The sequence below is a fragment of the Kingella pumchi genome, assembly GCF_022288825.1.
In the GTDB taxonomy this organism is placed as follows: domain Bacteria; phylum Pseudomonadota; class Gammaproteobacteria; order Burkholderiales; family Neisseriaceae; genus Kingella_D; species Kingella_D pumchi.
Genome location: NZ_JAKOOW010000026.1, coordinates 376 through 56,422, shown reverse-complemented (window position 1 = coordinate 56,422; position 56,047 = coordinate 376). Strand labels below are relative to the sequence as shown.

The window sequence follows — 56,047 nt, the reverse complement described above, 5'->3', positions numbered from 1 at the left end:
GGCGACGACAAACCGGCAGCGGAAGGCGCACCAGCGCCTTTGGATGCCGGCGAACCGCCGCCCCCTCCCCCACCTCCGCCCGAAGAACCCAAGCCCGAGCCGCCCAAACCCAAGCCCGAGCCCAAGCCGGTCGAAAAGCCGAAAATCAAGGCCGTGGAAAAGGACAACGCCAAAGCGGACTTAAGGCAGCCTGAAAAACGGAAAGAGCCACCGAAAAAACCCGAGCCCAAGCCCGAGCCGAAGCCGGAACCCAAACCCGAGCCGAAACCCGAACCCAAGCCTGAGCCCAAACCGCAGCCCAAACCGGCCGAGCAGCCCAAGCCCAGCCAGAATACTGCGGCCAACTCTACCGGCAGCAACGCCAACAGCACTTCGCAAAGCGCTGGCGGCGCAGCCGGCCCCCACCGCTCGGCCAACGGCGTTCCCGGTGGCGGCGGCGGAACCGACCCGAACAGCAAAGTCCCGGGTAACGGCACCGGCGGCCAAGTCGGCGGCACCGGCAAAGGCGCCAAAGGCGACGGCGACAAACAAAGCGGCCGCTCCGGCGGCGGCAGCATTGTCGATGGCGGCTACATCGGCCTGCCCAACCCGCCTTATCCGTCGATGTCGCAAGACGAAGGCGAAGAAGGCACGGTCAAGCTGGAAGTGATCGTTGAAGCCAACGGCAGCGTTTCTTCAGCCAGAGTAACCAAAAGCAGCGGTCACAAACGCTTGGACAATGCCGCCCTGAACGCAGCGAAAAAAGCCCGCTACGCCCCCAAACAGGTGGACGGCTCTCCGGTACGCACCAAGTTCAAAACCTCCTTCGACTTCAGAATCAGCTGAAGCCGCGTTTTACGAACCCTTTTCAACTCTACCAATAGAAGGCAAACATTATGAATTTAGCACTCGTTTTCCAAAGCGGCGATCCGGTACTGATCGGCGTATTCGTGATTATGATCGCGATGAGCATCATCTCCTGGGTGGTCATCCTGATGCAGGTCATCAAACGCATCAGCACCAAAAGCGCCAACCGTACCGCTTCCGAAGCCATTTGGTCGTCCGACAGCATTGCCAGCGCCGAATCCCAGGCCAAGAAAAACGATGCGCCGGTCAGCGAGCTGACCCTGGCCGCCATTGATGCCAACCGCAGCTTCAATGCCGCGCAAAACACCATGCTCTCGGCCAGCCTGCCGAAAAACGAGTTTCTCGAGCGTGAAATCCGCCACAGCATCACCCAGATTATGGGTCGCTACGACAACGGCATGACTGCACTGGCTTCCATCGGCGCCACCGCCCCCTTCGTCGGCCTGCTCGGTACCGTATGGGGCATCTACCACGCCCTGATCAACATCGGCGAGAGCGGCCAGATGAGCATCGCCGCCGTGGCCGGCCCCATCGGCGAAGCGCTGGTTTCCACCGCCATCGGCCTGTTTGCCGCGATTCCCGCCGTACTCGCTTTCAACGCCTTTACCCGCAGCAACAAAAAACTCTCCCGCGAACTGCACAACTTCGGCCACGATTTGCATGTGCAGCTGATCAACCAACCCGGCAAGGAGTAAGGCTATGGCTTTCAATATGAGCGACGGCGACGAAGGCGCGCCGATGGCGGAAATCAACGTTACGCCGCTGGTGGACGTAATGTTGGTGCTGCTGATTGTGTTTATGATCACCATGCCGGTGCTGACGCACTCCATCCCGCTCGAGCTGCCCACCACCTCGCGCGCCAAGGAAGAGAAGCCCAAGCAAGACACCAAACCGGTGATCATCAGCGTCGATAAAGACGGCGGCTATTATGTCGGTGCCGATTCGGCCAACCGCGTTGATTTGGATACCGTCAAAACCAAGCTCGCCGAGCTGGCCAAGGCCGATCCCGATGTCGTCGTCGGCATCTCCGCCGATAAAAGCGTTGCTTACGACAACGTTCTGCAGGTGCTCGATGCCGCCCGCGAAGCCAAGCTGAGCAAAATCGGCTTTGTTACCCAAGACGAACAGGAAGAAAAGAAATAAACCTTCCGCCGTAAAAAGCAGCCTGAAAATGGTAAAACCGTTTTCAGGCTGCTTTTTTATTCCCCACCTGATCCGTAAAGCAAAACAAACGGCACCGCTGCCATTTGCCGCGGTGCCGCTTTGCTTTGCGTTTTTCAGGCTGCTTTTACGCGATGTGGGTTTGATGCTCGTCGCCTTGGCGCTCGCGGATTTCGCCCAAACGGTACACGGTTTCGCCCTGTTGGCGCAGGAAATCGGCCAGCACTTCGGCCTTATCGTGGGCGGCGACGACAATCATGCCGATGCCGCAGTTGAAGGTGCGGTACATTTCGGCGGCGGCGATATTGCCTTCTTTCTGCAGCCATTGGAAGAGCTTGGGCATTTCCCACGATTTGGCATCGACATGGGCGGTGCAGTTTTGCGGCAGCACGCGCGGCAGGTTTTCGCTGATGCCGCCGCCGGTAATGTGCGCCATTCCCTTGATTTCAAATTCCTTCATCGCCGCCAGCAGCGGTTTGGCATACAGGCGGGTGGGCGCGATAACGGTTTGGCGCAGGGTTTTGCCACCGTCAAACTCGGCGTCCAGGTCGGGCTGGGCGCGGTCGATGATTTTGCGGATCAGCGAGTAGCCGTTGGAATGGGCGCCGTTGGAAGCCAGCCCGAGCAGCACATCGCCCGCACGGATGTTTTGGCCGCTGATGATGCGCTCTTTTTCCACCACGCCGACGGCAAAACCCGCCAAATCATACTCACCCTCGGGATACATGCCCGGCATTTCCGCGGTTTCGCCGCCGATCAGGGCGCAGCCGGATTGTTCGCAGCCTTGCGCGATGCCTTTGATCACGGCGGTGGCGCGATCGACATCTAATTTGCCGCAGGCAAAATAATCCAGGAAAAACAGCGGCTCGGCGCCCTGCACCAGAATATCGTTCACGCTCATCGCCACCAGATCGATGCCGACGGTATCGTGCAGATCCCAGTCAAAAGCGAGTTTGAGCTTGGTGCCGACGCCGTCGGTGCCGGACACCAGCACCGGATTGCGGTAGTTTTTGCCGATTTCCACCAGCGCGCCGAAGCCGCCCAGGCCGCCGAGCACTTCGGGGCGCAGTGTGCGCTTGGCAAAGGGTTTGATGTTTTCGACCAGACGGTCGCCGGCGTCGATGTCCACACCGGCGTCGCGGTAGCTCAGGGAAGCGTTCATGGCTGTCTTTCAAAAAAGTGAAGGAAAAAAACGAGCGGCATTTTACCCGATTTCGCCGGCGCGCTGGAGTGCGGGCAGCCTGAAAAACACCAAAGCAGCCTGAAAAGCTTTGTTCCGTTTTCAGGCTGCCTGGGTCAGCGCGCAGGCCGGCGCAGCAAATCCGCCAAAGCAGCCTGAATATCGACAAAACGGAAAGCAAAGCCCAGCCGCCGCAGCGCCTGCGGTTCGGCAAACTGGCCGTCGAGCACCAAATCGGCCTGCTCGCCCAAAGCCAGCCGCATCAGGCCTTGCGGCACGGCAAACAGCAGCGGGCGGCGCAGGATTTTCGCTGCGGCGCGGGCAAAATCCAGCTGGGTGGTGGCCGCCGGCGCGGTCAGATTAAACGCCTGCCAGCCCGCCAAGTTCTGCGCCGCCAGAAAACGCAGTGCTAAAGAAAGGTCGTCCAAATGAATCCACGGCAGCGCTTGGCGGCCGCTGCCGATGCGGCCGATGCAGAAAGACACCGGTTTTAACAGCTGCGGCAAAATGCCGCCACCCTGCCCCAGCACCACGCCGAAACGGCAAACCGCCACCGGCACGCCGCTGGTTTCGTGCATCTGCTGCGACAGTGCTTCCCACTGCCGGCACAAATCGGAAACGAAAACATCCTGCGGCGGCGCGTTTTCATCGCACGGCGGCCAGCCTGCCGCCGAGCCGTTGCCGTAATAACCGACCGCCGAAGCCTGAATCACCAGCTTGGGCGGCTGCGGGCAGCGCTGCAGCCAGTCGGCCAGCGCCTGCGTCGGCTGCAGGCGGCTCTCAAGCAGCTCCCGCTTGCGCTCTGGCGTCCAGTGTCCTTCACCCACCGAAGCCCCGGCCAGATTGATCACCAGCTCGGGGCGGATGCTGTCGTACAGATGGCGGAGCGACGACACATATTCAAACTGCCCGCCCGCCGCCTGCCGCGCACGGTTCGGGCTGCGGCTGACGATAATCACGCGCCACTTTTCGGCCGCCAGATCGGCAGCCAGGCGGCGGCCGATAAAACCGCTGCCACCGATAATCAAAACGCAGGGACGGGACATAACTTTCCTTCAATCAAACAGACCGCCTGTTCAGGCAGCCTGAAAACTTTGGCAGCCTGAAAACTTGGCAGCCTGAAAACGGGCTGCACCGTTTTCAGGCTGCAATGGCGGCGCGCACTTCGGCATGGGTTTTCAGCGGGCGCACGATGGCAAACAGCGCTTCCGCTTCGGGATAGGCCTGGCGCATCATGCCCAGCCATTGTTTTAAGCGCGCCGAAGCGTAGCGGCCTTCGCCTTCTTTGGCTTCGCACAGGGCGAAAAACTGACGGATCCAGCCGCGGATTTCGCTGTCGAAACCGGCTTCACCGACAGGTTCGCCAGTTTCGTGGCGTTTTATTTGGCGCGCCAGATCGGGACGGATGACGGCACCGCGGCCGAGCATAACGATGTCGCAACCGCTTTGCTCGCGGATGGCCAGATAGTCGGCAAGGGTGAAAACGTCGCCGTTGGCGGCCACGGGGATGGCGATGTGCTCGCGGATGCGTTTGAGCCACGACCAGTCGGCGGGCGGGTTGTAACCCTGCGCTTTGGTGCGGGCGTGGACGGTCAGCAGCGCGGCGCCGCCTTCGGCTACGGCCTGGGCGTTTTCCAGCGCCAGCGCAGTGTCGTCGTAGCCCAGTCGCATTTTGGCGCTGAGCACGACGTGCGCCGGCAGCCGCTCACGCAGGGTGCGGACGATGCGGTGCACCTGCTGCGGCGTTTTCAGCAGCACGGCGCCGCCCTGGTGCTTATTGACGGTGGGGGCGGGGCAGCCGAAATTGACGTCGATGCGCTCGGCGCCGAAGCGCACGGCTTCCAGCGCGTTGGCGGCCATCATGTTTTCGTCGCTGCCCAGTATCTGCACGGTGCAGGGCGTGCCGGCGGCGGTGCGGTTGCCGCTGGCGATTTCGGGAACGTGCCTAAGCCAGGTGGGGCGGGAATGGACGGTGTGGGTGATGCGCACGAATTCGCTCACGCATTCGTCGTAGCCGCCGATGCGGGTCAGCAAATCGCGCATTACGGGGTCGCACAGCCCCTGCATCGGTGCCAGAATCAGTTTGCAGCTCATATCAGGAAAATAAAAAAGGCAAGGGCAAAGGCAGCCTGAAAACGGGAAAACCGCTTTCAGGCTGCCTTATTTAGGGGAAAACGGGCTTTATGCGCCCCATTTGGGCGTGAGATTGTGGGGAATCAGCAGTTGGTCGAGAATGCGGCCGACCACGAAATCCACCATGTCTTCCACGCTTTGCGGTTTGGTGTAGAAGCCGGGAGACGGCGGCAGCACGGTGCAGCCGTAATTGGCGAGTTTCAGCAGGTTTTCCAGATGCAGCGCGGAAAACGGCGCTTCGCGCGGCACCAACACCAGCGGGCGTTTTTCTTTGATGCAGACATCGGCGGCACGCTCGAGCAGGGTGTCGGCGGTGCCGCAGGCGATGGCGGCAACGGTACCCATGCTGGCGGGGCAGACCACCATCGCATCGGCCACGCTGTTGCCCGAAGCAATCGGGGCGAACCACTCGTATTTGCCGAATACCTGCAGCTGCTCCGGCGCAACGTTAAAGTGCTTGCACAGCAGTTTTTGCGCTTCCGCCGGCGATGAAGGCAGATCAAAGTCCATTTCCTGCTGCGCCACCATCTGCGCAGCCTGCGAATACACCAGATACACGGTTTTGCCGGCCTGCAGCAGGCATTCGAGCAGGCGGATGCCGTAGGGCATGCCCGAAGCGCCGGTAAAGGCCAGGGTAACGGTTTCCACGCCCAGCGAAGCGGCGGCACCGGCTTCTACTGCAACGGCTGCCGGTTTGGCCGCGCGCGTTTTGCGGCGGCCGCCGGCAGCGGCGCTGTGGTCCTGATCCATCCAGCCGGCGGGTTTGCCCATGGCTTCTTCCAAGCGCTGCGCCACGCGTTTGCCGATCTGCATGGTGGTGCCGTTGGCCTTTTCGCGCTGGGCGTGAACCTGATAAAGATAGGCCGGTTTGTTGTAACCGGCGCGGCGCGACAGCTCGATAATGCTGCCGGCTTCTTTAATCAGCAGTTCGAAATTGGCCAGACGGTTTGCTTTAACATTTGCCATGGTTGGATACTCCTATATGGATAACAATCAGAACATACGAATTTGCTGTCCGGTATTATACATAAATCTGCTAATCCGTGCAGAAATGCCGTTTCAGGCTGCTTTTGCGGATAGAGTTTTACTGCCAAAGCGCGGCGCGGTACGGCCGCCGTTTGACATCCGACGCTTGCAAAAGCGCGCCGCCAGCCCCATTATCGCGGCCAAACGTTTGAAACACACGACACGATATGAATCTGAGCAACCATTTTCTGATCGCCATGCCCTCGCTCGACGACCCGATGTTCGAAGGCAGCCTGGTCTATCTTTGCGAGCACAACAGCGAAGGCGCCACCGGCGTGATTGTGAACAAGCCCTCGCCCATCAATATGGAAGTCGTGTTCGCCGCCACCGGCAAAGCCACGCCGCCGCGTTTTCGCAGCGAATACGTGATGGTCGGCGGGCCGGTGCAGACCGAGCGCGGTTTTGTGCTGCACACGCCGGCCGGTCATTGGCAAAGCAGCCTGAAAGTAAACGACCATCTGGCGCTGACCACCTCGCGCGACATCATCGAAAATATGGACGGCGACGCCGTCCAAGACGTGCTGCTGACCATCGGCTGCTCCTTGTGGACGGGCGGCCAGCTTGAGCGCGAGCTGGCAAAAAACTCCTGGCTCACCGTGGCTGCCGACGAAGACATCCTGTTCAAACTCCCCGCCCACAAACGCTACGACGCCGCGCTCTCCAAACTCGGCATCCGCAGCGAAATGCTCAGCGGAGCCGTCGGCCATGCATAAGGCGCCCGCGCAAGGCTGCTGCCTGGCCTTTGATTTCGGCGAAAGCCGCATCGGCGTGGCGCAGGGCGAGTGCGCTTTGGCCATCGCCCACCCGCTGGCCACTGTCAGCGGCCGCAGCAATGAAGAAAAATTCGCCGCCATCGCCAAACTGGTAGCCGAATGGCAGCCGGTCTGCCTTCTGGTCGGCCTGCCGGTTTACACCGACGGCGGCGAGCACCGCATGACCGAACTGGCACGCAAATTCGGCCGCCGCCTGCACCGCCGCTTCGCTCTGCCGGTGTATTGGGCGGACGAGCGGCTCTCGTCGCTGCATGCCGAAGCGTTGCTCTCCGAAGCTCAGGTATACGGCAAAAAGCGCAAAGCCGTGCTCGACCAAGTGGCCGCGCAGGCGATTTTGGAAAGTTTTTTCCACAGCGGCGCCGCCGAGTATTACCACGGCGACGCTGCCGACAGCCCGCAGGACGCGCCATGCCCCTAAACCCCGCCCCGCTTTGCAGGCAGCCTGAAAGCCGCCGGAGCCGCCGATGATTTTCGCCTATGTGATCGCCGCCGTTTGCGCGGCGCTTTTGTGGTGGTTTTGGCGGCGGCGCAAGCGCAATCCTTTCGAAGGCAATGGAAAACTGCCCTACAGCCGCCGGCCGCTGATGACCGACAGCGAGATGGACGCCTACGCCCTGCTGCTCGACGCCCTGCCCGACTATATGGTTTTTCCGCAGGTGCAGGTCTCGCGCGTGCTCGAAGTGCCGAAAAACAAAGAAACCTATTACTGGTTCAACTTCATCAGCCGCCTGAGCTACGATTTCGTCATCTGCCGCACCGACGGCACGCCGCTGGCCGCCATCGAAATCGACGACGCCAGCCACGAGCTGCCCGAGCGCCAGGAAGCCGACCACCGCAAAAACCGCGCCACCGCAGCCGCCGGCGTTGCCATTTTGCGCTGGCCGGTCGGCCGCCTGCCCGGCAGCGTGCACATCCGCCGCCAAATCCGTAAAATCGACCGTCAGGCAGCCTGAAAAGCGTTTTTCCGGCTTTCAGGCTGCCTTATTTTTGCCTTTTACTCAGAAAGACCCGTCATGATTTCCATCGACTCCATCACCGTTGCCAACGAGCGCCCCATCACCCTGTTTGGCGGCATCAACGTGCTCGAAGACCTTGATTCCACCCTGCGCGCCTGCGCCCATTATGTGCGCGTTACCGAAAAACTCGGCATTCCCTTCGTTTTCAAAGCCTCTTTTGACAAAGCCAACCGCTCGTCTGTGCATTCCTATCGCGGAGTGGGGCTGGACGAAGGCATGAAGATTTTTGCCGCCGTCAAACGCGAATTCGGCGTGCCGGTGCTGACCGACGTACACGAGCCCCACCAATGCGCTCCCGTGGCCGAAGTGTGCGACGTGCTGCAGCTGCCCGCCTTTCTCGCCCGCCAAACCGACCTGGTGCGGGCGATGGCCGCCACCGGCCGCGTGATCAACGTGAAAAAACCGCAGTTTCTCAGCCCGCAGCAGATGGGCAATATCGTTGAAAAATTCAAAGAAGCGGGCAACGGCCAAGTGATGCTGTGCGAGCGCGGCAGCCAGTTCGGCTACGACAATCTGGTGGTCGATATGCTCGGCTTCGGCGTGATGAAACGCAGCTGCCCCGGCACGCCGCTGATTTTCGACGTAACCCACGCCCTGCAGCAGCGCGATGCCGGCAGCGCCGCATCCGGCGGCCGCCGCGCCCAGGCGCTCGAACTCGCCCTTGCCGGCACAGCCACCGGCCTGGCCGGCCTGTTTCTCGAAAGCCACGAGAACCCCGACCAGGCCCGTTGCGACGGCCCCAGCGCCCTGCCGCTGTGCCTGTTGGAAGACTTTCTCGTGCGCGTTAAAGCGGTGGACGACACCGTCAAATCCTTCGCCCCGCTGGAGATTGCTTAAACGGCCAAAGGCAGCCTGAAAGCGAAAAAGCAGCCTGAAAAGTGTTTAAAACTTTTCAGGCTGCCTTGTATTTGGGGGTTTTAGCCGTTTTCAGGCTGCTTTTGCGCTGCGGCCGCTTCCTTAAACGCCTGCGCCTGGCGGTAAAAAGCATCGGCCGCTGCGACATCGGCAAAGCATTCGGCGGGAACGAAATAGGCGGTGTGGCGGCTGATATAAAACAGCAAGCATTCGCCATCGCGGATTATCCGCAGCACCGCCGGCCAGCGGTAAAACAGCCGCACATCGCTGCCGACGGTATGCAGCAGGCCGTCGGCGCCGATTTCCAGCGAAAACTGTTTGCCCTCAAGCGAATCAAACAGCGATGCGATATGCTTGCGCCAGCTCCAGTTCATATAGAAAGAGACAAACAGCACCAGCGCCGCCATCCAATACATCAGGCCGGCCACATGGCTGCGGGCAGCCGCGGCGCCGCTGATCAGGCCGTCCCAATCTTCTGCGGTCTGCCCGCTTTCGTCGCACAGCGCTTCGCAAACGTCTTCTCCAACGCTCCCCAGATAGTCCAAAGCCGCCTGCCAGTTGTGGAAAAAACCGTAATACAGCACCAGCAGCAGCGCTGTCACCAGCAGGGAAACGGCAAGCCGGCGGCGTTTGTCGCGCTTGGGTATATAGGCGCACATGCGCCGGGTCAGGCGCGCACGCTCGCGCTCGCTAACGCTGTAAACGATTTTCAGGCTGCCTGTTTCTTGCATATCCGTTTTCCCGATGGCTGAAAAACGGGCAATATACCCCAAGCAGCGGCAGCCTGAAACCGGTTTGAACGGCTGCAAACGGCCGCCGAATGCGTTTTCAGGCTGCCTTTGGGGTTTAAATTTTAGTTAAAAATCCGCGCTTTTTCAGCGGAAAAACAGCAAATTGCCGCAGCATCCGGCCTTTACACAGCGCGGCGGCGTGTTTCAGGCTGCCTGAAATGTTAAGATGCGCGCCGTTTGTGGCCGGCAGGCGCCGGCCGTTTGTTCCGCAACCGGAGAGACGCTATGAAACCCATCTGGAAAACCGTTCTGGCCGCCGCCGTGCTGGCCGCTTCTGCCGCCGCCCAGGCCGGTGCGGTGGACGCGCTGAAGAAATTCAATGCAGATACCGACGGCATCAGCGGCAGCTTCAGCCAAACCGTCAAATCGAAAAAGAAAACGCAAAGCAGCTCGGGCAGCTTCCAAATCCTGCGCCCCGGCCTGTTCAAATGGACCTACAACAAGCCTTACGAGCAGGTAATCGTGGGCGACGGCAAAACCATCTGGCTCTACGACACCGAATTGAAGCAGGTAACCAAGTCCGGCCAGGACCAGACCATTGGCGACAGCCCGGCGGCGATTTTGTCGAACAAAGACGCGCTCGAGAGCAGCTACACGCTCAAGGAAGACGGCAGCAGCAACGGCATCGACTATGTGCTGGCCACGCCCAAGCGCAACAACGCCGGCTACCAGTTTATCCGCATCGGCTTTAAGGGCGACGTTTTGAGCGCGATGGAGCTGAAAGACAGCTTCGGCAACCAAACCACCATCCGCTTTGGCGGCATCAACACCAAGCCCAGCCTCTCACGCGGCCATTTCAAATTCACCCCGCCCAAAGGCGTGGACGTGCTGAGCCAGTAAGCGCGCCCCGCCCCCAGGCAGCCTGAAAACGCCCGCCGGCTTTTCAGGCTGCTTTAACGTTTGCCGCGCGGGGTATTTTCGGGCGGCGCAAGGGCTGCCGTTTCGCTATAATCGCGGCCGCACAAACTTCAAGGAAACACACAGATGTCGCAACTGGAACAAATCCTCGCCCACAACGAAGAATTTGTGGAGTCCGGCGCCTACGCCGAATTTTTTACCGATAAATTTCCCGACCGCCGGCTGGCGATTCTTTCGTGCATGGACACCCGCATGATCAAGCTGCTGCCGGCCGCGCTCGGTCTGAAAAACGGCGATGCCAAGCTGATTAAAAACGCCGGCGCGGTGGTCAGCCACCCGTGGGGTTCGGTGATGCGCTCGCTGCTGGTGGCGGTGCTGGAATTGCACGTTGAAGAGATTATGGTCGTCGCCCATCACGACTGCGGCATGCGCGGCATGAACCCGCAGGACTTTCTCGAACAGGCGCGCGCCGCCGGCATTCCCGAAGACCGCATTACCACCCTGCGCCACGCCGGCATCCATCTGGATACCTGGCTGACCGGTTTTGACAACGTGGAAGACAGCGTGCGCCACACCGTCAAACAAATCCGCTGCCATCCGCTGATGCCCGCCTCGGTGCAGGTGCACGGCCTGGTCATCCACCCGACCACCGGCAAGCTGACGGTGGTGGACAGCGGCTCGTGCAGCTGCGGCCGCTGAATACGCAAATCCGGCGGCAACAAAAGGCAGCCTGAAAGGTTTTCAGGCTGCCTTTGCGTTGTAGCTTGGGTCGCGCCCCAACATATCTTTTGGCATCGGAGAAGTTGGGTTTAACCACCCAACTTACGCTTGCTTTCAGGCTGCTTGGAACAAAGCAGCCTGAAAAATACCCGATTGGATAGGATGGTTTGGGAGTAGGTCGAATGCTCGAATCCGATGTTTCCCCGAAGGGAAATCTGCGTTGTTTCAGCTTGCCTGCCTATTTGCAATCTTGTCGGATACAAGTATCTGACCTACGCGCCTGCTGTTCATTCAAAGCAGCCTGAAAGCCGATGCAAAAGGCTTTCAGGCTGCTTTGAATACGGAAAAGGCAGCCTGAAAGCAGACCTTGCCGTTATTTCCGCAAACAAAAAAGGCAGCCTGAAAACTTTTCAGGCTGCCTTTTGCCATAACGACAGCTGTTTTCTCTGGCTATCCTTTCAGGCTGCCTACATCAGCGCCAGCGCGCTTAAGGCTTTTTCGCGCTGGCCGTTTTGCGGCGGCAGGCTTTGCGCGGGCAATTCGAGCAGATAGGGGCTGCCGCTGCGTTCGGCTTCGAGCACGCGGTGGGCAAGCAGCGATGCCAGGCGGTCGCGCTGGGTGGCGGCGGGGTAGTCGCGGTAGGAAATGGTGCGGCTGACGGGCACCGGCGGCGCCTGGTCGAAAACTTTGTCGAGCATTTCGCCGCGCTTGGCGTATTGCTTCCAGGCAACGTGCTGCAGCGAAGCGCCGTTTTGATGGGGCTTGAGATAGGCCAAATCTTCACCGTTCAAACCGGCGCGATCGGGCGGTTGCTCGGGATCGCTGCCGCTGCCGGCATGGTCAAGGCTGTGCGCCAGCGGCGCGGGATAGACCAGCGCGTCGGTCTGCCATTCGAGCAGGCATTCGGCGTAAAACAAACCGAAAGGCGCGCTGGTGGCCAGGGTGAAACACAGCGGCTCGGGAAAGGGGCCGCGGCGCACCACTTTAATCGGCCAGGGCAGCCTGAAATCGGCATTATCAGCGGTTTCGCAGCGCTGCCACAGCTTATCGGCGGCGGTATCGTCTTCTTCTTCGTCCGGCCGTGTTTCGGCATGAAACCAAAACAGCCGCGGCCGTTTGCCGCCGCTGATGCTGAGACTGACTTCGGCGGTGTCGCCGGCAAACACTTCGCCGCGGTAAACGGCGCCGATGCGCAGGCCGAGCAGCTGGCGCAGGGTCATCAGCGCGGAAACGGCGGTAAAGCCGGCAATCCAAAAACACACGGCATAGGCGAGATTGACCTGGTAATTGACCGCCGCCACCCACACCGCAAAAGCCAAAACCGCCAGCGTCAGACACAAACGGGTCGGGCGCAGGCGGATGTGGCGGCGCGCCAGCAGCGCTTCGCTGTCAAAACGCAGGGACGCGGCCGGCTCAAACGGCGACATGGGCGACAATCTCGTTGAGAACGTCGGCGCTGTCGCGCTGGTTTAGGGTTTGCAGGCGGTGGTTGGCCACCGGCACCCACACCGCTTTAAGGTCTTCCGGCAGCACAAAGTCGCGCCCTTCGAGAAAGGCCCAGGCTTTGGCAGCCGCAAGCAGCGACAAGCCGGCACGGGGGCTGAGACCGGTTACGAACAGCCCCGGGCGGCGGGTGGCGGCCACCAGCCGGTAAACATAGGCGGCTACGGCATCGGAAACGGTCAAACCGCGCACCTGCTGCTGCCATTGCGCCAGCTGCTGCGGCGTGGCCACCGCCTGCAGCTGCGCGGCGGCATGGCGGCGCCCGCCCTGGCGGTAAAGCGCTTTTTCCGCTTCTTCGGCGGGATAACCCATGCTCAGACGCATCATAAAGCGGTCGAGCTGGCTTTCAGGCAGCGGGAAAGTGCCAAGCTGCTCGCTGGGGTTTTGGGTGGCGACGACCAGAAACGGCTGCGGCAGACGATAGGTTTTGCCGTCCACCGACACCTGCCGCTCTTCCATCGCTTCGAGCAGCGCCGACTGCACTTTGGGCGAAGCGCGGTTGATTTCGTCGGCCAGCACAAACTGGTTGAACACCGGCCCGGGATGGAATTTGAACGCGCCCTCGGCAGGCATAAACACGTTTACGCCGAGCAGATCGGCCGGCAGCATGTCGTTGGTGAACTGCACGCGCTGGTAGCGCAGGCCGAGTACCGCCGCCAAAGAGCCGGCCAGCGTGGTTTTTCCCACCCCGGGCACGTCTTCAAGCAAGACGTGGCCGTCGGCAAGAATGCTGGCGACGAGCTGTTTGAGTACCGGCGCTTTGCCGAGAATCACGCTGTTGAGCTGTTTGAAAACCGGCTCGAAAATCGGGTTCATCCAAAACTCCGTAACAAGGGAGAAAACAGTTTTCAGGCAGCCTGAAAAAGCGGTGGCGAAACCAAACGGCAGCGCCCTGCCCTTTTTTCAGGCTGCCTGAAGCGGGAAAATCAGCCGCGGCGGCGGCCGAGCCAGGATTTGATCGCGCCGCCGACGGCCACGGCGCCGATAATCAGGAATTTGCCGGCTTTGGCGAGAAAGGCGCCGATCACCGCCAGCAGACCGAGTTTTTTCGCCGCCACGCCGCCCACCAGCGCGGCCAGGCCGTATTCGGCGACCTTGTCGGTGGCGGCGTTGTAGTCGGCATAGCGCTCGCCCTGGTTGAATTCGATGTCGGCCAGAAGCTGCTGCGCCACCGGTTTGTATTTGGCGATGTCTTTGCTGTCGGTAACCAGGGTCAGATTGATGTAGCCTTTGCGGCCGAGCGCGTAGGTGTTGTAGTTTACCGCGGGGTTGTCATCAGCTTTGCCTTTTTCATGGACGTCGATCGACCAAATCAGGCGGTGTGTGGCGGCATCATAGTGCGGCTGCTCGATCCAGCCGTGGGTTTCGATTTCGGCAATGCCCTTGGCCTTGCGTACTTTGTTCTGCTCTTCGTTGCCTTCTTTGAGCGCTTCGAGCATATGGGCGGTATCCCAGTCTTTGGCATCGTCGTCCTTGATGTAGCCCGAATCGACGTAGTTCAGATCGACCAACCAATCCTCATCATCCTGCTCGGGTAACACCAAACCGTAGCGGTTGGGGTTTTCGCTGTTTCCCCCCATCTGCATCAGCAGGTTGGCATCGTCCCGGCCGATAAATACCATGCCTTTGGGCAGCTTCAGCTTGCCCTGCATGCCCAAATCAATCACTTTGGGCCCGGACTGCGCCCTCTGCTGGATGTCGTTTAATAATTGTTCTTTTGCGCTGTCGGCGCTGCTGTCAGACGCTGCAGTCGGAGTTTCAGCAGGGGCTTTTTTAGCGGCAAACGCCGGCGGCGCGGCTACGACGGCCAGCGCCAATGCGGTGCACAAAACGGATAATCGGAAGCGTAAGGACATTATTTTACCTATGTTAATTTTATTAAAGGCGGCATTGTAAAAAGGACGCTCCATGCTGTAAAGCATGGCGCTGCGGCCGCTTTGATAATGTTGCAAACACGCTTCAGGCAGCCTGAAAACTTTTCAGGCTGCCTGATGTTTTACCTAGAGCAGGAATTTAGTCGTTGACCAGCACCACTTTCATCGCCTGGTTTTCCGAAGCGTGTTTGAACACGTCGTAGGCTTTTTCCAATTCGGACAGTTTGAAATGGTGGGTCAGCATTTTGGTGTAGTCCACCGAGCTGGTGGCCACGGCTTTGAGCAGCATTTCGGTGGTGTTGCTGTTGACCAGGCCGGTGGTGATGGCCAGGTTTTTGATCCACAGTTTTTCCAGTTTGAAATCGACCGGCTTGCCGTGCACGCCGACCACGGCAATATGGCCGCCGGGTTTGACGATGTCTTGGCACATATCCCAAGTGGCGGGAATGCCGACCGCTTCAATCGCGCAATCGACGCCGTCTTCGCCGACGATGGCGAAAATCTGCCGGGAAATGTCGCCCGACGCGGGATTGATGGTGTGAGTGGCGCCCAGTTCTTTCGCCAGTTTCAGGCGGTTTTCGTCCATATCGCAGACGATAATCGTGGCGGGGCTGTAAAGCTGCGCGGTCAGCAGGGCGGACATGCCCACAGGGCCGGCGCCGGCGATAAATACGGTGTCACCCGGTTTGACGTCTCCGCTCTGCACGCCGATTTCGTGGGCGGTGGGCAAGATGTCGGACAGCAGCAGGGCGATTTCGTCGTCCACGGCGGCAGGCAGCGGGATCAGGCTGTTGTCGGCATAGGGCGTGCGCACATATTCGGCCTGCGTGCCGTCGATCATATAGCCGAGTATCCAGCCGCCGTTGCGGCAGTGGGAATAGAGCTGGGTTTTGCAGTAGTCGCAGGTGCAGCATTTGCTGACGCAGGAGATGATGACTTTATCGCCGACTTTGATGTTTTTCACCGCCGAGCCGACTTCTTCAACGATGCCGACGCCTTCATGCCCCAAAATGCGCCCGTCGGCCACTTCGGGGTTTTTGCCTTTCCAGATGCCTAAGTCGGTGCCGCAGATGGTGGTTTTGACGATTTTCACTACTGCGTCGGTGGGGTCAATGATTTGCGGTTTGGGTTTTTCTTCCAAACGGATGTCGTTGGCGCCGTGATAAACCATTGCTTTCATCGTATTCTCTCCTTCAAAAATGAAACAAGGCAGACAAACCGGCTTTACGCCCGCTTATCTGCCTTGTTTATAAAGCACAAAAACCGCAAAGTCAAACAAAAATTAACTAAATATTGTTATAGTATAACAATCATTAACATTTCCTATTTCAGGCTGCCTAAAAAGCCGTAGAAACGTTTAATATCAGCCCGTTTTCACTTCTTTCGTGCTGCTGGCCACCAAATCCTGCAGCGCCTGAGGCTGCAATAAACGGATGTGCTTGTGATCGACGGCAATCCAGCCGTTTTGGTTGAAGCGCGACAAAGTGCGGCTGACGGTTTCCAGCTTCAGCCCCAAATAACTGCCGATTTCGTCGCGCGACATACGCAGGATAAAATCGCTGGCGGAAAAGCCGCGGTGCTGCAAACGCTGCGAAAGGTTGAGCAGGAACGCGGCCAGGCGCTCTTCGGCGCGCATATTGCCCAGCAGCAGCATCACGCTTTGGTCGCGCACGATTTCGTTGCTGAACAGGCGGAAAAAATGGGTGTTGATTTTCGGCGCGCGGCGGCCGGCCTCTTCCAGACTTTCCAAGCGCACTTCGCACACTTCGCTGTCTTCCAGTGCGATGGCATCGCAGCTGTAGCGGTTCATACCGATGCCGTCCATGCCCATCATCTCGCCGGACATAAAAAAGCCGGTTACCTGGTCGCGCCCGTCCTGCAGGGTAACGGTGGTTTTGAAAAAACCGGTACGCACGGCGAACAGCGAAGAAAATTCTTCGCCGGCGTGAAACAGATATTCGCCCTTTTTAATCCGGCGGCTCTGGCGCTCAACCGCGTCCAGAAGTTCGAACTCACCGTTTTCCAGCGTAACCGGCGTGCACAATTCGTAGAACGAGCAGGTTGCGCATTGCGAAGTCAGGGGGATGGATTTTTTCGTCATTGAGTGTGGCATCGGTTATCTGCTTGACAAAAGTCAATGAATTTTTATAAAAACAGGCTTATTCTAACAAAATTTATACCAACAATAAATAATCCTTATGAACACCCACACCATCCAATTCGACCGGCGCCTGATCGCCTCCCTGCCCGCCAACGGCCCCCGCTATACATCCTACCCCACCGCCGACCGCTTCCACGACGCTTTCAGGCAGCCCGAATACCACAACACACTGCGCGACACCCTTGCCGGGCAGCCTGAAAAACCGCTGTCGCTCTATCTGCACATCCCCTTTTGCAACACCATCTGCTACTACTGCGGCTGCAACAAAATCATCACCAAAGACAAAACCCGCGCCGACGAATATCTCAACTATCTGGAAAAAGAAATGGCGCTGCTCGCCCCCCACCTGGGCGGACGGCACCCGCTGGCGCAGCTGCACTTCGGCGGCGGCACCCCCACCTTTCTTTCCGACGATCAGCTCGAGCGCGTGTTCGCCATGATCCGCGAACACTTCCAGCTCTTGGACGACGGCGAATACTCCATCGAAATCGACCCGCGCAAAGTCGGCGCCGCCACCATCGGGCATCTCGGCCGGCTCGGTTTCAACCGCATGAGCGTCGGCATCCAGGATTTCGACCCCAAAGTCCAAGCCGCCGTCAACCGCATCCAAACCGTTGAAGAAACGCGAGAAGTCATCGAAGCCGCCCGCAATTCCGGTTTCAAATCCGTCAGCGTCGATCTGATTTACGGCCTGCCGCATCAAACCCTCTCCAGCATCGAAACCACCTTCGATACCGTCCTCTCTCTCGCCCCCGACCGCCTCGCACTCTACCACTACGCCCACCTACCGCACATTTTCAAACCCCAGCGGCGCATCGACACCAATGCCGTCCCCAGCAGCGAAGAAAAACTCGACATCCTGCAATACGCCGTGCGCCGTCTCGATGCCGAAGGCTATGTGTTTATCGGCATGGACCACTTCGCCAAGCCCGACGACGAGCTGGCTATCGCACTTAAAGAAGGCCGGCTGCAGCGCAACTTCCAAGGCTATTCCACCTATGCCGACTGCGATTTGGTGGCCATCGGCGTTTCCGCCATCGGCAAAGTCGGCGATACCTACAGCCAAAACGAGCGCGACATCGAAAAATACTACGCCGCCCTCGATGCCGGACAACTGCCCGTTATGCGCGGCTACCATCTCGATCGCGACGACCTTCTGCGCCGCAACATCATCCAAGACCTGATGTGCCGCTTTGCGCTGGATTTTGCCGACTACGCCGCCGAAACCGAAGTCCCCTTTGCGCGCTATTTCGCCGCCGAACTGGCCGACCTGCAGCAGCTGGCACAACTCGGCCTACTCAAAATCAGCGACAACCGCATCGAAGTAAGCGCCAAAGGCCGCTTCCTGATCCGCAACATCGCCATGGTTTTCGACCGCTACCTACGCCACAGCGAAACCCGTACCAAATATTCGCAAACCGTATAGCGCCGCAAAACGCAGCAAAAAGGCAGCCTGAAACTTTTCAGGCTGCCTTTTTCACTATTGTTTCAAATATCTTCCGTTCGGCGGCTGCGCGCTTGCTGGATTTGCGCCGCGAAATACAGCGCCAGGCCGGCGCCGCACAAGTCTGCGGCGAAATCAAGCATATCGCCGCTGCGGGTACGGGTCAGATAATGTTGCGCCAACTCGCTGGCGGCGGCGTAAATCACGGCAAACGCCAGCAGTGCGCGCAGCGGCAGCGGGCGTTTTTCGGCCAGCCAGGCTTTGGCCAGCAGCCAGAGTTGGGCGAAAAACAGCGCGGCGTGGACGAATTTGTCGAAATGGGCAAACGGTGCTTTCAGGCTGCCGTTGTCGTTTTCGCGCAGCACCAGCGCGTAGATGCTGGCCAGCAGCCACAGCAGCGCCAGCAGCAGCCATTTATTGCGCGGCATCGCCGGCTTCCTCCACATAGCGCGCACAATTTTCGGCCAGCTTGGCAAAACGGCCGCCGCGCTCGGCAAACAGCTGCTGCCAACGGCGGGCTTCGGCGGCATCCGGCGCTTCGTCGCTGCCGGCTTCTTCCAAAAAGAAAGCCAGCGTTTCCGCCACTTCGGTATAGGCTTCTTCGCGGAAAAACCTCTCCAGTTCGTTATCGCTCATTTCAGGCTGCCTTTCTCGTTCTGCACCGCTTCTGCGGCAAAGCGGTCCATGCCGTTTTCGCAGCGGATCAGGCTGCCTTCCAGCGTCTGCGCCAAGAGCCGGTCGTTTTCCGGCAGCGACTGGCGCGACGCTTCGTGGTGCCACAAATGATAGGCGACGGCGGCGAATTTCAAATTGGCGCGTTTGCCGCCGGCATTGAAAAATCGTGCGGCAAATTCGCTGTCTTCGCGTCCCCAGCCGACAAAATCGCTGTTAAAGCCGTTGATGCGCTGCGCGTCTTCGCGGAAAAAACCCATATTGCAGCCGCGGATGCCGGTGAGGTTACGGTTTTCCCTGCGGATCAGCAGTTTGGCCAGCAGAGGAATGCGGCACAAGCGCAGCCGTTTGTGCCAGGCGTCTGTTAGGCCGCGCCGATACCACGCCGGCAAAGACAAGCTGCCGTTTGCCGCCTGCGCCAGCACGGCATCGGTGGCGGCCTGATCCAATTGCCCTGCTGCGCCCTGCACCAACACGCCTTTTTTTGCCGCCTGCTTGTGGTCGGCGACAAATCGGGGATGCAGCAGGGTTTCGCTATCGGCCAGCAGCACGTAGTCGCAACGGCTGTGCAGCAGCGCGCGGTTTAACCATTCTGCCCTGCTGCCGTCTTTTTCAGGCTGCCTCAGCAGCTTTAAAGACGGTATCAGCGGCCGGTATTGTTCGACTACGGCGTCGGTGCGGGCATCGCATTCCGCGCAGGCAAGCAGCACTTCGTCGGGCGCCGTCTGCTGCGCCAGCACCGACTGCAGCACGGCGGCCAGCGCATCGGCGCCGCTGCGGACGCTGATAATCAGCGAAACGCTGAGCCGGCGGTTGGCTTCGGCCAGCTTGACGTATTTGTAATAGGAACCCTGTGCCTGCGCGGCGGAAATCACCCAGCCGGTAGCGCCGTCGCGCCAGCCGCCGCGAAAAAGATAGCTTTTGACAAAGGCCGCGGCGCCGTGGCCGATGGCAGACAAGAGAGCAGTGCGCTGTTTGAACTGCTGCTGTTCGGCAAACAAATCGGTATAGCGCTGGACTTTTTTCTCCACCAATTCGGATACGCCGTCAAACGAATAATGCAGCAATTCCTGCCGCAGGCGCACGATAGCGGTGTTTTCCGGCAGCGCCAGCGATTCGTGGACGCGGCGGTCGTTGTAGCGCACGCGGCCGCGATGGTAGAGTCGCAGCACATAGTCGGGCGACCAGCCGCAGCTGCGGATCGGGCGGCCGCAGTAGTGGTTCAGCCGCGGCAGCGAGTAAACGGTATTTTCGTCCAGCGTCAGCGCGGCGATTTCGGCGGCCAGTTCGGGGAGGACGATTTCGTCGCTGTCGATATTCAGAATCCAGTCGTGCTCGGCCAGCGAAGCGGCTAGGTTTTTCAGCGGACCGAAGCCGATAAACGGGCTTTGGTGCAGGCGCACGTTGGCAAAACCGGCGGCGATTTCCATGGTGGCATCGCTCGAGCCGTTGTCCAGCACGATGACTTCGGCGAAACCGGATAATGCCGCGAGCGACTGCGCCAGATATTTTTCGGCGTTTTTCACCGGCATGGTTACGCTGATGGGAAGGGGAGCCTGCATCGCTTTATCCTTGGAAAAATCTGCCTTTCAGGCAGCCTGAAAGCCTTTTTGCGCCATCACCCGCGCCACGGTGTCCACCACCGCCTGGGTTTGGGCGTCGATTTCGAGATTGACCGCATCGCCGGCGCGGCGGCTGCCGAACAGGGTACGCTCCAGCGTTTCCGGTATCAGGTGCACGCAAAAGGCGTCGTCGCCAACGATGCCGACAGTCAGGCTGCAGCCGTCGAGCCCGACAAAGCCTTTGGCAAACAGATAGGGTTTGAGTTTTTCAGGCAGCCTGAACCACAGCGTGCGGTTTAAGCCGTTCTCGTCGATGCGGATGATTTCGACGGTGGCCATAATGTGACCGCTCATCACATGGCCGCCGATTTCGTCGCCGAAGCGGGCGGCGCGCTCGAGATTGACGCGATCCCCGGCTTTCAGGCTGCCCAAATTGGTTTTGGCCAGCGTTTCCGCCATCAGATCAAACTCGGCCAGGCAGCCTGAAACGCGGGTTACGGTCAGGCAGCAGCCGTTGTGGGCGACTGAAGCGCCGGTTTCCAACCCACCGGCCAGATGCTCGGGCAATTCGACGGTGAAGCGGCGGAAATCGGGCGCGGGGCTGTCGATGGCACGGATCAGGCCGGTGCCCTGCACGATGCCGGTAAACATGGCGGTATCCTTATTGAATCAGTTTGGAGATGGCTTTGAACTGGGGATGTTTGGCATCGGCCAAAAGCTGGAACAGCACGCTTTCGCTGTTGCTGACAATGGCGCCGGCCGCCTGCATCTGGCGCAGGCCGTTGGCTTTGTTGGCTTCGGTGCGCGAAGTAAGCGCGTCTTCCAGCGCGTAAACCCGCATGCCTTGCGCCAGCAGATCCAGAGCGGTCTGCAGCACGCAGATATGGGTTTCGCAGCCGAGCAGCACAACGTTTTCAGGCTGCTTTTGAGCGATGGCGGCAGCCACTTCGGGGGTGTAGGCGGAAAAACGGGTTTTCTCGAAGCGCGGCGCATCGGCGCAGGCGCGGGAAACCGGTTCGATGGTGGCGCCCAAGCCTTTGGGATATTGCTCGGTCAAGAGCAGCGGCACATCCAGCAGGCGGCAGCCTTCGATAAAGCGCACGGCGGCGGCGCTAAAGGCTTCGGCCTGCGACAGCGCGGGCAGCAGGCGCTCTTGGATGTCGATAACGAGAACGAGGGTATTGTCGGCAGTCGGCATAAGCATCTCCTGAAAACGCGGTTTCAGGTAGCCTGAAAACCGCGGGGGTAACAGCTAACGAAGCGTTTAACGGAAGCGTTTTTTGTTCTGGTTGGCAATGCCCATCAGCAGGGCGAGAATCGCCATAATCGACAGGGTGGCGGTGCCGCCGTAGCTAACCAGCGGCAGCGGCACGCCTACCACCGGCAAAATGCCGCTGACCATGCCCATATTGACGAAGGCGTAGCAGAAAAAGGTCATGGTCAGCGCGGCGGCCAGCGTGCGGTTGTAAAGCGTGGTGGCTTTGAACGAGATATACAGCCCGCGGCCGATGATGATGGTGTAAACCGACAGCAGCAGCAGATTGCCGATCAGGCCGAACTCTTCGCCGTACACGGCAAAGATAAAGTCGGTAGTCGATTCGGGGATGTAATCGAGACGGGTCTGGGTGCCGTTGAGCCAGCCCTTGCCCCACAGGCCGCCGGAGCCGATGGCGATCATCGACTGCAGAATGTGGTAGCCCGAACCGAGCGGGTCTTGGGTGGGATCGAGCAAGGTCAGCACGCGGCGTTTCTGATAATCGTGCAGGCCGTAGTTCCAAATCAGCGGCAGCGAAGCGGCAAAGCCGATCAGCGCGGCGGCAATCACTTTCCACGGCAGGCCGGCGAAAAACACCACCAAGAGCCCCGAGGCCATAATCAGGGTGGCGGTGCCCAAATCGGGCTGCTTGAGAATCAGCGCGCCGGGCACCAACACCACTACCAGCGCAATCAGATAGTGGTACCAGCGCAGATCGTTTTCATAACGCTGGAAAAACCACGCCACCACCATCGGCAGCGCGATTTTCATAATCTCCGAAGGCTGCAGCCTGAACAGGCCGAGATTGAGCCAGCGGGTCGAACCGTTGACGGTTACGCCGAAAAAATGCACGCCCAACAGCAGCAGCACGCCGAAAATATACATCGGCGGCGCGAAATTGCTCAAAGTCTGCGGCCGCACCCGTGCCACCACCAGCAGCACGCCGAAAGCGAGCACGGTGTGCAGGGTTTTGCTTTCCAGCCGCCCCCAGTCCTGGCCATCGGCGGAATACAAAAGAAACATGCTCATCAGATACACCGCCAGCATGCTGTAAAACAGCCAGGGGTCGAGCGGATCCCACAGCAGGTGCTTGAGCTTCAGCAGCAGGTTTTCGTCGCGTTGCTTGGTCATGGTTGGCCCTTTGCCGGTTGCGGGGTAAGGGGAGCGGAGGCCGGCGCCGATGCTTCGGAGGCGCTTTGCGCGCGCTCTTTGGCTACGGCTTCAAAAGCAGCCTGAACGTTTTGCTGCGGCCTGGCCGTTTTCAGGCTGCCTTCCAACAGCGGATTGGCGGTACGGCGGCCGCCGCCGGATGCGGGCTGCAGTTTGTCTTCCTTCCAGCGCAAAAGATAAAAGTCGCTCAGCTGGCGGGCAATCGGCGCGGCACTGGCGCCCCAGCCGCCGTTTTCCAGAATCACCGCAATCGCAATCTGCGGCTTTTCAACCGGCGCAAAGGAAATAAACCAGGCGTGGTCGCGGTGCTGCACGCGCAGCGCGGCAGCGTTGTAGCGCTTGCCTTGGGCAATCTGCACCACCTGCGCGGTGCCGGTTTTGCCGCCCATGCTGTATTTGAGGCCGCCGTTGATGCGCTTGGCGGTACCGCTTTGGATCACCCGCGCCATCGCCTGTTTGACATAGTTGAAATTGCTTGGTGAAAACGGCAGTTTGTGGTCGGGATTGGGTTCGAGCTGGGTTAAGCGCTGGTTTTCATGGTCGAGCAGCTCTTTGACCAGATGCGGGCGGAATACCACGCCGTTGTTGGCGAGTATCGAAGTGGCCTGCGCCATCTGCAGCGGGGTATAGGCGTTATAGCCCTGGCCGATGCTCACCGGCACCATTTCGGCGATATTCCAGCGGCGGCGGTTTTCAGGCAGCTTGGAGAAGCGCTTGGCCTTCCATTCGGGCGAAGGCAGCACGCCTTGGTATTCGCCGGGCAGGTCGATGCCGGTTTTCTGCCCCAGGCCGAACTGCGCCAGATACGGCCGCGTTTTCTCGATGCCCAATTCAAAACCCAGGCGGTAGAAGAAAGTATCCGACGACACCTGAATGGCTTTCATCAGATTGGCCGAGCCGTGGCCGCTGCGCACCGAATCGCGAAACTGGTGCTTGGTGCCGGGAATGCTCCACGCGCCGGGCGCGGGAATGACGGTGTGCTGGTTGATTTTGCCGCTTTCAAGCAGCGCCATGCCCATAAACGGCTTAAAGGTCGAACCCGGCGGATACAAACCCTGGGTTACGCGGTTGATCATCGGCCGCTGCCAGTCTTCGTTGAGCGCTTTCCATGTATCGCTGTCGATGCCGTCGATAAACAGATTGGGATCGAAGCCGGGCTTGGAAACAAAGGCGATGATGCCGCCGGTTTGCGGGTCGATGGCCACCAGCGCGCCGCGGCGGCCGGCCATTAGGCGGTCGGCTTCCTGCTGGACGCGGATGTCCATCGCCAAACGCAGGGTCTGGCCGGTTTGCGGCGGATCGGATTTGATTTCGCGGATGATGTTGCCGGCGGCGTCTTTCTCCACTTCGCGATAGCCGGGCACGCCGTGCAGCTGGGCTTCGTAAAAGGCTTCCAAACCGGATTTGCCGATGTGGGTGGTGCCGTGGTAGGCGGCGGAACGGCCGGACTCTTCAAGTTTTTTCTGGTCTTTGTCGCTGATGCGGCCGATATAGCCGAGAAAGTGCGCAGTCAGGCTGCCGTAGGGGTATTCGCGGAAGGTGCGGGCGTTGATTTCCACACCGGGGAAACGATACAGCTGCGCCGCCAGCCGCGAGGCTTCGTCGGGCGTGAGCTTCAGCTTCAGCGGCACTTTTTCATAGGCACGCATATCGGCGCGGAATTTTTTGAAGCGCTTGATATCGGTTTCGTCGATTTCGACATAAGCGCGCAGATCTTCGATCAGATCTTCAATTTTGCGGTGGGTTTCTTTGGGAATCACTTCCAGTGAATAGGCCGGATAGTTGCGCGCCAGCACCACGCCGTTGGCATCGATGATTTCGCCGCGCACCGGTGCGGTGGGAATCAGGCTGATGCGGTTGGTGGCGGCCTTAACGGTGTATTCGTCGTATTTGCTGATTTGCAGGTAGAAAAAGCGGGCGCCCAGCACGCCAAACATTACCAGCACCAACAGCAGCGCCGCCAGCAGGCGGATCAGAAAGTCTCGCTGCCGGTTGCGGGCTTCCCGCCCGGGGGCGGATAGGTAACGCGGGCTTTTCATCGTTTCAGACGGCGCAGATTGGTCAGGGAAACCATGACCTTATTCAGAATCGGCCACAGCAGTGCGCCGAGAAAGGGGGAAAGAAACACCAACCAGCCTGAAAAGCGGTGGTCGTAACGCAGGCGCACCAGCACCTGCACCACTTCGCTGCTCATCAGGGCGATGGCCACGACTACCGCTTGTTGGCCGTAGTCGTAAAGCACGATTTGGCGCAGGTTGCGGATCAGCAGATAGGCTGCCGCCATATACGCCAGCGAGTGCATGCCGGTGGGCGAGCCGGTGCCGATATCGACCAGTAGGCCGACGATAAACGCCGCGCCGATGCCGACGCGGTGCGGGGCGTTGATCACCCAATACAGCAGCAGCATCGCCGTCAGCTCGGGCAGCCAGTAAAACAGGCTGCCTGAAAACGGAATAAAATCGACCATCATCGCAAAGGCCAGACTCAATAGCAGCAGGCGTTTGGATGCGGTATCGGGATATTTTTCAAAATGGTTCATGGTTTGGCAGACGGAACGGAAGCGGCTGCGGCATCGGACGTGGTTTCGCCGGTTTGCGGCAGCGGCTGCTGCGGCAGCACCAGCACATATTTGCTGCTGCGCAGCGCCGCCACCGGTTTGAGCTGGGCGCTGTAATAAGGCATACCGGTGTTGCGGCCGGTCTGCACCACTTTGGCTACCGGAATGCCGGCGGGATAGACGCTGTCGAGACCGGAAGTAACCAGCATGTCTTCAGGCTGCAAATCGGCATCGCTGGGGAAATAGCGCAGGCTGAGCTGGTCGCTGCCGCCGTACACCAGCGTGCGCACGCCGGTGCGCGCCACCATTACCGGAATCACCGCCTTGGCATCGGTAAGCAGATGGACTTCGGCGCTGAAGGGATAACTTTGGCTGACCTGGCCGACCAAGCCGTTTTCATCCACCACCGCATCGCCGGCGCGGATGTTTTGGCGGCTGCCTTTATTGATGATGATGCGGTTGGCCAACGGCTCTTTGCCGTTGGACACCACTTCGGCGGTTTGCGCTTCGCCCAAGCCGTGGCTGCCGAGCGCCGCCAGCGATTTGAGCTGCTCGAGCTCGCGGGCGTTCATATCGGCGCGGTGCAGGTCGATTTTCAGCCGAGAGTTTTCCAAAGTCAGACGCTCGTTTTCGGTGAGCAGATAGTCTTGCGACTGAAACAGCGCGCTGCCGTACTCGTACCATTCCACCGGCTGCTGCGCCATCCACTGCAGCGGATACAGCGCGCCGGCGATATATTCCTTGGCACGCTGCATCGCCGTATAGCGCTCGTCGAGCACCATCAGCACCACCGACAGCAGCGACAGGCAGATCAGCTTATTGACCGGACTGATGCCGCGGCGGGCGAAGGGATAGGGTTGCGACATTTTTCAGGCTGCCTGAAAAATCAGATATTGGCAAAAACGGAATTGACCTTGCCGATCATGTCCAGCGCCTTGCCCGAACCGCGCGCTACGCAGGTGAGCGCATCTTCGGCAATCAACACCGGCAGGCCGGTTTCTTCGGCCAAAAGACGATCCAGCCCTTTGAGCAGTGCGCCACCGCCGGTCAGCACCAGGCCGCGGTCGGCGATGTCGGCGCCCAATTCGGGTGGAGTTTGCTCCAGCGCGTTGCGTACCGCCTGCACAATCTGGCTGAGCGGATCGGCCAGCGCTTCGAGCACTTCGTTGGATGAGATGGTGAAAGAGCGCGGAATGCCTTCGGCCAGATTGCGGCCTTTGACTTCGATTTCGGTAACTTCCAGGCCCGGGAAGGCCGAGCCGATGCGCTTTTTGATTTCTTCGGCGGTGGCTTCGCCGATCAGCATGCCATAGTTGCGGCGCACATAATTGATGATGGCTTCGTCGAAAGCGTCGCCGCCTACGCGCACCGAATGGGAATACACCACGCCGGAGAGCGAGATCACGCCCACTTCGGTGGTGCCGCCGCCGATGTCCACCACCATCGAGCCGGTCGGCTCTTCGATCGGCAGGCCGGCGCCGATGGCGGCGGCCATCGGCTCCTCAATCAGATTGACAATCGACGCGCCGGCATTAACCGCCGAGTCGCGGATGGCGTTACGCTCCACCTGGGTCGAGCCGCAGGGCACGCAGATAACGATGCGCGGCGCCGCCGCCCATTTGCTGCTGTTTACCTTGCGGATAAAGGCGCTGAGCATTTTTTGGGTAACGTCCAAATCGGCAATCACACCGTCTTTCATCGGGCGGATGGCCTGGATGCGGCCAGGGGTGCGGCCGAGCATTTTTTTCGCTTCCGCGCCCACCGCCAGCGTGACTTCCTTGCCGGTATCGATATCGGTCTGCACCGCCACCACCGAAGGTTCGTCCAACACAATGCCTTTGCCTTTGATGTAAATCAGGGTATTGGCGGTTCCCAAGTCGATGGCCAGGTCGTTGGAAAAGTAGCGGGTGAGAAAGCGGAACATAATCAATCCTAAAAATTGAGTTCAAACAATAAGTAAAGCATGACAACGCGGCAGCTTCGCCGGAAAATCGTCATGCCCGGGAAATTTTTTCAGTTATAATCGCGAGCTTTGCGGCTGCGACGGCGCGCAATCATACCCTACTTTCCCCGATTTGCTAAACGAAATTTAAAGGATTTAACCATGCCGCTGAGCATCGCCGATGTTGAAAAAATCGCCCGTCTTGCCCGTCTGACGCTGAGCGAAGAAGAAAAAATCCAATCGGTTAAGGAATTGGACAAACTGTTTGCCACCGTAGAAGCGATGCAGGCAGTAAATACCGACGGCATCGAGCCGATGACCCACCCGCACGAGCTGGCGCTGCGCCTGCGCTCGGACGAAGTGACCGAAAGCGACCACGCCGCCGAATACCAGGCCTGCGCGCCCGAAGTGCGCAACCGCCTGTACGTTGTGCCGCAAGTTATCGAAGAATAAAGCGGCAAAGGCAGCCTGAAAGCCGGCAACGGCGTTTTCAGGCTGCCTTTTCCCTATCCCCGCCTTTTTCAGGCTGCCTGCCGAAAGCCGTTTTGCCATGAACCCGATCCGCCGCGTCCTGCCCGAAACCGATTTTGCCGAACACTACCGGCGCCATATGCGGCGCGTCGGCTACCGCCCCAAGCCCAGCAGCGAGTGGGACGCCAAAGCTCCCGCGCTCAACCGCCGCGAAGGCGGCGAGAGCCGCTACATCCGCGCCCTGCTCGCTGCCATCGACTGGCCGCAAAACGGCACCCTGCTCGATGTCGGCTGCGGCACCGGCGCGCTTGCCCTTGCCGCCGCCGGCCGCTGCCGCCACGTTTATTGCCTGGACTACAGCCCGGTGATGCTGCAAACGCTGGAACAAAACGCCCGCGCCGCCGGCATCGCCAATTACAGCACTTTTCTGCTCGACAAAAACGCCGACTGGCCGCAGGTGCCGCACTGCGATACCGTTGTCTGCTCGCGCGCCGGTTTGGATCACGACTTGGCCGCGCTGTTTGCCAAGCTCTCGAAGCACGCCGCCAAGCAGGTTTATTTCAGCCAAATCGTCGGCGGCCGTTTCGATCTGCCGGAAATCTCCGCCCTGCTCGGCCGCGACCGCGAAGCCTTCCCCGACTACATACTCTCCGCCAATATACTGTACGAAATGGGCTACGACCCCGAAATCCGCTTTATCCGCAGTGAAGGCCGCTGGGCGCACTGCGAAAGCTGGCAGGATTTTCAGGCTGCCGCCACCGCCCAATACGGCAGCCTGAACGACGGCGAAACCGCCGCCCTGCACGACTGGTACCAAAACAACCATCACCGTCTCACCCCCGACTACTGCGGCATGAAATGGGCGCTGCTGTCGTGGCAGACCGCCTGAACCCGCCTTTTTTCAGGCTGCCCCAAGCAGCCTGAACAGCCAAACCGACCCACACGGAAACCCGAATAATGGACACCCTGCAAAACGACACCTATCTGCGCGCCCTGCTGCGCCAGCCCACCGACTACACGCCGGTTTGGATGATGCGCCAGGCCGGCCGCTATCTGCCCGAATACCGCGCCAGCCGCGCGCGCGCCGGCAGTTTTCTCGATTTGTGCAAAAACACCGAGCTGGCCACCGAAGTAACCCTGCAGCCCTTGGATCGCTTCGACTTGGACGCCGCCATCCTGTTTTCCGACATCCTGACCGTGCCCGACGCCATGGGCTTGGGGTTGTATTTTGCCGAAGGCGAAGGGCCTAAGTTTGAAAAACCGCTGCAGCACGAAACCGACATCGCCGCGCTGGCGGTGCCCGATATGGACAAGCTGCGCTATGTGTTTGACGCCGTCGCCTCCATCCGCCGTGCGCTCAACGGCCGCGTGCCGCTGATCGGCTTTTCCGGCAGCCCGTTTACCCTGGCCTGCTATATGGTCGAAGGCAGCGGCAGCAAAGAATGGCGCACCCTCAAAACCATGATGTACGCCCGTCCCGAGCTCTTGCACCGTATTCTCGACATCACCGCCCAAGCCGTTGCCGACTACCTCAACACCCAAATCGAACACGGCGCGCAGGCGGTACAGATTTTCGACACTTGGGGCGGCACCCTTAGCCCTGCCGCCTTTGAAGAATTCAGTCTCGCCTATATGCGCCGCATCGTCGGCAGCCTGAAACGCGAACACCAAGGCCGCCGCGTGCCGGTGGTGCTGTTTACCAAAGGTGGCGGCCTGTGGCTCGAACAGATGGCCGACGCCGGCGCCGACGCGCTGGGCTTGGACTGGACTTGCGACATCGGCAGCGCCCGAAGCCGCGTCGGCAGCCGCGTGGCGCTGCAGGGCAATCTCGACCCCGCCGCACTCTACGGCTCGCCCGAATCCATCCGCGCCGAAACCGCGCGCATTCTCGAATCCTACGGCAAAGGCAGCGGCCACGTTTTCAACCTCGGCCACGGCATCAGCCAGTTCGCCGACCCCGAACACGCCAAAGTGCTGGTCGATGCTGTGCACGAACTCTCCCGCCCCTACCATCAGGCCTAAACTGCGGATAAAGGTTCTCAGGCTGCTTTGCCGATAAGACCAGCAGCCTGAAAAGTTTTGGGCTCGGCAAAAAGCAGCCTGAAAATGCGAAAAAGCAGCCTGAAAGGTTTTCAGGCTGCTTTGCTTTCTGCAAAACAAACTACATCAGAACGAATAACGCATGCTCATATAGTAGCTGCGGCGGCGTTCGTTGTAGGTGCGGGCGGTGCCGGCGGTGCGCAGGACGGTTTTGTCGAACAGGTTGTTCACGCCTGCACGCAGGCTGATGGTATCTTTCCAGTTGTAGCCGATGTTGAACCCGAACACACCGTAGCTGCCTAATTCGTGCTCTTTCAGCTTGCTGCCGCCGTCTTCGTAGTACACGTCGATGAAGCGGATGGGCCGGGAGCCGGTTTTTTGACGGCCGTAGCGGGTGTACGTGGCGTTTAAGTCCCATTCGGGAGTGATTTGCCAGTTCAGTGTGCTGTTGATGGTGTATTTGGGCACAATCGATACGGGGTTGCCGTAGAACTTCTCTTCGTTACGCTGGAAATAAGTGAAGTTGGTGCTGAAGTTCAGTTTGTCGCGGATCAGCGGCAGGGTTAAGTTGCCTTCAAAGCCAGCGAGTACAGCCTTGCCACGGTTGCCCCATTGGTACACGTTGGTGGCGGTGTAGTTGCGCCAAATGTTGATGCCCGCGCGGTTGTTTGTGCGGCGTACATCGCGATCATAGCCGCCGGTGGGGGCGTCGATGGTGGTAATGAATTCACCGTTATCGATAATGCGGTTGCGGTAGTCGTTGTGAAAATAGGCCAGTGAGGCGATATAACCGTCTTTGTTGAACTCGAAACCGATTTCTTTGTTGATACTGGTTTCGGGTTTGATATTTTTATTGCCGACAAAGTAGCAGGCGCGGCCCCAGTCGAAGCCGCCAGGACGGTTGTTGAGATAGGGATCGGTCGGCCTCTGGTCGTTGCCCGCCCCGGTACCGCCGGTGGCGCTGTTATTTTGCGCATTTGGGTTGTCCCAGCGGTTGTGTTCGTCGATCGGACAGCCGTGGCTGGCATTGGTCAGCATGTAGTTGGGCTGGGTTTGGTATAAGTTGGGCGCTTTGAAGGCGCGGGCGATGCCGCCTTTGATCCGCCAGCTGTCGTTCAGGGCGTGGGAGAAGTTGAACGAGGGGGAGAAGGTGGAGCCGAAGGCGGTGTTGTAGTCCCAGCGCAGGCCAGGGATCAGGAAGGTGCGGCCTTGGTTGAGGGAAATATTGTCTTCCACATAGATGGCAAAATCATTCTGACTGCCTTTGCCGCTACGGCCGGTGCTGGCAAGCCACGGGATATTGCCGTAGGTTTGCATGGTTTGCTTCATGGAGGCGGAATCGTCGAGCACGGAGCGGCCGCCTTCCGCACCCACGGTGAGGGTGTGGCGACCCAAAGGCAAATCGGCACGGCTGCCGAAGCGGTAGTTTTTCAGGATACTGTCGGAAAAGCCGGTGGTGCTGTTGTAGGCACCCTCGGTGCTGCCAAGCAGGCCTTCTGGCAGGCGGCTGTTTACGGTTTTGTCGAAGCTGATGTAGCTTTCCAAATCACCCCATTCCCAGTTGCCGTTGTGAGTCAGGGTGTAGCTTTGGCGGTAGAGGCGGGCAGTTTCCGAGCCGATAAGCGGAAAGGCAACGTTGCGTACGGCAGGAACGAGTACGTTACTGCTTTGGGTGTCGCCGTTGTAGATATTGCCTTGGCGGCTGTAGGCGGCATCGAAAGTGAGGCGTTGGGTGGGGCTGATGTCCCATTGCAGGCGGCCGGCGATGTCGCGGTTGCGCACGCCTTCGCGGCCGGCGCTAAGGGCAGTGCCGGTGTTTACGCTGTTGTTGATGTCGAAATCATCGGGGCTGGTTTTGTTGAGGTTGCCGTAGAGGCGGAAGCCAAGTGTGTTTTTTACGACGGGGCCGGACACGATGAAGTTGGCACGGCGGGTGGCGCCTTGATCTGTGCCGCTCTGCGGTTGTTCGATATAAGTGCCCACGCTGCCGTGGAATTCGCGGGTGATGGGTTTGGTGCGGATGTTTACCACGCCACCCATCGCGCCGGAGCCGTAGCGGGCAGCGGCAGGGCCGCGCAACACTTCGATTTTTTCAATCATTTCGGGCGGTACCCAGTTGGAGTCACCGCGCGTGTTGCGCACGCCGCCGCGGCCGTAGCGTTCGGCATTGCGCGAGCGCACGGGTTTGCCGTCGATCAGAATCAGTGTGTTTTCCGGGCCCATGGCGCGGATGTCGATTTGGCGTTTGTTGCCGCGTGTGCCACCGGGCGAGTTGGTGCTGAGAGTAACGCCCGGCATTTTGCTGACGATTTCGGAGATGTCGTTGCTAACGGGCATCTTCTGCAAGTCCTGCGCGGTAATCACCGACGAGCCCAGCTGCTGCTTGGCCTGGCGTTCGGCGGTAACGTGGACGGTCTGCAATTCGCCGTTGTCGGCGGCTTCGGCATTATCATCGGTGTCGGCAGCGGCGCCGGTGGCAATCAGCAGCAGGGCGCTGAGCACATTGAGTTTGAACAAAGCGGGTTTCATGATTTGAGGCTTCCTGTGTAAGATTATGATTTGTCGCTTGAATTTTTGGTTTTCGGCTACGGCTGGAAAAAAGGTGCGAAATTGTAAGGTTTTGTTTGCGTATTGATATAGAACGTAAGGACTAATCCTTTCGACCAATCACAATCCGCCGCGCTTTATGGTCGAATCGCGCCCTTTTTGATTTTTCGTTTTCAGGCAGCCTGAAAAGGGAAAAACCGCCAGCCTTGCACCCAAAGCAGCCTGAAAGCGCAAATGCCGTCATTAGCTTCGCAAGTCCGCTACGCTACCCCCGCGCAGGCGGGAATCTTGTTTGAAGACAAACGACCGACGGTTTCCCAAACCATGCCCAAGCTCCGGCAAGATTCCCGCCTGCGCGGGAATGACGGAACAAATGGGGCAGCCTGAAAAGTCGGTTACGGGTATCCGACCTACGCAAACTGCCTTTTCAGACGGCATAAAAGGCTGTCTGAAACGGCTAATCCGACAGCAATCAAACTCCCTCCCCTGCGCCCGCGCGGGGGCGGGTTGGGGAGGGGGTGGCGGTTCGCAGAACCGCTTTGGCTGCGGAACCACAAACGTTTGTCCAGCCGCAAGCGCCCCCACCCTAGCCCTCCCCCGCAAGCGGGAGAGGGAACGCTGTTACCCGCCATGTTTCAGACGGCCTTTTCAGGCTGCCTGAAAGCACAAGGCAGCCTGAAACCCGCCAAACCCGCCCGCCATCCGAACCATAAAAAAGCAGCCTGAAACCCCGTTTAGGCTGCCTGTGCCACCGTTTCCTATGTCCCGCATTCCCTACCCCGTCCTGCTCGCCCTGACCGCCGCCGCGCTTGCTGCCGCCGCCGTGTTTTCCCTGTCGTGGGGGCGCTATCCCGTGCCGCTCGATGCCGTGTGGCAGACCCTGAGCGGCCACAACGCCGACGAAACCTACCAAAACATCATCTTCAACCTGCGCCTGCCGCGCATTGCCGCCGCGATGCTGGTGGGTATGGCGCTGTCGCTGGCGGGCGCGGTGTATCAGGGCATTTTCCGCAACCCGCTGGTGTCGCCCGATTTGCTCGGCGTATCCTCCGGCGCGTGCGTCGGCGCGGCGGCGGCGGTAATTGCCGGCGGCGGCATGCTTGCCATGCAGGGCGCGGCTTTCGGCGGCGGCCTGCTGGCGGTGGCCTTGACCCTGACCCTGCCGCGCCTGATCGGCCGCGACTCGGCGGTGGTGCTGGTGCTCGCGGGCATTGTCGTGTCCGGTTTTATGGGCGCAACGCTCGGCGTGGTCAAATATCTGGCCGACCCCGAAACCGAGCTGGCCGAAATCGTCTATTGGCAGATGGGCAGCCTGGCCAAGGCGCAAACCGAGCAACTGGTGTGGCTTGTGCCGGTGATGCTGCTGCCCGCGCTGCTGTTGCTGCTGATGCGCTGGCGGATTAACGTGCTGTCGCTGGGCGAGCGCGAAGCACGGCTGGTGGGCGCCGACACCCGCAAAGAGCGGCTGCTGATGATTGTCTGCGCCACGCTGCTCACCGCCTCGGCCGTGTGCATCAGCGGCACCATCGGCTGGCTTGGTCTGGTCGTACCGCATCTGGCGCGGATGCTCGTGGGCGACAACAACCTGCGCAGCCTGCCGCTGTCGCTGCTGGTCGGCGCGCTGTTTCTGCTGTTGGCCGACACGCTGGCGCGCAACCTTTATACGCAGGAAATCCCGCTGGGCATCCTTACCGGCTTTATCGGCGCCCCGTTTTTCGCCTGGGTGCTGGTGCGGCAGAAACCGGCGGATTAGGCCGTCTGAAACAGTTAATTCAGCAGCAATCAAGCTCCCTCTCCTGCGCCCGCGCGGGGGAGGGCTGGGGAGGGGGTGGCATTTCGCAGAAATGCTTTGGCTGTCGAACCGCAAACGTTTATCCAGCCGCAAACACCCCCACCCTAACCCTCCCCCGCAAGCGGGAGAGGGAAAAAGAAACCATCTGCCCCAAAGCAGCCTGAAAACCAACACCCGAAAAATGCTCCAAATCCAAAACCTTCACTACGCCTACCGCAGCCGCGCCGTACTCCAAGGCGTGAATCTCGAGCTGCCTGCCGGCACGCTGCTCTCGCTGCTCGGGCGCAACGGCGCGGGCAAATCCACCCTGCTCAACTGCATTAGCGGCCTCTTCAAACCGCAGCAGGGGCGCGCGCTGCTCGACGGGCGCGATACCGCCGATCTTAACCCGCGCGAAACCGCCCGCAGCATCGCCTACGTTTCGCAAAACGCCCCGCAAACCTACCGCTACACCGTACTCGATTACGTATTGCTCGGCCGTGCCGCCCGCCTGCCGCTGTATGCCAAGCCCGCCGCAGCCGATTACGCCGTGGCCGAAGCCGCGCTGGAGAAACTGGGCATCGCCCGTTTGGCGCAAAAAATCTACATGGAAACCAGCGGCGGCGAAAAACAGCTCGCCAACATCGCCCGCGCCCTGGCCCAAGAGCCGCGAGTGATTCTGTTTGACGAACCCACCTCCGCCCTTGACTACGGCAACGCCGCCGCCATCCTCAGCCTGATGGCCGATTTGGCCGAAGCGGGCTACACCGTTATCAATACCACCCACAACCCCGAACACCCGCTGCTGCTGCACGGCCGCCACCCGCAAAGCCAAACCGCGCTGCTGTTGGCCGACGGCACCGTGCAAAGCGGCAACACCGCCGACATCCTGACCCAAGACGCGCTGCAGTCGCTCTACCAAACCGACCTGCGCCTGCTCGGCATCCCCGGCTGGAGCCGCCGCGTCTGCGCCCTCGCGCCGCTGCCGCAACGGGCGCAGGCGTAAGGCAGCCTGAAAACCGCAAAGGCCGTCTGAAAAAACACAAACGCCGACTGCCCAACTCCCTCCCCCTGCGCCCTACGCGGGGGAGGGGCGGGGAGGGGGTGGCGGTTCGCCGAACCGCTTGGCTGCCGCGCCGCAAATATTGCCAAGCCGCAACCGCCCCAGCCCTCCCCAGCAAGTGGGAGAGGGAGCAAGGCAGCCGGAAACCTAACGTAGGGTGTGTGGCTCCGCCACGCACGCGGATACAATGTCCGAACCGCCGCCCGTGCCCGAACACCGGCAAACCGCGTGCGTGCCTTGCGGCACACACCCTACACAAACCCGAAAGGCCGTCTAAAAACCGAAAAAGCAGCCTGAAACGGTTTTCAGGCTGCCTTCGGAGGGCGCGGCGGCTATTCCAGCGTAATGCCGTCTTCCTGCATTTTCGCCAGCAGCGCGGCGAGTTTTTTCTGCGGGTCAAGCAGCGGGTCAAGGATATGCGCCGCCATATTGTCGGCAGACTGCCGGATTGCCGCTTCGTTTGCGCCGACTGCGCCGTGGAAAATAAACGGCGGCAGGAATTTGGTTTGGATGAGATTAGCGGTTTGTTGCAGCGGCTTCAAAAATTCGCTCATGGAATAGCTGTTGTAGCCGCCTGCCTGGTAAGAATCCGCCGGCCCGCCTGTTGAAATGGACGACACCCATTCTTTGCCCGCCAACGCTTTTCCTGTCGGGCCGTATGCCCAGTTGTAGGTGAGCACGTCGTCAAACCATTGTTTCATCAAGGGCGGCACGGAATACCAGAAAAACGGGTGCTGAAACACCAAGCGGTCGTGCGCCAACAGTGCGGTCTGTTCGGCGGCAACATCGATTTTGCCGTCCGGATACAGGCTGTACACGCGGCGCACGGTTACATCGGGCAGCCCTTCCAGCCGCTGCGCCCACAGGCGGTTTACGGTGGATTGTTCCAATTTGGGATGGAAAACATTGATCAGCGTTTTCATTGCAGAGTCCTTTCTTCTGCGTTGGAGAGGCTTTGCATTATAGTCCCAAACCTAAAGGCCGTCTGAAAGCACAGTTTCGGCGCAGCCAAAACCGAAAAAGCAGCCTGAAAACCCATCCACCAACCCAGCAAAGGAAACCCGAAATGTTCCGACAACCCGTCAAAACCCTCGCCGCAGCCCTGCTCGGCGCCGCCCTCGCCCTCGCACCCGTCCACGCCCGCAGCGTGCGCGACATCAACGGCAACGCCGTCGAAATTCCCGACCAAGTCAACCGCATCGCCGATTTATGGCCGGCCAATAACCAAGTCGTCCTCTTGTTGGGCGGCGCAGACAAACTCGTCGGCACGGTCGAAACCATCCAGCAACGCCCGTGGTTTGCCAAAGTCTATCCGCGCATCAAAAAAGTGCCCGCGCTCTCCAACGGCACCACCGTGCAAAGCGAAGCCCTGCTCGCCGCCCGCCCCGACGTGGTGCTGCTTTCCCAGCCGTCCATGCAGCAGCAGGTGAAACAGGCCGGGCTGAAAACCGTGCTGGTCAATTTCCAAACTTATGACGGCCTGAAAAAAACCGTCAGCATCACCGCCGACGTCATCGGCGGCAAAGCGCCGCAGATTGCCAAGCAGTACAACGCCGAGCTGGACGCCAATATCCGCCTGGTTTCCGAGCGCACCAAAGCCATCCCCGCCGCGCAAAAACCGCTGGTGCTGCACATTTCCGACGGCAGCAACCTGCGCAAAATCGACGGCGGCCGCTCCATCGTCGGCGACTGGATACGCATCGCCGGCGGCCGCACCGCCCTGCCGGACACCGCCAACCTGGCCGAAGTGCCGATGGAGGAAATCGTCAAAGCCAACCCCGACATCGTCATCATCGGCGGCCGCAATGCCGCGCAGGCCATCGCCAAAATCCGCAAAGACCCGTCCTGGCAGAGCATTAAGGCGGTGAAAAACAACCGTCTGCACGCCAACCCGGGCGGCACTTTCGGCTGGGACCGCTACAGCGCCGAAGGCGCGCTGCAAGTGTTGTGGGCGGGCAAACTGCTCCACCCCGAGCGCTTCCGCGACCTTGACCTGGCCGCCAAAACCCAGGCGTTTTACCAAAAATACTATCGCTACAATCTGAGCAAGGGCGACGCGCAAAGGATTGTGGACGGTTTGGATCCGCAGTAGTCCGTTCGGGCAAAAGGTTTTCAGGCTGCTTTTCCGTGCAGGAAGGCAGCCTGAAACTTTTGCCAAACCCGCAGACTGCTCCAAGCGGCACCATTCCCGCGCAGGCGGGAATGACGTTGCTTAGGGGGGCGCAATCAGCGTGTTGGCAAACTCAAAAATAAAAAAGGCCGTCTGAACCCGCAATCTGGTTCAGACGGCCTTTTCTTTTCAGATAAACCGCTTTACGCCGGTACGCCCAAAATCACGCTGCCGGCTTTAAACAGCGCGGTGGCGGTTTGGCCGACCTGCAGTTCGAGACCGTCGGAGCTTTCGATGGTGATGCCGGCGATGATGAAGACGCCGCTGCCGAGATCGATTTCCACCAAGGAATACACTGCGCCGCGGCTGATGTTGCTGATGGTGCCGGTCAGTCGGTTGCGGGCGGAGAGTTTGATGTGGGCGGCATCGGTGGCAATGATGACGCTGGTGGATTTAATCAGGGCGACGACGGGTTTGCCTTCTTTGAGTTCGAGATATTCGCGGCTGTCGCAGGTGATGGTTGCGGCCAGTTCCTGGCCGCCATTCAGGGCAACGATGACTTCGTCGTTGACCGCGCCGTGTTTGATGGCTTTGACAGTGCCGACCAATTGGTTGCGCGCGCTGGTTTTCATGTGGAGTCCTTTATCAGTATTTATATGAAATTATTGAAAAATATTTTACTTGAAACGGTCTTGGCGCCGCCTTGGCAAAAACGGGCACCATCTTAGCCGAAGTGTGATTTTTTGTAAATTTGACCGAAAGAATTAGGGTCTATTTCAGCCCAAACGGCGGCGGCGCTTTCAGGCTGCCTGTTGCGCCTGCCACGCAGCCAGCGCGGCGGCAAATTCGGCAGGGGTGTTGAAATTGGCGTAGGGCTGCCACGCCTCGGGCATGGCGGTATCACGGGCTTGGATTTGCGCCACCCAGCGCATCACGCGGCGGCTGCCGCTGTCGAGATAGGCGGCAAGGCCGTCTGAAAGGCACGACGGCCAGTAGGCCAAGAGCGGATAAGCGGTTTCGGGCGAGCGCAGCATCAATACGGTATCGCAATCGGGTGCGCCCGCAGCGTTCAGACGGCCTATCATGGCTTCGGGCTTAATCAAAGTATCGCAGGTCATCACAAAAATGCCCGCCAAACCCTGCCGCTGCGCTTGTTGCAGCGCCGACAACACGGCCGACAGCGGCCCTTGTTTGTCGGGCAAGGCATCGGGCAGGCGCACGGCGCGGGCAGGCGCGGGCAAACCGCTGCCGTCGTCGGCCAGCCACAGCGGGCGCTTGGGCGCGGTGTGCGCGGCAAGATAATCGAGCAGCGTGCCGCCTGCTACGGGCAACAGGGCTTTGGGGCTGCCCATGCGGCTGCTTTGGCCGCCGCAAAGGATAAGGAGCGGGAGTGGTTCGGTGTCGGGCATGGTGTGCGGGGCGGGATCAGACGGCCTTTAGCCATGCTGTTTCACCGTGTGCTGGGGTCGGAGAAGATTCCCGCCTGCGCGGGAATGACGGTGTTTAAGGTTTCAGGCTGCTTTGCGGCCGTCTGAAAAAGCAGCCTGAAAGCCGGTAGCTTGGGTCGGGATCCAACGGTTTTTGAAGCATACGGGATGTTGGGTTCGACAACCCAAGCTGCCTTACTGATTCAAAATATTCGCCAGCTGCGGCCAGCCGATTTCTTTGGCGTAATCGGCCGCGGTGTTGCCGCGCGCGTCGCGCAGCCGGGGATTGGCGCCCATCTCCAGCAGCACGCGCACGCTCTGTGCATTACCGGCGATGGCGGCGTGGTGCAGCATGGTTTGGCCGTTTTCATCGGCTTCATTGGCCGCTGCGGGATGTTTGTCCAAATAATCGCGCAGGCCGGGGGACATATTGATGTCGGCCGGATGCTGCTCAAGGTATTCGGGATGCTCTTCCTGACCGATGGCCAGCAGCACGTTTTGGCCGTCGCCGAAATCCAGCCCACAGGCTTCATCATGGGCACGGCGCTCTTGCTCGTCCATCTGCGCGCGCAGCGCCTGTATGCCGAAACCGCCGCAGGTTTTTTTACCGTAGGCCAGCAGCCAGTCGGTAATTTCGCGGTAGGGCAGATCGGTAATGCGCTCGCCTTTCCGAACGATGGTAAGAATATTCGGCTGGTTGATTAAGGTGCCGCTGATATTGACGCCGTCAAAGTAAATATCGTCCAGCCACATGTATTCGGTTTCGATAACTCCCTTGATTTCCTGAGAAAACGGAGCTTTTACTGCAGCATGGCTGAGCCCTTTGACGATACGGCGCTGTTCCCAGTAATACTCACGCCAGAAATATTTGAATGTCTCGCGTGCTTTTTCGGCTGCCTGCCGAATTTGCTCGTTGTCTTCCCGAACGAAAGATACCGGTTCGGCAGCACGTTTTTTGCCGAAAAGTTTGTCGAAAAATCCCAATTTTTCTCTCCTTTGGTGTAAACGGTTTTCAGGCTGCTTTGGCAACAGGCCGTCTGAAAATCTCAGGCTTTATCCCACGCATTAAACACGCGGGTGAAGCCGCAGCTGTTGATGCGGGGGTCGAGTTGGGGGGCGATGACTTGTTCCCAGGCGGTGCGGCAGGCACCGGGGGAGCCGGGCAGGCAGAAGATCAGGGTGCGGTTGGCGATGCCGGCGGTTGCGCGGGATTGGATGGTGGACAGGCCGATTTCCTGCATGGAAACGGCGCGGAACACTTCGCCGAAACCGGGAATGCTGCGGTCGAACAGGATTTCTACCGCGTCGGGGGTGATGTCGCGCTCAAACATGCCGGTGCCGCCGGTGATGAGCAATACTTCGACGGCGGGGTCGGCGATGGCGGCGGATGCGGCGGCGCGGATGTCGTATTTTTCGTCGCGGCAGATTTGGCGGCCTTGCAAAATGTGGCCTGCGCCTTGCAGGGCTTCGGCCAGATAGTCGCCGCTTTTGTCGTCGGCGGCTTTGCGGGTGTCGCTGGCGGTGAGGATGCGGATGTTTAAAGGGCGGAATTCGGGTGCGGCTTTGTGCATGGTTTAGCCTCCGGTCATGGACAGGTTGGTAATCAGGCCGACTTTTTTGTCGTGCAGGTAATGGTGTTCGGGTTTTTGGGCGACGGTTTCGTAAAGATAGCGTTGCAGGCCGTCTGAATCTTGGTTTTTCAGATAGTCGCGCAAATCGTAGGCGATGCCGCCGAACAGGCACAGGTGCATTTTGCCTTGGGCGGTCACGCGCAGGCGGTTGCAGCTTTTGCAAAAGTCTTCGCTGTAGGGGGCGATAAAGCCGATGCTGCCGGCAAAATCGCGGTGGAAGTATTCGCGCGCGGGGCCGGCATGCGGCAGGCGCGGCATAAGCTGCCAGCCCTGCTCTTGCAGGCCGCGTTCGATTTTGGCGGCGGAAAGGTGCTGGCTGTTGAAGAAACCGAGGTTGTCGCCGGTTTGCATCAGCTCGATAAAGCGCAGGGTTACGGGGCGGTGTTTAACAAAATCGAGCGCGTCGGCCAGGGTGCGTTCGGCGTAGCGGCGCAGCAGCAGAGTGTTGATTTTGATGCCGTAAAAACCGCTCTCGAGAATGGCGTCAAGGTCGCGCAGGATGTTGCTGCACTCGCGTTTGCCGGTAATTTCGTAAAACACTTCGGGGTCGAAGCTGTCGATGCTGATGTTGAGTTTGTCGAGGCCGGCCGCGCGGTAGGCGGGAAAGAGTTTGCCAAGTCTAAATGCATTGGTAGTCAGGGCGACGTTTTCGATTTCGGGCGCGGCTTTGCAGGCGGCGATGATGTCGGCCAAATCGCGGCGCAGGGTCGGCTCACCGCCGGTGATGCGGATTTTGCGCGTGCCGCAGCGGGCAAAGGTGTTGACCAGCGTTTCGATTTCGGCAAGCGACATTTCGTCGGGCTTGGCCTTGCCCTGGTAGCCGTCGGGCAGGCAGTAGGTGCAGCGGTAGTTGCACAGGTCGGTAACGGACAGGCGCAAATAGCTCAGACGACGGTTGAAGGGGTCGGTAAGCGGGGCGGTGTTGTTCATGGCGTGTCTCGGGGGTGTGCGGGTGGGGTGGTTTGGGGTTTTCAGGCTGCTTTTTTTGTTTTTCAGACGGCCTTTGGCGGCTTTCAGGCTGCCTTTATGTGTTTGGCAACTGTGTGCGTGGCAATGACGGCATTTAAGGTTTCAGGCTGCTTTTCAGACGGCCTTTTGCCGTTTTGCAAACGGCTGTCGGATACAGGTATCCGACCTACGGTTTCAGGCTGCCTGCGCCAAGGCCGAGTCCACGGCCGCGAGCGCGTGGATGGCGGTGCTGTCGAACACGGGCAGCGGGCTGCTTTCTTCGTTTGCGATCAGGCAGATTTCGGTGCAGCCGAGTATCACGCCTTGTGCGCCCGCGTCTTTCAGACGGCCTATCGCGTTGTGGAAATACGCCGCCGACTCGCTCTTGATTTGGTTCAGGCACAGTTCTTCAAAAATAATGCGGTGGATTTCGTCTTGTTCCGCGCCGCCCGGCACCAGGGTTTGCACGCCCTGCGCGGCCATGCGTTCGGTGTAGAAGCCGTCGCTCATGGTAAAGCGGGTGCCGAGCAGGCCGACGGTGTCCAAGCCTTGCCGTTTGACTGCGGCGGCGGTGGCATCGACGATGTGCAGCAGCGGAATCTTGACGGCGGCTTCGATGGCGGGGGCGACTTTGTGCATGGTGTTGGTGGCCAAGAGCAGCAGATCCGCGCCTGCGGTTTCGAGTTTGGCCGCGCTTGCCGCCAGCACGCGGCCTGCCGCTGCCCAGTCGCCGCTTTTTTGCAGCCGGACGATTTCTTCAAAATCGACGCTGTGCATCACGATGTCCGCGCTGCGGTTGCCGCCGAGCCTGCGATTGGTTTCGCGGTTGATGGCCTGATAGTACAGCACGGTGCTTTCGGGGCTCATGCCGCCGATGATGCCGATGGTTTTCATGGTTTTCCTTTGTCTTGCGTCGCCGTTGCGGGCAGCGGTTTCGGGGTTTCAGGCTGCCTTTTGCCGCCTTGCGGGCGGCTGTCGGATACGGGTATCCGGCCTACGGGTTTCAGACGGCCTTTCTGATTTTTCAGGCTGCCCTGCCCTGTTTGGCAAAGGCAGCCTGAAACTGCGGGGCGTATTGTACCCTGCCCTGCCCCCATGCTTATAAATTCCTTATAAAAACGCGTCGGCAAAGGGCTGCACGGTTACGCTTTCGCCTGCTTCAAGCGAGCCGCTTTCGGCGGGGATGACCAGATAGGCGTTGGCGCGGGAGACTTGCAGGATGCGGTGCGAATCCTGGCTGCCGCAGGGGCGGGCGTGCCATGTGCCGTCGGCTTGGCGCTCGATGATGCCGCGCTGGATGTCCATGCGGCTGTGGTTTTTGGTAACGGGTTCGCTCAATACGGCGTTAAAGCGCAGCGGTTGGGGAATATCGGCCGCGCCGCAAATCTGCCACAGCGCGGCTTTAAGGAAGATGTCGAAGCCGACAAAGCCGGAAACGGGGTTGCCCGGCATTCCGAAAAACCAGGTTTTCATCATGCGGCCGAAGACGAAGGGTTTGCCGGGTTTGAGGGCGACTTTGTAGTGGTGGACGCTACCGACGCGCTCGACGGCGGTACGCATGAAGTCGTAGTCGCCTACGGATACGCCGCCGGTGGTGATGAGTACGTCGGCGGTGCGGATGACTTCGTCGAAGACGTGCAGGATGTCTTCCAAATCGTCGCCGACTTGTTTGAAGTCGATGATTTCGACGGGCAGGCGGGCGAGGCGGGCGGCGAGCATGGCGCGGTTGCTGTCGTAGATTTGGTCGTCGCGGCCGGTATCGGGTTCGCCGGGTTCTAAAAGTTCGTTGCCGCTGGAGAGCAGGGCGACGCGGATTTTGCGGTGTACGGGCACTTCGCCGTAACCGAGCGCGGCCAGGAGCATGATGTCGGCTTCGCGCAGGATGCGTCCGGCGGTAAGCACGGTGTCGCCGGCGGCGATTTCTTCGCCTTTGCGGCGGATGTTTGCGCCTTCGGACACGTCTTTTGCCAATGTGATGCGGCCATCTGAAAGGCTGACGTTTTCTTGAATAATGACGGTGTTGCAGTCGTCGGGAACAACCGCGCCGGTCATAATCCGCACGCACGCGCCTTTTAGCAGGCAGCCTGAAAAGGCTTGTCCGGCCACGGATTCGCCCACCACTGCCCACTCGCTGCCTGCGTTTGCAGCCGATTGCAGGGCGTAGCCGTCCATCGCCGAGATGTCGGCGGGGGGGATGTTGACGGCGGAGACGATGTCTTGGGCAAGAACGCGGCCGACGGCGGCGGCCACGTGCACGGTTTCGGTTTCGAGCGGCTGGGGATGGTCGGCGATTTTGTCGCGAATCAGGGTTTGCAGTTCGTGAACGGGGGTGAGTGCCATTGGGGTGTTCCTTTTGCGGTTTTGTGGCGGGTTTGGGGTCTCAGACTGCTTTGTGGCGGTTTAGGCCGTCTAAAAAGCTGGTTAGGCAGCCTGAAAGCAAAAACACAGGTAGGGCGTGCGGGGCATCGTGAATTAGGGGCTGTTGACATTTGGTATTGCGGCAGCTTTTTCGCCGTAAAACGGCATCTGCCACGTTGAAAACACTCGCCAATGGGCAGCATTGGCTCGCGTTTTCGCCTTGCATCTGCCGCTTTCCGACAAAAAATCCGCTTCGCAAACCAATTGTCAACAGCCCCCTAGGAGCAACCGTTGGGCAACGGCGATGCGCTTGGCCGCACGCCCTACTTGTGCTTTCGTGCGGGTGGGTTTGGGGTTTCAAACGGCCTTTCAGGCTGCTTGGTTGAGCTTGGGCGGCGTAAGACCGTCTGAACAGTCTGCCGCTTGATTCCCTCCCCCGCAAGCGGGAGAGGGAGTTCATAGCAGCCTGAAAATATCGCAACGGTTTTTCAGTCTGCCTTGTCCGTCAGCACTTGGTTTCGGCATTTTTGCGCAGGTAGTACCACCAGTTAATCGCAGCGCAGACGACGTACAGGCCGATAAACAGGTACAGGGCGGCATTGACGCTGTCGGTCATTTTGATGGAGAGGCCGTAGCTGGTGGGAATGAAAAAGCCGCCAAAGCCGGCAAACGCGGCGGTAAAGCCGACGACGGCGGCCGATTCGCGCAGCGCGTCGCGGCCTGCGGTGTCGTGGTCGGTGTGGCCTGCTTCGGCGCGGTTTTTGTGGAAAATGCTGAAAATGGCGGGCATCTGCATAAAGGTCGAGCCGTTGCCCAAACCGGCCAGTCCGAACAGCACCATAAAGCAGGAGAAAAAGCCCCAGAAGCTGCCGCCGTTGCCCTTTGCGTCGGGCAGGAAGGAGAGTACGCCGACGGTGCCTGCGATCATGCCGACGAAGACGATATTGGTGATAAACGCGCCGCCGAGTTTGTCGGCCACCCAGCCGCCGATGGGGCGCATCACCGCGCCGATGAGCGGCCCCCAGAAAATGTATTTAATCAGAATGATGTGCGGAAACAGGGTTTGGGCCAGCTGCGGAAAGCCTGCGGAAAAGCCGAGAAACGAGCCGAAAGTGCCCAAATACAAGACGCACATCAGCCAGGTGTGTTTGCGCTTGAAAATGCTGGCTTGGTCTTTGAAACTGGCTTTGGCGCAGGCCAAATCGTCCATGCCGAACCATGCGGCCAGCGCGGAGGCGAGAATAACCGGCACCCACACAAAACCCGCGTTTTGCAGCCAGATTTGGCTGGTGCCGGTTTCGTCGGTAAAGGTTTGCGGCTCGCCGCCCAAGCTGCCCAGCAGGCCGCCGGCAATCACGATGGGCACGACAAACTGCACCGCCGATACGCCCAAGTTGCCCAAGCCCGCATTCAAGCCCAGCGCCGTGCCTTTTTCCGAGCGCGGGTAGAAAAAGCTGATGTTGGCCATGCTCGATGAAAAGTTGCCGCCGCCAAAGCCGCACAACAGCGCGAGCACAATCATGGTGGCGTAGCTGGTGGAAGTATCCTGCACGGCCATGCCGATGCCGATGGCGGGCAGCAGCAGGCTGGCGGTGGAAATCGCCGTCCAACGGCGGCCGCCGAAAATCGGCACCATAAACGAATACACGGCACGCAATACCGAGCCGGACAGCGCAGGCACGGCGGTCAGCCAGAAAAGCTGGTTTTTGGTGAACTGAAAGCCGATACCGTTGAGCCGCAGGGTGGTTACGCTCCACACCTGCCACATGGCAAAGGCCAGAAACAGCGCGGGAATGGAAATCAGCAGGTTGCGTTTGGCGATTTTTTTGCCGGTAGACTGCCAGAACTGCGGGTCTTCCGGCCGCCAGTCTTGGATGGGTTGGGACATGGGTTGCTCCTCAATGGGTTGGATTTTTGGTTTCAGGCAGCCTGAAACAACGGCAGTTTGAAAAACGGTAATAAGCCGTCTGAAAGTACATCAGGCAGCCTGAAAACCGTTTTTGGGGTTTTCAGGCTGCCTGTTTGTGCTACTGCCCGCGGTTGGGCTTAAACGAAAAGTGCATCCACACCAGCGACACGCATACGGTGCCATAAAGCAGCATAAAGGCGGTCGAGCGGATGCCGGTGTAATCGAGCAGAAAGCCGAACATGCTCGGCAGCAGGAAACCGCCCATGCCGCCGGCCAAGCCGACAATGCCGGATACCGCGCCGATGTTGTCGGGGTAGTCGTTGGCGACGAATTTGAATACTGAAGCCTTGCCCACCGCCATCGCAATACCGGCGGCAAACATCAAAACGGTAAACACCACCACGTTCAAACTGATATGGAAAGACTTGGCGCCCTGCGTGGTGCTGATCACAAAATCGGTCGGCGGATAAGAGAGAATAAAGAAACACACCCACAGCACCCACATCACATACCAAGTTACCTTATAGGCGCCGTATTTGTCGGACAGCCATCCGCCCAAAGCCCGTAACACGCCGCCGGGCAGGGAAAAACAGGCAGCCAGCAGCGCGGCGGTGGTCAGCGACATGCCGTATTCGCCTTCGTAATAGTGCGTCATCCACAAAGCCAAGCCGACATAACCGCCGAACACCACGGAGTAATACTGGCTGTAGCGCAAAACGCCGGGGTCTTTAAGCAAGGCCAACTGCTGCTTCAAGCTCACTTTGGAATCGGTGAGATGTTTGGGGTCGTGGTAGCTGGTAAACCAAAACAACACCGCCGTTGCCAGCATCAGCGCGGCATACACGTTGGGCACGATTTTCCACGCCGCTGCGGCCGCGCCTGCCGCTGCCGACCATGCGATCAGCTGCGGCGCAATCAGCTTGGTGAGCGCACTGCCCGCGTTGCCCGCGCCGAAAATCCCCATCGCCAAGCCCTGCTGCTCTTTGGAAAACCAGCGGGCGACATAGGGCGTGCCCACCGAAAACGAGCCGCCCGCCAAGCCCATAATCAGGCCGATGGTGAGAAACTGCCAATACTCGGTGGCATACTGCATCAGGAAAATAAACGGCACGCTGGCGAGCATCAGCACAAACATCACAATGCGGCCGCCGTACTTGTCGGTAAGAATCCCCAGCGGCACGCGCACCAGCGAGCCGGAGAGCACGGGAATGGCGGTAAGCAGGCCAAACTGGGCTTCGGTCAAACCCAGTTGCGCTTTAATCGGAATACCGACCACCGCAAACATCATCCAAATCATGAAACATACGGTGAACGACACCGTACTGGACACCAATACCGAATAGCGTTTGTAAGCTGGAGATTTCATTTTCGTCCTTAAGACCTGAAGTTATGATTCACAAAAACAAGCTTATTTAGCTTAGAAACGCCCGCCGCTTCAGGGTTTCACCCCTATGCCGCGGACAATGCCATTCTTAAGCAGCCGACCGAAAAAAAACAGTTGCCCTAATACGGAAACCGCCCTATCCGAAAGGAGTAGTCGGAACTATTCTTTAGTATTTGCGAACCATTAGCACTTTTCATCAGTTTTCAGGCTGCCTGAAACGGCAAAACGCCTGCATTGGGCAGGCGTGAAACGGAGTAATGAAAAAGGTTTTTAACTTTCAAAATATTAAAGATGCAAAAAGCAGCCTGAAAAGTTTTCAGGCTGCTTTTTTTGTTTCCGGCAGGTTTAGTTGCGGATCATGTTTTCCTTACCCACATTGCTGGGGCCAAAGGTTTCAAGATCGCGGCCGGGTTCTGCCAGCAGGTCTTCTTTGCTTACATTGGTAATGCTTTCCAAAATAATCGCCGAAGATACGTGGGGGCCGGCACGATAAATCATTGCCAAACCAATTTCCTGATTAGGCGTATTCACATAACGGCCTTTTTTATCTTCGCCGTCACGCGGACGCCATTCGGATTTGAGCAGTTTGCCGCGTTTGTAAATACCCAGAACGGTGCCTTTGTTCAAACCATCGGCAGTACCGCGGTTCAGGATAAGGGTCTGCATGGTGCCGCTTTCGGAAACACCGTCCATGATTTCTACGATACGGGCATTAACCGGACGGTCCGGGGCATGCGGCATCATGTTGAACGCAGTATCGAAATCGCTGTTTTTCTTCAGCAGGTAATCACCCTTGCGGATTTCGGAAACCGCATTGTCCAGCAGCATGGCTTGGGCGGTGTGGGCGGTTACGCTTTTTGCGCGCTTGCCGTCTTGACGCTCCTCCAATGAAACTTCATAGGCGCTTTGATCAGCCAAAACCTGATCGCGACCGGCAACGGTATAGGCTTCGCCGCTGAATTCGATCAGTTTGCCCAAATTGCGGCCGTTTTCCGGGTCAATCAAATCTTTGCCCATACGGAAAACCAAATATTTACCGGGTTCTTTCACACCATCGGCATAGATACGGTCGCCGTTGGTGTACATCACGCGGCTGTCAGGGCCGCCCACCAAGCGCGGCAGATGGGTGGCCTGCTCGGCGCTCAGGAATTGGGGGTGTTTCATAAACAGGCGGTAGAAATCGACATTAATGGTCTGAATACCGTAGCCTGCGCTCAGCTCGCGCATTCTCGGGCTGAGTTTGATGGTGGGAATACCGCCTTTTTTGCTCTTGCCGCGTTTAACGCCGAGCACCGGACGGCCGTTTACATAATAGAGCACCAACACCTGACCCGGATAAATCAGATGGGGATTGGCGATTTTCTTACGGTTTACATTCCACAAAGACGGCCATTTCCACGGATGGTAGAGATATTTGCCGGAAATGCCCCACAGGGTATCACCTTTTTTCACGGTATATTGCTTGGGCGCATTCGGCCGGATGCGCAGTTTTTCTGCCATTGCCGGAGTGGAAATTATCATGCCTGCCGCACAAAGCAGGGTTATAATAGGCTTTTGCATTCGCATCCCCTTGGTTAGGATTACATGTTTTAACGGATAGGCGAAATAATAGTGCATTTAACCGTGTTTCGGCTAGTATTGCGCTGCTTTCCGTAAAGGCAAATTGGTAAGTTTGCCACACTCTGTCCCCTTGCAACGTGTTTTCCCGCCCGCATTAGTGGTGCCGGATGCAACATTTCACTTAAATTTTTCACACGCACACATAGCATTTATCAATTGAAAGAAAAAAACAAAATGGCATTACTCCCGATTTTGGTCCACCCCGACGAGCGCCTGCACCAGGTTGCCAAGCCCGTTGCCGCGGTGGACGAGCGTATCCGCAAGCTGGCTGCGGACATGGCCGAAACCATGTATGAAGCACGCGGCATCGGTCTGGCGGCAACCCAGGTCAATATCCAAGAGCGCATTATCGTTATCGACCTTTCCGAAGAACATGATTCCCTATTGGTGCTGATCAATCCCGTTATCACCCACAAAGACGGCCAGACCACCTATGAAGAAGGCTGCCTGTCGGTGCCCGGCGTGTACGACACCGTTACCCGTGCCGAGAGTGTGCGCGTCGAATTTCTCGATTTGGCCGGCGACAAGCAGGCATTGGAAACCGACGGCCTGCTTGCCATCTGCATCCAGCACGAAATTGATCATTTGGACGGCAAACTCTTTGTCGAATACCTCTCGCCGATGAAGCAGACCCGCATCCGCACCAAAATGAAAAAACGCAAAAAAGAAATGAAGCAGGCAGCCTGAAAATACTGCCGCCGCTTCCTGCCGCTTTATCTTTTCACCCTTTCAGGCTGCCTTTGCGCTTATCAAGGCAGCCTGAAAACATAAAAACTGCCAAACGCTCATGAAGATTATTTTTGCCGGAACCCCCGATTTTGCCGCCGCCGCATTAAAACGCATTGTCCAAGCTGGTTTTGAAGTGCCGCTGGTGCTGACCCAGCCCGACCGTCCCAAAGGGCGCGGCATGGCACTGCAGCCCAGTCCGGTCAAGCAAACCGCGCTCGAGCTCGGGCTGAATGTAGAGCAGCCTGAAAAACTGCGCGGCAACAACGACGCGCTGGCGCACATCCGCAGCATCGGCGCCGACGCAATGGTGGTCGCCGCCTACGGCCTGATTCTGCCGCAAGCCGTGCTCGACGCGCCCAAGCACGGCTGCCTGAACATCCACGCCTCGCTGCTGCCGCGCTGGCGCGGTGCCGCCCCCATCCAGCGCGCCATCGAAGCGGGCGATGCCGAAACCGGCGTGTGCATTATGCAGATGGATGCCGGATTGGATACCGGTGCCGTCGTCAGCGAACACCGCTACGCCATCGGCGATCACGATACCGCACAAGACGTCCACGACGCGCTGATGGAACTGGGCGCTGCCGCTATCGTCGAAGACTTGCAGCGCTTGGAATGCGAAGGCAGCCTGAAAGCCGTTGCGCAGCCTGAAAACGGCGTCAGCTACGCCGCCAAATTCGGCAAGGAAGACGCCCATCTCGACTGGAACCAAGACGCCGCACTATTGCTGCGCAAAATCCGCGCCTTCAATCCGGTGCCGGCGGCGTGGGTCGAATACCAGGGCAAGCCGCTGAAAATCTGGCGCGCGGAGCCGGCAAACGGCAGCGGCCGCGCCGGCAGCATTATCCAAGCCGACGCCGGCGGTATTACCGTGGCCTGCGGCAGCGGCGCGCTGCGGATTACCGAGCTTCAGGCTGCCGGCAGCCGCCGCATGGACGCCGCCGCCTTTCTCGCCGGCCATGCGCTTGGTGCCGGCTATATGCTGTAAGCCTGCCCTGCCGTTTTCAGGCTGCCTGAAAGCAGCTTGGCCTTATTGATTATTTGATTTCCAAGACCGCCCTACCATGTCCCTTTCCCAAGTTCAGAAACTGGCCGCGCAAACCGTTGTTGCCGTTGGCGAAGGCCGTAATCTTGCCGACGAATTGGCGGCGCTGCTGCGGGCGCATCCCGATTTGTCGCCGCAAGACAAAGGCATGCTGCAAGACCTTGCCTACGGCGTGCAGCGCTACGCAGGCAGCCTGAAATTTATGCTCGGCCGTATGCTGAACAGTCCGCTGTCTAATCCGCAGCTTGAAGCGCTGCTGCTGGTGGCGCTCTACCAGCTGGCCTACACCCGCAACGCACCGCACGCAGTGGTGAACGAAGCGGTGGCGCAAATCGCCCGCATCGGCCGCGGCCAATACCGCTCGCTCGCCAATGCGCTGCTGCGCCGCTTTTTGCGCGAGCAGGAAAAACTTCAGGCTGCCGCCCGCCGCGACGACACCGCCAAATACAATCTGCCCGCCTGGCTGTTGGCCTATCTGCAAAACCGCTATCCGAAGCACTGGCACAATATCGCCACCGCTTTCCAATCGCACCCGCCGCTGACCTTGCGCGTCAACCGCCGCCACAGCGATGCCGAAAGCTACCTGACCACCCTTCAGGCTGCCGGTTTGGACGGCAAAATCCTCGGCAGCCACAGCATCCGGCTCGATCAGGCGGTGCCGGTGGCGAAACTGCCGGGCTTTGCCGAAGGTGTGGTATCCGTGCAAGACTTCGGCGCCCAGCAGGCAGCGTTGATTTTGGACGTGCAAAACGGCGAACGCGTGCTCGATGCCTGCGCCGCACCGGGCGGCAAAAGCGGGCACATACTCGAATCGGCCGACTGCGAGCTGACCGCTATCGACATCGACCCGCAGCGTCTGCAGCGGGTAAAAGACAATCTCGATCGCCTCGGTTTCAAGGCCGAACTGCACTGCGCGCCAGCGCAGGATTTGGCCGCGTGGTATGATGGCCGCCCTTTCGATGCCGTATTGGCGGACATTCCCTGCACCGCCTCGGGCACCGTCAAACGCAATCCCGACATCAAATGGCTGCGCCGTCCCGCCGACGGCGTCAAGACCGCCCGCCAGCAAGCCGCACTGCTTGATGCGCTGTGGCAGACGGTCAAACCCGGGGGACGGATGCTGCTGGCAACCTGCTCGCTGTTTGAAGAAGAAAACCAAGAACAGTGCCGCCGCTTTCTCAGCCGCCACCCCGATGCCGAATCCGTAACCGAACAGCTTCTGCTGCCAAACGACAAACAAGATGGCTTTTATTACGCGCTTATCCGCAAACGGCCGCCGTTGTGAGCCGTATTCCCCTTTCAGGCTGCTTTTTCGCCTTAAAAGCAGCCTGAAAAGGCTGCCTGCGTGCGTGCTGGCGCTGGCACTGCTGGCGCTGCCGCTGGGTGCCGCGGCCGAAGGCATCAAGCCCACCCGCCGCGAAGCCGTGCTGACGGCCGACGGCCGCCTGAGCATCAGCAGCCGCTTCCAAACCGACCTGCCCGACCAGCTCAAAGACGCGCTGCAGCAGGGCGTGCCGCTTGAATTTCTACTCTCCTACCAGCTGGAAAAACCGACGCTGGCGGCCTACCGCTTTCGCGTTACCCAGCTGATCAGCAACGAAAACACCGTCGGCTACAAACTCTCCTACCACCCGCTCACCCGCCGCTACCGCATTACCGTCGGCACCTTTTCCACCGAATACAACAGCCTGCAGACCGCGCTCAAAGCCGTCGGCGCAATCGCCAACTGGAAAGTGCTCAACAAAGACGCGCTCAGCGATATCGAAGCCAACGAAATCAAAGCGCAAATCCGTCTCAACCTGAGCATGGGAAACCTGCCCAAACCCTTCCAAATCAACGCGCTGACTTCCAAAAGCTGGAATCTGGATTCCGGCTGGCAGACCCTGCAGGTAAAACCCCAGCACTAACCCGCCGCACGTCTCTCAGGCAGCCTGAAAGCTTTTTTCCATCATGCAGCGTTTTCTTCTGATTCTCGGCTTTATCGCACTCTCCATTCTCTTCCTGCTCGTTCTTTCCACCGACAACAGCAGCCGTCTGGCGCCCTATTTCTGGTATATCGGCGGCGCCTGCCTGGCGCTGATCGCGGTGATGATCGCGGTGATTCTGCGTTATATCTGGCTGATTGTGCGCGACCGCCGCAGCCGCGTATTCGGCTCGCGCATCGCCCGCCGCCTGTCGCTCGCCTTCACGCTGGCGGTGATGGTGCCGGCGCTGCTGCTGCTCTTGGTTTCGGGGCAGATGATTACCCGCACCATCCATTCCTGGTTTGGCGACGACACCAGAGAAGCGCTCGAACGCAGCCTGAAACTCAGTCGCAGCGCTTTGGACGGCGCGGTACGCAAAACCACCGACCAGGCCGGTCTGCTGTATGCCGAGCTTACCGCCGCCAGCCTGCAAAACCGTCCGCAAGACGCGCTGCAAACCGCCCGCGCCCGCCAGTTCAGCCATGTGGCGGTATGGGAAATCAAACAACAGCCGCAGCTGGTATCCGAAAGTAATCCGCTGCATCTGCGCCAGCCCGAACTCGATGCCGAAACACTGACCCGCATCCGCATGAGCGGCAAAGAAAGCGGCGTGGAAAACATCAACGGCACCCTGTATGCCGGCGGCTGGCTGGCGCTGCCCGAGCGTAACGGCAAACGCTATGCGCTGTTTTTCCGCCAGCCGGTGCCCGCCAATACCGCCCAAGACGCGCAACTGATCGAAGCGGCCTGGTCGAAATATGCCGAGCTGGTCTTTGCCAACCGCGGCCTGCAAACCTTTTTTGTCATTACCCTGGCGCTGACAACCGTGCTGGCCAGCCTGGTTTCGCTGGCGCTGGCGCTGTATTTCGCCCGCCGCTTCGTTGAACCGATCCTGCTGCTGGCCGAAGGCGCGCAGGCGGTGGCGCATGGCAACTTCAGCCGCCGCATCACCGTTACCCGCCGCGACGAACTCGGCCGCCTGACCGAGCAGTTCAACCACATGACCGAACAGCTGGCCATTGCCAAAGTGTCGGACGAGTTGCACCGTAAAGAGCAGGAAGCCGCCCGCCATTATCTGGAGCGCGTGCTGGACAGTCTCAGCTCCGGCGTGATCACGCTCGACCGTTCAGGCTGCCTGAACACCTACAACCAAAGCGCGGAAAGCATTTTGGCGCTGTCGCTGCGCCAACTGATCGGCCACAACAGGCAAAATTGGGCAGATTTGTCGCCGCAACACCACACTTTGGCCGAAGTTTTCAACCGACTGCTGGCAAGCGAAGAAAGCGGCAGCGCCATAGAAATCGCCTACCCCACCGCAGAAGACGAGCGGATTTTGCAAGGCTTGGCGGTCAGGCTGCCTGAAGAAAACGGCAAAGGCATAGTGTTGATTTTTGACAACATTACCAATCTGGTTATGGCGCAAAAAGAAGCGGCATGGGGCGAAATCGCCAAACGGCTGGCGCACGAAATCCGCAATCCGCTCACGCCCATCCAGCTGTCGGCGGAACGATTGGCACGCAAATTGCATGGCAAGCTGGCTGAGGCCGACGAACAGATACTGCAGAAATCCACCGACACCATTGTCAAGCAGGTTGCCGCGCTGCAGGTGATGGTGGAAGCCTTCCGCAACTACGCCCGCTCTTCCGGCATCAAACGTTTGAGCAATATCGACTTAAACGTACTGATTGAAGAAATCTTGGTGTTGTACGAAAGCACGCCCTGCCGCTTTAGCGCCGATTTGGACGGGCATCTGCCCGAGTTGAAAGCCGACAACACCGCCATGCGCCAAGTGCTGCACAACCTGCTGAAAAACGCAGCGGAAGCGGCAGCGGCGGATGCCGAACCGCAGGTGCATATCCGCACCTTTGTGGAAAACGGGCAAATCGCCCTAGAGGTTTGCAACAACGGCCAGAGTTTCAGCAAGCACATGCTGCAGCACGCGTTCGAGCCCTATGTAACCGACAAAGCCGGCGGCACCGGTTTGGGGCTGCCGGTTGTGAAGAAAATCATCGAAGAGCAGCACGGACGCATCGCCCTGTCCAACCGCCAAAGCGGCGGCGCCTGCGTCAGCATCACATTACCACCCGCACAAGAAACCAACGAATCATGCGAAACACCGACATCCTGATCGTAGACGACGAAATCGGCATCCGAGAGGTTTTACAGGAAACGCTGGAAGACGAAGGCTATACCGTGGCCTTGGCCGAAAACGCAGGCGAAGCCCGCAGGCTGCGCAACCAAACCCGGCCGGCCATGGTTTTATTGGACATCTGGATGCCCGACAGCGACGGCATCACCCTGCTCAAAGAATGGGCGACCAACGGCCAGCTCACCATGCCGGTGGTGATGATGAGCGGCCACGGCAGCATCGACACCGCCGTCGAAGCCACCAAAATCGGCGCACTGGATTTCTTGGAAAAGCCGATTACCATGCAAAAATTGCTCTCGACGGTAGAGCGGGCGATGAAATACAACGCCAGCCAGTCTGCCGCCGCCATCTCGCTCGACAAGCTGGGCAAAAGCACGGTGATAAAAGAGCTGATGCAGCAAGTGGAAAACGCTGCCGCGCAAACCAGCCCGGTGATGCTCTTGGGCGAATCCGGCTCCCCTTTCGAAACCGTTGCCCGCTGCCTGCACAAAAACAATACCCCGTGGATCGAACCCACCAAAGCCGCCCACATCGCCGAAATGCCCGGCGATCTGCTCAACCGCGCCACCGGCGGCATTCTCTATCTGGGCGACATCGCCCAATATCCGCGCGACATCCGCAAGAGCATCAATTTCATCGTCGGCAAAGCCGCCCAGCACCGCACCCGCATCATCTGCACCAGCACCATACCCCTGCCGCAGCTTATCAGCGACGGCGCCCAAGATACCGACTTGCTCGGCCTGCTCTCCAGCGTAACCGTTTCCATCCCGCCGCTGCGCTTCCAATCCGACGACATTCCGTTTCTGGTCGAACAAATCGCCGAAGAATCGTGCACCGGCCAGCACATGCCGCGCGTGCGTTTCACTTCCGCCGCCCTCACCAAGCTGCGCCAATACGAATGGCCGGGCAATTTGGAACAACTCAAAAGCGTGGTCAAAAGTCTGGTGCTCAACAGCGGCTGCGGCGAAGTGAACGATGGCGCCGTGGCACGGATGCTCAACCAGTTCAACCAGGAAAGCGGCGGCGACGGCAAAAACGGCTTCAATTTCGACCTGCCGCTGCGCGAATTGCGCGAAGAGTTGGAACGGCGCTATTTCGAATACCACATCCACCAGGAAAACCACAATATGAGCCGCGTAGCGCAAAAAGTCGGCCTGGAGCGTACCCATCTCTACCGCAAACTCAAGCAGCTGGGCATCACCATTACCCGCCGTGGTGCCTGCGACAAAGAGAAAAACTAAGCGTCCGTTAAACGCGAGCCGGCCTGTCAGTTAACGACAGGCCGGCTTTATCGTTTGCCCAAGCAGTAACAATCTTGCGCCAAACGTTTTCAGGCTGCCTTTGCGAGCCAAACGCCCAAAGCAGCCTGAAAAGCAGGCATATAG

General features: G+C 59.3%; 55 protein-coding genes (1 of these 55 cut by a window edge). 23 read left to right on the top strand and 32 right to left on the bottom strand.

Features of this window, described 5'->3' with window-relative positions; translation table 11 throughout:
- The 3 genes in view from MB824_RS07750 to MB824_RS07740 are tightly spaced (at most 50 nt apart) and all read left to right on the top strand, a layout consistent with a single transcriptional unit that may run on beyond the window.
- Positions 1-825 carry the 3' portion of an energy transducer TonB gene (locus MB824_RS07750; protein ID WP_238747817.1) on the top strand. It extends 66 nt beyond the left edge of the window, so only the last 825 of its 891 coding nucleotides appear in the window; its start codon lies beyond the left edge, outside the window; it ends in the stop codon at positions 823-825.
- A 50-nt stretch (positions 826-875) separates the two neighbouring features.
- The gene (locus MB824_RS07745) at positions 876-1,541 is read left to right on the top strand and encodes a MotA/TolQ/ExbB proton channel family protein (protein ID WP_238747815.1); all 666 of its coding nucleotides are present in this window, start codon (positions 876-878) and stop codon (positions 1,539-1,541) included.
- Between the two features lie 4 nt (positions 1,542-1,545).
- Positions 1,546-1,989, top strand: coding sequence for an ExbD/TolR family protein (locus MB824_RS07740; protein ID WP_238747813.1), 444 nt, complete (start codon positions 1,546-1,548; stop codon positions 1,987-1,989).
- 145 nt (positions 1,990-2,134) lie between these two features.
- Here the strand turns inward: MB824_RS07740 and purM are convergent, their stop codons facing one another.
- The 4 genes from purM to MB824_RS07720 all read right to left on the bottom strand — a co-directional run bounded on the left by purM (position 2,135) and on the right by MB824_RS07720 (position 6,286).
- Positions 2,135-3,169 (bottom strand): phosphoribosylformylglycinamidine cyclo-ligase, encoded by a 1,035-nt coding sequence (gene purM, locus MB824_RS07735; protein WP_238747811.1) that lies wholly within the window; start codon positions 3,167-3,169, stop codon positions 2,135-2,137.
- Positions 3,170-3,303: 134 nt separating this feature from the next.
- A complete protein-coding gene (locus MB824_RS07730; RefSeq protein ID WP_238747809.1) occupies positions 3,304-4,233 on the bottom strand; it encodes a TIGR01777 family oxidoreductase in 930 nt (309 codons plus the stop codon).
- Positions 4,234-4,327: 94 nt separating this feature from the next.
- Positions 4,328-5,281, bottom strand: coding sequence for a tRNA dihydrouridine synthase (locus MB824_RS07725; protein ID WP_238747807.1), 954 nt, complete (start codon positions 5,279-5,281; stop codon positions 4,328-4,330).
- Positions 5,282-5,368: 87 nt separating this feature from the next.
- Positions 5,369-6,286 (bottom strand): flavin prenyltransferase UbiX, encoded by a 918-nt coding sequence (locus tag MB824_RS07720; RefSeq protein ID WP_328516370.1) that lies wholly within the window; start codon positions 6,284-6,286, stop codon positions 5,369-5,371.
- 227 nt (positions 6,287-6,513) lie between these two features.
- On the opposite strand from MB824_RS07720, the gene MB824_RS07715 reads away from it, so the two are divergent.
- The 4 genes from MB824_RS07715 to kdsA are packed head-to-tail and all read left to right on the top strand — an operon-like array spanning position 6,514 to position 8,972.
- Positions 6,514-7,059: a YqgE/AlgH family protein gene (locus tag MB824_RS07715; RefSeq protein WP_238747805.1), complete on the top strand. Its 546-nt coding sequence runs from the start codon at positions 6,514-6,516 to the stop codon at positions 7,057-7,059.
- Positions 7,052-7,537: a Holliday junction resolvase RuvX gene (gene ruvX / locus MB824_RS07710; protein WP_238747803.1), complete on the top strand. Its 486-nt coding sequence runs from the start codon at positions 7,052-7,054 to the stop codon at positions 7,535-7,537. Before MB824_RS07715 ends, ruvX begins: the two co-directional genes overlap by 8 nt.
- Before the next feature lie 46 nt (positions 7,538-7,583).
- A complete protein-coding gene (locus MB824_RS07705; RefSeq protein ID WP_238747801.1) occupies positions 7,584-8,072 on the top strand; it encodes a DUF2726 domain-containing protein in 489 nt (162 codons plus the stop codon).
- A gap of 60 nt (positions 8,073-8,132) precedes the next feature.
- On the top strand, positions 8,133-8,972 hold the full coding sequence (gene kdsA / locus MB824_RS07700; RefSeq protein ID WP_238747799.1) for a 3-deoxy-8-phosphooctulonate synthase: 840 nt from the start codon (positions 8,133-8,135) through the stop codon (positions 8,970-8,972).
- Positions 8,973-9,052: 80 nt separating this feature from the next.
- Here the strand turns inward: kdsA and MB824_RS07695 are convergent, their stop codons facing one another.
- Positions 9,053-9,721, bottom strand: a complete 669-nt coding sequence (locus tag MB824_RS07695) for a YcxB family protein (protein ID WP_238747797.1) — start codon at positions 9,719-9,721, stop codon at positions 9,053-9,055.
- Positions 9,722-10,006: 285 nt separating this feature from the next.
- Between MB824_RS07695 and lolA the strand changes: the two genes are divergently transcribed.
- Together lolA and MB824_RS07685 are read left to right on the top strand one after the other, a co-directional pair.
- Positions 10,007-10,621, top strand: coding sequence for an outer membrane lipoprotein chaperone LolA (gene lolA, locus MB824_RS07690; RefSeq protein WP_238747794.1), 615 nt, complete (start codon positions 10,007-10,009; stop codon positions 10,619-10,621).
- A gap of 144 nt (positions 10,622-10,765) precedes the next feature.
- On the top strand, positions 10,766-11,338 hold the full coding sequence (locus tag MB824_RS07685; protein WP_238747792.1) for a beta-class carbonic anhydrase: 573 nt from the start codon (positions 10,766-10,768) through the stop codon (positions 11,336-11,338).
- Positions 11,339-11,826: 488 nt separating this feature from the next.
- Here the strand turns inward: MB824_RS07685 and MB824_RS07680 are convergent, their stop codons facing one another.
- The 5 genes from MB824_RS07680 to fnr form a co-directional block, all read right to left on the bottom strand.
- On the bottom strand, positions 11,827-12,786 hold the full coding sequence (locus tag MB824_RS07680) for a DUF58 domain-containing protein (RefSeq protein WP_238747790.1): 960 nt from the start codon (positions 12,784-12,786) through the stop codon (positions 11,827-11,829).
- A complete protein-coding gene (locus tag MB824_RS07675; RefSeq protein WP_238747788.1) occupies positions 12,773-13,678 on the bottom strand; it encodes an AAA family ATPase in 906 nt (301 codons plus the stop codon). Before MB824_RS07675 ends, MB824_RS07680 begins: the two co-directional genes overlap by 14 nt.
- Positions 13,679-13,788: 110 nt before the next feature.
- On the bottom strand, positions 13,789-14,718 hold the full coding sequence (locus MB824_RS07670) for a DUF2167 domain-containing protein (protein WP_238747786.1): 930 nt from the start codon (positions 14,716-14,718) through the stop codon (positions 13,789-13,791).
- A 157-nt stretch (positions 14,719-14,875) separates the two neighbouring features.
- Positions 14,876-15,916 carry a zinc-dependent alcohol dehydrogenase family protein gene (locus MB824_RS07665; RefSeq protein WP_238747784.1) on the bottom strand — a complete coding sequence of 347 codons (1,041 nt, stop codon included), beginning with the start codon at positions 15,914-15,916 and terminating at the stop codon, positions 14,876-14,878.
- Positions 15,917-16,099: 183 nt separating this feature from the next.
- Positions 16,100-16,837, bottom strand: coding sequence for a fumarate/nitrate reduction transcriptional regulator Fnr (gene fnr / locus MB824_RS07660; protein WP_238747782.1), 738 nt, complete (start codon positions 16,835-16,837; stop codon positions 16,100-16,102).
- 97 nt (positions 16,838-16,934) lie between these two features.
- On the opposite strand from fnr, the gene hemN reads away from it, so the two are divergent.
- Positions 16,935-18,323 (top strand): oxygen-independent coproporphyrinogen III oxidase, encoded by a 1,389-nt coding sequence (hemN, locus tag MB824_RS07655; protein WP_238747780.1) that lies wholly within the window; start codon positions 16,935-16,937, stop codon positions 18,321-18,323.
- A gap of 62 nt (positions 18,324-18,385) precedes the next feature.
- Here the strand turns inward: hemN and MB824_RS07650 are convergent, their stop codons facing one another.
- The 10 genes from MB824_RS07650 to MB824_RS07605 all read right to left on the bottom strand — a co-directional run bounded on the left by MB824_RS07650 (position 18,386) and on the right by MB824_RS07605 (position 27,481).
- Complete coding sequence (locus tag MB824_RS07650; protein ID WP_238747778.1) at positions 18,386-18,769, bottom strand: VanZ family protein; 384 nt, start codon at positions 18,767-18,769, stop codon at positions 18,386-18,388.
- Positions 18,756-18,977 (bottom strand): dioxygenase, encoded by a 222-nt coding sequence (locus MB824_RS07645; protein WP_238747776.1) that lies wholly within the window; start codon positions 18,975-18,977, stop codon positions 18,756-18,758. Before MB824_RS07645 ends, MB824_RS07650 begins: the two co-directional genes overlap by 14 nt.
- Positions 18,974-20,575 carry a glycosyltransferase family 2 protein gene (locus MB824_RS07640; protein ID WP_238747775.1) on the bottom strand — a complete coding sequence of 534 codons (1,602 nt, stop codon included), beginning with the start codon at positions 20,573-20,575 and terminating at the stop codon, positions 18,974-18,976. Before MB824_RS07640 ends, MB824_RS07645 begins: the two co-directional genes overlap by 4 nt.
- Positions 20,576-20,602: 27 nt before the next feature.
- A complete protein-coding gene (locus MB824_RS07635) occupies positions 20,603-21,226 on the bottom strand; it encodes a riboflavin synthase subunit alpha (RefSeq protein WP_238747773.1) in 624 nt (207 codons plus the stop codon).
- A 10-nt stretch (positions 21,227-21,236) separates the two neighbouring features.
- Entirely contained in the window at positions 21,237-21,773 is a 537-nt protein-coding gene (locus tag MB824_RS07630; protein ID WP_238747770.1) for an isochorismatase family protein, read from the bottom strand.
- A 66-nt stretch (positions 21,774-21,839) separates the two neighbouring features.
- Positions 21,840-22,961: a rod shape-determining protein RodA gene (gene rodA / locus MB824_RS07625; protein WP_238747769.1), complete on the bottom strand. Its 1,122-nt coding sequence runs from the start codon at positions 22,959-22,961 to the stop codon at positions 21,840-21,842.
- A complete protein-coding gene (mrdA, locus tag MB824_RS07620; protein ID WP_238747767.1) occupies positions 22,958-25,039 on the bottom strand; it encodes a penicillin-binding protein 2 in 2,082 nt (693 codons plus the stop codon). Before mrdA ends, rodA begins: the two co-directional genes overlap by 4 nt.
- On the bottom strand, positions 25,036-25,539 hold the full coding sequence (gene mreD / locus MB824_RS07615) for a rod shape-determining protein MreD (protein WP_238747765.1): 504 nt from the start codon (positions 25,537-25,539) through the stop codon (positions 25,036-25,038). Before mreD ends, mrdA begins: the two co-directional genes overlap by 4 nt.
- Positions 25,536-26,423 carry a rod shape-determining protein MreC gene (mreC, locus tag MB824_RS07610; RefSeq protein ID WP_238747763.1) on the bottom strand — a complete coding sequence of 296 codons (888 nt, stop codon included), beginning with the start codon at positions 26,421-26,423 and terminating at the stop codon, positions 25,536-25,538. Before mreC ends, mreD begins: the two co-directional genes overlap by 4 nt.
- A gap of 20 nt (positions 26,424-26,443) precedes the next feature.
- On the bottom strand, positions 26,444-27,481 hold the full coding sequence (locus tag MB824_RS07605; protein WP_238747760.1) for a rod shape-determining protein: 1,038 nt from the start codon (positions 27,479-27,481) through the stop codon (positions 26,444-26,446).
- A gap of 180 nt (positions 27,482-27,661) precedes the next feature.
- Between MB824_RS07605 and gatC the strand changes: the two genes are divergently transcribed.
- From gatC to hemE, 3 genes are all read left to right on the top strand, one after another.
- The gene (gene gatC / locus MB824_RS07600) at positions 27,662-27,952 is read left to right on the top strand and encodes an Asp-tRNA(Asn)/Glu-tRNA(Gln) amidotransferase subunit GatC (protein WP_238747758.1); all 291 of its coding nucleotides are present in this window, start codon (positions 27,662-27,664) and stop codon (positions 27,950-27,952) included.
- Positions 27,953-28,049: 97 nt separating this feature from the next.
- Complete coding sequence (locus tag MB824_RS07595; protein ID WP_238747756.1) at positions 28,050-28,859, top strand: class I SAM-dependent methyltransferase; 810 nt, start codon at positions 28,050-28,052, stop codon at positions 28,857-28,859.
- Positions 28,860-28,927: 68 nt separating this feature from the next.
- Positions 28,928-29,992, top strand: a complete 1,065-nt coding sequence (hemE, locus tag MB824_RS07590) for a uroporphyrinogen decarboxylase (RefSeq protein WP_238747754.1) — start codon at positions 28,928-28,930, stop codon at positions 29,990-29,992.
- 144 nt (positions 29,993-30,136) lie between these two features.
- Here hemE and MB824_RS07585 read toward each other — a convergent pair whose 3' ends face one another.
- Positions 30,137-32,539 (bottom strand): FepA family TonB-dependent siderophore receptor, encoded by a 2,403-nt coding sequence (locus tag MB824_RS07585; RefSeq protein ID WP_238747753.1) that lies wholly within the window; start codon positions 32,537-32,539, stop codon positions 30,137-30,139.
- 252 nt (positions 32,540-32,791) lie between these two features.
- Between MB824_RS07585 and MB824_RS07580 the strand changes: the two genes are divergently transcribed.
- The 3 genes from MB824_RS07580 to MB824_RS07570 all read left to right on the top strand — a co-directional run bounded on the left by MB824_RS07580 (position 32,792) and on the right by MB824_RS07570 (position 35,334).
- A complete protein-coding gene (locus MB824_RS07580) occupies positions 32,792-32,944 on the top strand; it encodes a hypothetical protein (RefSeq protein ID WP_238747751.1) in 153 nt (50 codons plus the stop codon).
- A gap of 373 nt (positions 32,945-33,317) precedes the next feature.
- On the top strand, positions 33,318-34,310 hold the full coding sequence (locus MB824_RS07575) for a FecCD family ABC transporter permease (RefSeq protein WP_238747749.1): 993 nt from the start codon (positions 33,318-33,320) through the stop codon (positions 34,308-34,310).
- A gap of 220 nt (positions 34,311-34,530) precedes the next feature.
- Entirely contained in the window at positions 34,531-35,334 is an 804-nt protein-coding gene (locus MB824_RS07570; protein WP_238747747.1) for an ABC transporter ATP-binding protein, read from the top strand.
- A gap of 389 nt (positions 35,335-35,723) precedes the next feature.
- Here MB824_RS07570 and MB824_RS07565 read toward each other — a convergent pair whose 3' ends face one another.
- On the bottom strand, positions 35,724-36,314 hold the full coding sequence (locus tag MB824_RS07565; RefSeq protein ID WP_007342933.1) for an NAD(P)H-dependent oxidoreductase: 591 nt from the start codon (positions 36,312-36,314) through the stop codon (positions 35,724-35,726).
- 143 nt (positions 36,315-36,457) lie between these two features.
- Between MB824_RS07565 and MB824_RS07560 the strand changes: the two genes are divergently transcribed.
- Positions 36,458-37,483 carry an ABC transporter substrate-binding protein gene (locus tag MB824_RS07560; protein ID WP_238747745.1) on the top strand — a complete coding sequence of 342 codons (1,026 nt, stop codon included), beginning with the start codon at positions 36,458-36,460 and terminating at the stop codon, positions 37,481-37,483.
- A gap of 221 nt (positions 37,484-37,704) precedes the next feature.
- Here MB824_RS07560 and MB824_RS07555 read toward each other — a convergent pair whose 3' ends face one another.
- The 10 genes from MB824_RS07555 to MB824_RS07510 form a co-directional block, all read right to left on the bottom strand.
- On the bottom strand, positions 37,705-38,133 hold the full coding sequence (locus MB824_RS07555; RefSeq protein ID WP_238747743.1) for a TOBE domain-containing protein: 429 nt from the start codon (positions 38,131-38,133) through the stop codon (positions 37,705-37,707).
- Positions 38,134-38,301: 168 nt separating this feature from the next.
- Complete coding sequence (gene mobA / locus MB824_RS07550; protein WP_255778571.1) at positions 38,302-38,910, bottom strand: molybdenum cofactor guanylyltransferase; 609 nt, start codon at positions 38,908-38,910, stop codon at positions 38,302-38,304.
- 213 nt (positions 38,911-39,123) lie between these two features.
- The gene (locus MB824_RS07545; protein ID WP_238747739.1) at positions 39,124-39,912 is read right to left on the bottom strand and encodes a DUF2314 domain-containing protein; all 789 of its coding nucleotides are present in this window, start codon (positions 39,910-39,912) and stop codon (positions 39,124-39,126) included.
- 62 nt (positions 39,913-39,974) lie between these two features.
- Positions 39,975-40,499, bottom strand: coding sequence for a molybdenum cofactor biosynthesis protein B (gene moaB, locus MB824_RS07540; RefSeq protein WP_238747737.1), 525 nt, complete (start codon positions 40,497-40,499; stop codon positions 39,975-39,977).
- A gap of 3 nt (positions 40,500-40,502) precedes the next feature.
- Positions 40,503-41,489 (bottom strand): GTP 3',8-cyclase MoaA, encoded by a 987-nt coding sequence (gene moaA, locus MB824_RS07535; RefSeq protein WP_238747735.1) that lies wholly within the window; start codon positions 41,487-41,489, stop codon positions 40,503-40,505.
- Between the two features lie 213 nt (positions 41,490-41,702).
- On the bottom strand, positions 41,703-42,401 hold the full coding sequence (locus MB824_RS07530; protein WP_238747733.1) for an aspartate/glutamate racemase family protein: 699 nt from the start codon (positions 42,399-42,401) through the stop codon (positions 41,703-41,705).
- Between the two features lie 216 nt (positions 42,402-42,617).
- Entirely contained in the window at positions 42,618-43,847 is a 1,230-nt protein-coding gene (locus MB824_RS07525; RefSeq protein WP_238747731.1) for a molybdopterin molybdotransferase MoeA, read from the bottom strand.
- A gap of 523 nt (positions 43,848-44,370) precedes the next feature.
- Positions 44,371-45,753 (bottom strand): MFS transporter, encoded by a 1,383-nt coding sequence (locus MB824_RS07520; protein WP_238747729.1) that lies wholly within the window; start codon positions 45,751-45,753, stop codon positions 44,371-44,373.
- Between the two features lie 139 nt (positions 45,754-45,892).
- A complete protein-coding gene (locus MB824_RS07515) occupies positions 45,893-47,140 on the bottom strand; it encodes an MFS transporter (RefSeq protein WP_238747727.1) in 1,248 nt (415 codons plus the stop codon).
- Positions 47,141-47,503: 363 nt separating this feature from the next.
- Positions 47,504-48,718, bottom strand: a complete 1,215-nt coding sequence (locus MB824_RS07510) for a LysM peptidoglycan-binding domain-containing protein (RefSeq protein WP_407659230.1) — start codon at positions 48,716-48,718, stop codon at positions 47,504-47,506.
- A gap of 234 nt (positions 48,719-48,952) precedes the next feature.
- Here MB824_RS07510 and def point away from each other — a divergent pair, with 234 nt between their 5' ends.
- The 6 genes from def (at position 48,953) to MB824_RS07480 (ending at position 55,903) form a co-directional block, all read left to right on the top strand.
- Positions 48,953-49,465: a peptide deformylase gene (gene def / locus MB824_RS07505; RefSeq protein ID WP_238747724.1), complete on the top strand. Its 513-nt coding sequence runs from the start codon at positions 48,953-48,955 to the stop codon at positions 49,463-49,465.
- A gap of 100 nt (positions 49,466-49,565) precedes the next feature.
- On the top strand, positions 49,566-50,492 hold the full coding sequence (gene fmt, locus MB824_RS07500) for a methionyl-tRNA formyltransferase (protein WP_238747722.1): 927 nt from the start codon (positions 49,566-49,568) through the stop codon (positions 50,490-50,492).
- Between the two features lie 76 nt (positions 50,493-50,568).
- Positions 50,569-51,834: a 16S rRNA (cytosine(967)-C(5))-methyltransferase RsmB gene (rsmB, locus tag MB824_RS07495; protein ID WP_238747720.1), complete on the top strand. Its 1,266-nt coding sequence runs from the start codon at positions 50,569-50,571 to the stop codon at positions 51,832-51,834.
- Complete coding sequence (locus tag MB824_RS07490) at positions 51,791-52,456, top strand: DUF4390 domain-containing protein (protein ID WP_238747718.1); 666 nt, start codon at positions 51,791-51,793, stop codon at positions 52,454-52,456. The genes rsmB and MB824_RS07490 overlap by 44 nt, the downstream gene beginning before the upstream one ends.
- A 43-nt stretch (positions 52,457-52,499) precedes the next feature.
- Positions 52,500-54,641 (top strand): sensor histidine kinase, encoded by a 2,142-nt coding sequence (locus MB824_RS07485; protein ID WP_238747716.1) that lies wholly within the window; start codon positions 52,500-52,502, stop codon positions 54,639-54,641.
- Positions 54,620-55,903: a sigma-54-dependent transcriptional regulator gene (locus tag MB824_RS07480; RefSeq protein WP_238747714.1), complete on the top strand. Its 1,284-nt coding sequence runs from the start codon at positions 54,620-54,622 to the stop codon at positions 55,901-55,903. Before MB824_RS07485 ends, MB824_RS07480 begins: the two co-directional genes overlap by 22 nt.
- Positions 55,904-56,047: the final 144 nt, after the last annotated feature.

Coding starts and splice junctions, on each gene's coding strand:
- MB824_RS07745 (WP_238747815.1), top strand. CDS start 876: ATGAATTTAGCACTCGTTTTCCAAAGCGGCGATCCGGTACTGATCGGC.
- MB824_RS07740 (WP_238747813.1), top strand. CDS start 1,546: ATGGCTTTCAATATGAGCGACGGCGACGAAGGCGCGCCGATGGCGGAA.
- purM (WP_238747811.1), bottom strand. CDS start 3,169: ATGAACGCTTCCCTGAGCTACCGCGACGCCGGTGTGGACATCGACGCC.
- MB824_RS07730 (WP_238747809.1), bottom strand. CDS start 4,233: ATGTCCCGTCCCTGCGTTTTGATTATCGGTGGCAGCGGTTTTATCGGC.
- MB824_RS07725 (WP_238747807.1), bottom strand. CDS start 5,281: ATGAGCTGCAAACTGATTCTGGCACCGATGCAGGGGCTGTGCGACCCC.
- MB824_RS07720 (WP_328516370.1), bottom strand. CDS start 6,286: ATGGCAAATGTTAAAGCAAACCGTCTGGCCAATTTCGAACTGCTGATT.
- MB824_RS07715 (WP_238747805.1), top strand. CDS start 6,514: ATGAATCTGAGCAACCATTTTCTGATCGCCATGCCCTCGCTCGACGAC.
- ruvX (WP_238747803.1), top strand. CDS start 7,052: ATGCATAAGGCGCCCGCGCAAGGCTGCTGCCTGGCCTTTGATTTCGGC.
- MB824_RS07705 (WP_238747801.1), top strand. CDS start 7,584: ATGATTTTCGCCTATGTGATCGCCGCCGTTTGCGCGGCGCTTTTGTGG.
- kdsA (WP_238747799.1), top strand. CDS start 8,133: ATGATTTCCATCGACTCCATCACCGTTGCCAACGAGCGCCCCATCACC.
- MB824_RS07695 (WP_238747797.1), bottom strand. CDS start 9,721: ATGCAAGAAACAGGCAGCCTGAAAATCGTTTACAGCGTTAGCGAGCGC.
- lolA (WP_238747794.1), top strand. CDS start 10,007: ATGAAACCCATCTGGAAAACCGTTCTGGCCGCCGCCGTGCTGGCCGCT.
- MB824_RS07685 (WP_238747792.1), top strand. CDS start 10,766: ATGTCGCAACTGGAACAAATCCTCGCCCACAACGAAGAATTTGTGGAG.
- MB824_RS07680 (WP_238747790.1), bottom strand. CDS start 12,786: ATGTCGCCGTTTGAGCCGGCCGCGTCCCTGCGTTTTGACAGCGAAGCG.
- MB824_RS07675 (WP_238747788.1), bottom strand. CDS start 13,678: ATGAACCCGATTTTCGAGCCGGTTTTCAAACAGCTCAACAGCGTGATT.
- MB824_RS07670 (WP_238747786.1), bottom strand. CDS start 14,718: ATGTCCTTACGCTTCCGATTATCCGTTTTGTGCACCGCATTGGCGCTG.
- MB824_RS07665 (WP_238747784.1), bottom strand. CDS start 15,916: ATGAAAGCAATGGTTTATCACGGCGCCAACGACATCCGTTTGGAAGAA.
- fnr (WP_238747782.1), bottom strand. CDS start 16,837: ATGACGAAAAAATCCATCCCCCTGACTTCGCAATGCGCAACCTGCTCG.
- hemN (WP_238747780.1), top strand. CDS start 16,935: ATGAACACCCACACCATCCAATTCGACCGGCGCCTGATCGCCTCCCTG.
- MB824_RS07650 (WP_238747778.1), bottom strand. CDS start 18,769: ATGCCGCGCAATAAATGGCTGCTGCTGGCGCTGCTGTGGCTGCTGGCC.
- MB824_RS07645 (WP_238747776.1), bottom strand. CDS start 18,977: ATGAGCGATAACGAACTGGAGAGGTTTTTCCGCGAAGAAGCCTATACC.
- MB824_RS07640 (WP_238747775.1), bottom strand. CDS start 20,575: ATGCAGGCTCCCCTTCCCATCAGCGTAACCATGCCGGTGAAAAACGCC.
- MB824_RS07635 (WP_238747773.1), bottom strand. CDS start 21,226: ATGTTTACCGGCATCGTGCAGGGCACCGGCCTGATCCGTGCCATCGAC.
- MB824_RS07630 (WP_238747770.1), bottom strand. CDS start 21,773: ATGCCGACTGCCGACAATACCCTCGTTCTCGTTATCGACATCCAAGAG.
- rodA (WP_238747769.1), bottom strand. CDS start 22,961: ATGACCAAGCAACGCGACGAAAACCTGCTGCTGAAGCTCAAGCACCTG.
- mrdA (WP_238747767.1), bottom strand. CDS start 25,039: ATGAAAAGCCCGCGTTACCTATCCGCCCCCGGGCGGGAAGCCCGCAAC.
- mreD (WP_238747765.1), bottom strand. CDS start 25,539: ATGAACCATTTTGAAAAATATCCCGATACCGCATCCAAACGCCTGCTG.
- mreC (WP_238747763.1), bottom strand. CDS start 26,423: ATGTCGCAACCCTATCCCTTCGCCCGCCGCGGCATCAGTCCGGTCAAT.
- MB824_RS07605 (WP_238747760.1), bottom strand. CDS start 27,481: ATGTTCCGCTTTCTCACCCGCTACTTTTCCAACGACCTGGCCATCGAC.
- gatC (WP_238747758.1), top strand. CDS start 27,662: ATGCCGCTGAGCATCGCCGATGTTGAAAAAATCGCCCGTCTTGCCCGT.
- MB824_RS07595 (WP_238747756.1), top strand. CDS start 28,050: ATGAACCCGATCCGCCGCGTCCTGCCCGAAACCGATTTTGCCGAACAC.
- hemE (WP_238747754.1), top strand. CDS start 28,928: ATGGACACCCTGCAAAACGACACCTATCTGCGCGCCCTGCTGCGCCAG.
- MB824_RS07585 (WP_238747753.1), bottom strand. CDS start 32,539: ATGAAACCCGCTTTGTTCAAACTCAATGTGCTCAGCGCCCTGCTGCTG.
- MB824_RS07580 (WP_238747751.1), top strand. CDS start 32,792: ATGCCGTCATTAGCTTCGCAAGTCCGCTACGCTACCCCCGCGCAGGCG.
- MB824_RS07575 (WP_238747749.1), top strand. CDS start 33,318: ATGTCCCGCATTCCCTACCCCGTCCTGCTCGCCCTGACCGCCGCCGCG.
- MB824_RS07570 (WP_238747747.1), top strand. CDS start 34,531: ATGCTCCAAATCCAAAACCTTCACTACGCCTACCGCAGCCGCGCCGTA.
- MB824_RS07565 (WP_007342933.1), bottom strand. CDS start 36,314: ATGAAAACGCTGATCAATGTTTTCCATCCCAAATTGGAACAATCCACC.
- MB824_RS07560 (WP_238747745.1), top strand. CDS start 36,458: ATGTTCCGACAACCCGTCAAAACCCTCGCCGCAGCCCTGCTCGGCGCC.
- MB824_RS07555 (WP_238747743.1), bottom strand. CDS start 38,133: ATGAAAACCAGCGCGCGCAACCAATTGGTCGGCACTGTCAAAGCCATC.
- mobA (WP_255778571.1), bottom strand. CDS start 38,910: ATGCCCGACACCGAACCACTCCCGCTCCTTATCCTTTGCGGCGGCCAA.
- moaB (WP_238747737.1), bottom strand. CDS start 40,499: ATGCACAAAGCCGCACCCGAATTCCGCCCTTTAAACATCCGCATCCTC.
- moaA (WP_238747735.1), bottom strand. CDS start 41,489: ATGAACAACACCGCCCCGCTTACCGACCCCTTCAACCGTCGTCTGAGC.
- MB824_RS07530 (WP_238747733.1), bottom strand. CDS start 42,401: ATGAAAACCATCGGCATCATCGGCGGCATGAGCCCCGAAAGCACCGTG.
- MB824_RS07525 (WP_238747731.1), bottom strand. CDS start 43,847: ATGGCACTCACCCCCGTTCACGAACTGCAAACCCTGATTCGCGACAAA.
- MB824_RS07520 (WP_238747729.1), bottom strand. CDS start 45,753: ATGTCCCAACCCATCCAAGACTGGCGGCCGGAAGACCCGCAGTTCTGG.
- MB824_RS07515 (WP_238747727.1), bottom strand. CDS start 47,140: ATGAAATCTCCAGCTTACAAACGCTATTCGGTATTGGTGTCCAGTACG.
- MB824_RS07510 (WP_407659230.1), bottom strand. CDS start 48,718: ATGCAAAAGCCTATTATAACCCTGCTTTGTGCGGCAGGCATGATAATT.
- def (WP_238747724.1), top strand. CDS start 48,953: ATGGCATTACTCCCGATTTTGGTCCACCCCGACGAGCGCCTGCACCAG.
- fmt (WP_238747722.1), top strand. CDS start 49,566: ATGAAGATTATTTTTGCCGGAACCCCCGATTTTGCCGCCGCCGCATTA.
- rsmB (WP_238747720.1), top strand. CDS start 50,569: ATGTCCCTTTCCCAAGTTCAGAAACTGGCCGCGCAAACCGTTGTTGCC.
- MB824_RS07490 (WP_238747718.1), top strand. CDS start 51,791: ATGGCTTTTATTACGCGCTTATCCGCAAACGGCCGCCGTTGTGAGCCG.
- MB824_RS07485 (WP_238747716.1), top strand. CDS start 52,500: ATGCAGCGTTTTCTTCTGATTCTCGGCTTTATCGCACTCTCCATTCTC.
- MB824_RS07480 (WP_238747714.1), top strand. CDS start 54,620: ATGCGAAACACCGACATCCTGATCGTAGACGACGAAATCGGCATCCGA.